The organism is Pseudomonas sp. 21615526 (assembly GCF_013386245.1).
Taxonomy (GTDB): domain Bacteria; phylum Pseudomonadota; class Gammaproteobacteria; order Pseudomonadales; family Pseudomonadaceae; genus Aquipseudomonas.
Genome location: NZ_JACAOM010000098.1, coordinates 1 through 47,423, shown reverse-complemented (window position 1 = coordinate 47,423; position 47,423 = coordinate 1). Strand labels below are relative to the sequence as shown.

The window sequence follows — 47,423 nt, the reverse complement described above, 5'->3', positions numbered from 1 at the left end:
GCCCAACACATTGGCGTATCCTTACCCCTCCACCCCAAGGCCCGATCAAAAAATGCTGGTGATATCCAACAACGTGCACCTCCCCGACGCCGAGATCGAACTGACAGCCATCCGCGCCCAGGGCGCTGGCGGTCAAAACGTCAACAAGGTCTCCAGCGCCGTGCACCTGCGTTTCGACATCCCGGCCTCGTCCCTGCCTGACTTCTACAAGGAACGCCTGCTGGCCCTGCGCGACACCCGCATCACCAGCGAAGGCGTACTGATCCTCAAGGCCCAGCAATACCGCACCCAGGAACAAAACCGCGCCGACGCCCTCGAGCGCCTGGTGGAACTGATCCTCAGCGCCACCAAGGTCGAAAAGAAACGCCGCCCCACCAAACCCACCCTGGGCTCAAAGAAGCGCCGCCTCGAATCCAAGACCAAACGCGGCAGCATCAAGGCCGGCCGCGGCAAGGTGGACTTCTAACTCGCCTGACGTTCTTCGCGGTACTTAGGCGCCTGCCGGTACAAATACAGGCTCAACAGCAACCCGCCAAACGCCGCGATCGCCGCAAACAGGAAGATCGAGGCAAACCCGAACCCCGCCGCAATCGCCCCGGCCAACGGCCCGGTGATCCCCAACGACAAATCGATAAACAGCGAATACGCCCCCACCGCCGCACCCCGGCTCGAGGCGGGCACCAGGTTGACCGCCTCCACACCCAAGGCCGGAAACACCAGGGAAAAGCCAAACCCGCTCAACGCCGCACCCGCCAACGCCAAATGAGGATCCGGCGCCAGCCACAGCAGCAGCAGCCCCAGCGTCTCCACCGACAAACAGGCAATCGCTACGCGAAACCCGCCAATGCGGTTGATCAAATTGCCGAACAACAACCGCGCCCCGATAAAGCTGGCACCGAACAGGCTCAGGCACAGCACCGCGTTATCCCAATGCTGGGTCGCGTAATACAAGGTGATGAAGGTGGCGATGGTGCCAAACCCGATCGAGCCCAGCGCCAGCCCGCAGCCGTGAGGCAACACGCGCCCCAGCACATGCATGAACGGCAGGCGCTCGCCCACCACGATCGGCGCGGCGACTTTCGGCCAGGCCAGCAGCAGGCCCAGCACCGCCAGCAGGATGATGCTGACGCCCATGCTCCACAACCCGAAATGACTGACCAGCAACACCCCCAGCGGTGCGCCGATGGCCAGGGCGCCGTAGCTGGCGATGCCGTTCCAGGAGATGACCTTGGCGGTATTCGCCGCGCCCACCCGGCCAATGCCCCAGCCGATGGAACCCGAGCCCACCAGGCTTTCAGCGCTGCCCAGCACCAGGCGGCCAATCAGCAGGCTGGTGAGGCTCAGCGCCGGCAGGTGTGACAGCCACGCCGAGAGCAACATGAACACGCCGCTCAACCCGCAACCGGCCAGGCCGTACATGACGGCGCGCTTGCTGCCGCGATTATCGATGATGCGTCCGGCATAGGGCCGGCTCAGCAGAGTGGCCAGGTATTGCACGCTGATCACAAGGCCCGCGATCACGGCGCCAAAGCCCAGGTCGCTGTGCACATAGCCAGGCAACACGGCCAGGGGAATGCCGATATTCAGGTAGCCGATGAAGGTGAACAAAACGATGGAAACGACTTGCAGCGTGACCGCCATGGGGCGCTGGGTATCTGGCATGGGGAGAGGTCCACTGTCGCAGCAGGAAAAGATAGGCTGCTTATGATACCGATGCTGGGCGCGTGCGGGGGCAGCAAAGCAAACTTTTAGCGATCGGCGGGGTTGAGCAGTTGCGTGGTTACCAACGCGGCGAGGGCGTTTTCCTGGGTGCCGAAGCGCTTGAGCAGGAGGGCCTGTTTTTCCGGAGTGAGGCGGTTCCATACGTCGACCATGTGCAAGGCAGTGTCGAGCAGGGCGGTATCGGGGGTGGTGTCGGTCATGGCGGGGCTCACGGTGTTCAGGCGGTGTGGAAAGCGCGCAATGTCACGCTTTCCACACGGTCTGGGTACGGCTCTCAGTCTTCGCTCTTGCGGTCGACCGGTTTTGCCTCTTTGGGCTCGGGCTTGGTGGCACCGGCCTGTTGCGGGGTTGGCTGCTCAGTTTCGTGCAGGCTTGGGAAGGGGAGATTAGGGATTTCGTGCATCGTCGTCGCTCCTCGCAAGATCTGTTTTATCAATCGCAGGTGATTCCGCGCGTTCAAAAAGCCTGTGCAGGATACAGCACTGTAAATGACAGAAAGATTTTATCTCAGAAAATGAACGCGTCTTCATCCCGCCGCGCAAGTGACGTGGCGCCACAGGGGTGTCGATTGTCATCGTACAACATCACCCTTAACGGATTGACATCGTGCTGCGGACTGAATATAACGCTAACAGTTGTATGACGACATATGACGTTACAGTTTTATAGCGCCCGTAATACGGATGCGCTCGGTCGCAGAACGTACGCCTCAAATCTAAAAATAATTAAGGTGAAGCGATGAAAATCAAAGGCATCCGTTGGTGGATGGTCGGGCTGATGACGGTCGGCCTGATTATTAACTACCTGGCCCGCAACACGCTCTCAGTCGCAGCCCCCACGCTGATGACCGACCTGAGCATCTCCACTGAGCAGTATTCCCACATCGTTGTTGCCTGGCAGGTGTGCTACGCCTTGATGCAGCCGATCGCCGGTTATGTGATCGATGCGATCGGTACCAAGATGGGCTTTGCCATCTTCGCCATCTCCTGGTCGGTAGTCTGTGCCCTGGCGGCATTCGCCACCGGTTGGCAGAGCCTGGCAGTGGCCCGTGGCGCACTGGGGCTGACGGAGTCGGCGGGCTTCCCCGGCGGCGTCAAGGCGATTACCGAGTGGTTCCCGGCCAAGGAGCGCTCCGTCGCCATCGGCTGGTTCAACTTTGGTTCGTCGTTTGGTGCGTTGTTGGCGCCGCCACTGGTGGTCTGGGCGATTTTGCACAGCGGCTGGCAGTTGGCATTCCTGATCGTTGGCGGCATCGGCCTGGTGTGGAGCGGGCTGTGGCTGCTGCTGTACAAGCACCCGCGTGACCAGCGCCTGCTGGCCCAGGCCGAGCGTGAGTACATCGAGGCCGGCCAGGAAACCCACCTCAAGGAAGGCGTGCAGAAGAAAGCCAGCTGGAAGCGCATCCTCAAGAGCCGCAACTTTTTCGCCATCGCCTCGGCGCGGATGCTCTCGGAGCCGGCCTGGCAGACGTTCAATGCCTGGATTCCGTTGTACCTGATGACCGAGCGGCACATGAACATCAAGGAAATGGCGCTGTTCGCCTGGCTGCCGTTCCTGGCCGCCGACATTGGCTGTGTGCTGGGTGGCTACCTGAGCCCGTTGTTCCACCGCTACTTCAAGGTCTCGCTGTTCACCTCGCGCAAGCTGGTGATGCTGTTCGGTTGCCTGTGCATGATCGGCCCGGCGTGCATCGGCCTGGTGGACAGTGCCTACACCGCGATTGCCCTGCTGTGTGTCGGCGGTTTCGCCCACCAGACCTTGTCGGGTGCACTGTTTTCCATCGCCTCGGACTCATTCGGCAAGAATGACGTGGCCACCGCCACCGGTGGCGGGCAGATGTGCGGGTTTATCGGGGCTGCGGCATTTACTGCGGTGTTCGGCGTGCTGGTGACCAAGGTCGGCTACAGCCCGCTGTTTGTGGTGCTGGCGATTTTCGACATCATTGCGGCCATCGTGATCCTGATGGTGGCCCGGGAGATCGTCAAAGATCCGGAGCCAGCCACCCAAACCGGTCACGGCGGCACATTGCTGCCGGTTTAACCCTGGCGTTCCATCGCCGCCTTGTAGAGCGAGTTCTTCGGCTGGGCAAACACCCGCGCCAGCATCGGCTCGAAGAAGCTCAGCGGCAGGGTGTCGTAGGCCGGGTCGAACGCCGCCGCGTCGTACTGCGCGCAGAACTCGATGGTTTGCCGGTACTGCGGGTGGTCGCCAAATTGCTCTCGCAGGTGGCGGTCCATCCCCAGGTGGTGGAAGAAGTAGTAGCCCTGGAAGATCCCGTGCTTCTCCACCATCCACAGATTCTCGGCGCTTACGAACGGCTTGAGAATCGCGGCGGCGATGTCCGGGTGGTTGTAGGAACCGAGGGTGTCGCCGATGTCGTGGAGCAGGGCGCACACCACGTACTCTTCATCCCGGCCATCGTGCCAGGCGCGGCTGGCGGTTTGCAGCGAGTGGGTCAGGCGGTCCACCGGGAAGCCGCCGAAGTCGCCCTCCAGCAGCCGTAGATGCGCCAGGATCCGGCTTGGCAATTGCCGGGCGTAAGCACTGAAATCCTTGGCGATGATCGCCCAGTCTTCCTGGGTACCATCCTGCATATGGGTGAAACGGGCCTGCTGGTTCATCAAAGCCTCTCTTATTGTTCTTCAAGCGTGGGGCTAGAACGGCACCTTGCCCAGAATCATGTCGCGGTACATCACGAAATCCCCCAACAGGCTGTACAGCGGATGCTGGAAGGTCGCCGGGCGATTCTTTTCAAAGAAGAAATGGCCGATCCAGGCAAAGCTGTAGCCGGCTACCGGCAGCGCCAGCAGCAGCCACCACGCACCTTTGCCGATCGCCAACGCGAGTATGAAGATAACGAGGCTGGTGCCGATAAAGTGCAGGCGACGGCACGTACTGTTGCCGTGTTCGCTCAGGTAATACGGGTAGAAATCGGCAAAGCTGTTGAATTTCCTGGCATTTTCCACAGTGGTCGGCCCTCTGGTTATTGTTCTGCCCGACAGATGTTCGGCGGGGAGCTTATTTGAGTCTAGAGTCATCAGTGGTAACAGCCAGTGACAATAGATGCCACTTTAGTATCCTTCGGATTCCTGGCTGTCGTTTCAGCCTTCCTTGTTAAGAAAACGCCATGAGCGAACGAACGACTTCTGCAAGCTGGGCGATGGGGATAGTCAAGGCGCTGGAAATGGACGGCCTGGATTGCCGTGCCTTGTTCAAGCAGCTTGGCCTGGATTACGCCGCGCTGAATGACCCGGATGCACGCTTCCCCCAGGACTCCATGACCCGGCTCTGGCAGCGCGCGGTCGAGCTGTCGGGCAACCCGGCGATTGGCTTGAACATGGGCAAGGTGGTGCGCCCGGCATCGTTTCATGTGGCCGGCTACGCCTTGATGTCCAGCAATACCCTGGCCGAAGGTTTTATGCGGCTGGTGCGTTACCAGCGAATCATTGCTGAAAGTGCCGACCTGAGTTTCCGCCTGTTGCCCGAAGGTTATGCGCTGATTCTGACGGTGCACGGCGACCACCTGCCGCCTACCCGGCAAAGTGCCGAAGCGTCCCTGGCCAGTGCCCTGGCGTTATGCGGCTGGCTGACCGGGCGCACGTTGCAACCGCGCAAGGTGCTGGTGCAGGGCGATCAGCCAGCGGACCTGGCGCCCTACAAACAAGCCTTCCATGCACCGCTGGTGTTCAACGCGCCCTATGACGCGCTGATCTTCGAGCGGGCCGATATGGAAGCGCCGTTGCCCACGGCGAACGAGGCGATGGCGTTGTTGCACGATCGTTTTGCCGGGGAGTACCTGGCGCGGTTTTCCGAGAGCCGGGTGACCCACAAGGCGCGGCAGGTGCTATGCCGATTGCTGCCCCAGGGCGAGCCCAAGCGTGAAGTGGTTGCGCAGACGTTGCACCTGTCCCAGCGCACCTTGCAGCGCCGCTTGCAGGAGGAGGGCACGAGTTTCCAGACCTTGCTCGACGACACCCGCCGCGAACTGGCCGAGCAATACCTGGCGCAGCCGAGCATGACCCTGCTGGAAATTGCCTACCTGTTGGGGTTTGCCGACCCGAGCAACTTCTTTCGTGCGTTCCGCCGCTGGTTCGATGCCACGCCCGGCGAGTACCGGGCGCGGTTGCATGAGCTGCCTGTCAGTGACGCCAAAACGCCGGAATGCACAGCACAAACACCGTAATGATCTCCAGCCGGCCCAGCAGCATGCCGAATGACAGGATCCACTTGGCCGCGTCCGGCAGGGTGGAGAAGTTACCGGCCGGGCCGATGGTTTCACCCAGGCCCGGGCCCACGCCGGACACGGTACTGGCGGCGCCGGTCAGCGCGGTCATCCAGTCCAGGCCCAGCAACGACAGGGCCAGGGCAATGGCGCAGATGGTGATGGCGAAGAAAAACGAGAAGGTCAGGATCGAACGCACGATTTCTTCATCGAGGCGATGGCCGTTGTACTTCTGCTTGATCACCGCCCGTGGGTGAATCAACTGGTTCAAGTTGGCCTTGAGCAGGATGTAGGCGACCTGGAAACGGAAGATCTTGATCCCGCCAGCCGTGGAGCCGGAGCAACCGCCCACAAAGCCCAGATAGAAGAACAGCATCAGCGAGAAATTGCCCCAGATGCTGTAGTCCCCCAGCGCAAAACCTGTGGTAGTGACTACCGAAGTGACGTTTACCGCCACGTGGCGCAGCGCCTCCAGCCAATGCAGATTGGTGGTCCACCAATACCAGGTGCCGAGCACCAGCCAGGTCACCACCAGCAAACCAAGCATGCCCTGCACCTGCTGATCCTTGATCAGTGCCCGGCGGTTGCCGCGCATCGTGGCCACATACAGGGTGAACGGCAGACTGCCGAGAATCATCACCACCACCGCCACCCAGTGCACGGCCGGCTGTTTCCAGTGGGCCAGGGATTCATCGGAGGTGGAGAACCCGCCGGTGGAAATCGCCGACATCGCATGGTTGATTGCGTCAAACAGGCCCATGCCGGCCCACCAGAACGCCAGGCTGCCGAGGATGGTGATGCCCACGTACGCCGCCACGATCAGGCGCGCCACCATGTGTGAGCGGGGCATGACCTTTTCCGAGCGGTCGGAGGATTCGGTCTGGAACAGACGCATGCCACCGATGCGCAGCAGCGGCAGGATCGCCACCGCCATGCCGATAAAGCCGATACCGCCGAGCCAGTGCAGCAGCGAGCGCCAGATGAGGATGCCCGGGGACATGGTGTCCAGGCCGCTGAGCACCGTGGAACCGGTGGCGGTGATGCCCGACATGCTTTCGAAGAACGAGTCGGTGTAGCTGATGTGTTGGGTCAGCAGGAACGGCAGTGCGGCGAAGATGCACACCACCAGCCAGCTGGAGACGGTCAGCAGGTACATGTCCCGCGGGCGCAGGTGCACGTGTTCCGGGCGGCCGGGGATGACCAGCGCCAGGCCCGCGATAAAGGTAATCAGGCTGGCCCAGAGGAACGACGGCAGGTCGCTGGTGCGTTCAAAAAACACCAGGGTCGCCATGGGGATGACCATGGCGATCGCCAGGGTGATCAGGAAGATGCCGATAATGAAACCGATTATCCGTAAGGTCGGCAACGCCATGAGGTCCGCTCGGGGTGACAGGAAAGGCGCCATTCTACCTGCGGTGCAGGGCAAGTAAACCGGGGGGGCGTTGGAGACGTGGCAGATCAAGTGTGGGAGCGGGCTTGCTCGCGAAAGCGGTGTATCAGTCAACGGATGCATTGGCTGACCCACCGCTTTCGCGAGCAAGCCCGCTCCCACAGGAGATTTGTGCTGGTTGATGGAGCTTGGAGGGCAGGCACAAAAAAGGCGACCCGAAGGTCGCCTCATTCAACGCGGCACTGATCAGAACTCGTGATCAGCGTTATCCGGGTTCAAGTCACTGATGCCCAGCTTGCCAGCAGCCTGTTCGATCGAACCGGTCTGCTTCACCAATGCGGCGATGGCGTCACGTACGATCTGGTTGCCTTTGTCGTTACCGGCAGCAATCAACTGGTCGTAGTGTTCGCCGTTGTTGGCGTGGTCCACCATCACCTGGATCTTCGCTTCGGTGGAGGCCAGGTCAGCCTTCAACGCTTCATCGGCCGCCGGGTCGGCCTTGGCCACCAGGGACGACAGGCTGGCGCCGGTCATCTTGGTACCGTCGGTGCGGGTGTACTCACCCAGGTAAACGTTACGAATACCCTTGGCGTCGTAGAAGTGCGAGTTGTGGGTGTTGTCGCTGAAGCAGTCCTGTTCGTCTTCCGGCGAGTTGGCTTCCAGGGAAACCTTCATGCGCTCACCGGCCAGCTCGCCCAGGGACAGGCTACCCATGCCGAACAGCATCTTGCGCAGGCCATCGGTCGCAGGTTCTGCTTCCAGCGTGGCGCGGTAGTTGTCTTCGACGTTGGGCTTCCAGTTGCCGACCATTTCTTCCAGGTCGCTGACCAACAGTTGAGTCACGGCGCGCAGGTAGGTGCGGCGGCGCTCGTTGTGGCCGCCAGTGGCGCCATCACCGGTCATGTAGTCCGACGCTGGACGGTTGCCGGCGCCCGGGCCGGTGCCGTTCAGGTCCTGGCCCCAGAGCAGGAATTCAATTGCGTGGTAGCCGGTGGCTACGTTGGCTTCGGAACCGCCCAGCTCATTCAGGCTGGCGAGTTTTTCCGGGGTGATGTCTTTTACATCGACCTTGTCTTCGCCGACCTGGATCTCGTTGTTGGCGATGATGTTGGCGGTGGCGCCAGGGTTGCCCAGGGCGTGTTCGTAGGTCTTGTCGACGTAGTCGATCAGGCCTTCGTCCAGGGGCCAGGCGTTCACCTGGCCTTCCCAGTCGTCAATGATGGTGTTGCCGAAGCGGAACACTTCACTCTGCAGGTACGGCACGCGCGAGGCGATCCAGGCGGTACGGGCCGCTTTCAGGGTGTCGTCGTTCGGGTTGGCAAGGAAAGTGTCGATCGCGGTTTGCAGGGTTTTCGCGGTGGACTCGGCATCGCTGTACACCGCGAACACCATGTCAGCGTAATGCGCGACCACAGCCTTGGCGGCGGCCTCGTCTACCTGGCCTGCCGGGGCAGCCGCCGGGGCGGTGGTGCTGGCGGCGGCCGGGGCTTGAGGCGCGGCGGCCTTGTCTTTGCCTTCACCGCAACCGGCGAGCGAAATGGCAATGGCGAGAAGGCTGGCGGTGGCCAGGGGCATACGAATCATGGCGAACATCCTGCTTCGGTTGTTGATGGGGCACGCGGGGGGCGCGCAAAACTGCGACATAATGCGAAAGATTTGCATTTTGTGTAAAGCGTTATAAGCAGGAAATATTTAGTATCGATTTGCCGGCCATCGGTGCGCGTGGCCCCGATGGCCGGCATCGCTTCAGAGGATGGCGGCGTTATTGCGCTGGGCCTGTTTCAAGTAGGCCACCAACTCCCGTGCCGGCAAGGGTTTGCTGTAGTGGTAGCCCTGACCCTCGTGGCAACCCTCGGAGATGATGTAGGCCTCCTGTTCGGCGGTCTCCACACCCTCGGCGATCACCTGCATGCCAAGGCTTTTGCCGAGCTGGATGATCGCCCGCACGATGGTCGCATCGTCGTCGTCATCCAGCAGGTCCTGGACGAAGCTCTTGTCGATCTTGATCTTGTCCAGCGGCAGGCTTTTCAGATAGCTCAGGGACGAATAGCCGGTGCCGAAGTCATCAATCGCAATCAGTGCCCCGGAGCGGCGCAGGCTCAGCAGGTGCTGGGCGGCGGTGCTGATGTCTTCCATCAGGCCGGTCTCGGTGACTTCCAGCTCCAGGCTACGCGGCGGCAAGCGGTAGATTTGCAGCAGGTTGTTGACCACCCGTGGCAGCTCGGCGTGGTGCAACTGTACGGTCGACAGGTTGACCGCCATGCGCAGCTCGGTGAAGCCCAGGTCATGCCATTCCCGCAGTTGCCGGCAGGCCTGGTCCAGTACCCATTCGCCGATGGCAATGATGGTGCCGTTCTGTTCGGCCAGGGGGATAAACAGGTCGGGCGGCACCAGGCCGTGCTCCGGGTGCTGCCAGCGGATCAACGCTTCGACACCCACCACACGGTGGTCGAGATAGCTGATCTGCGGCTGGTACACCAGGTGAAACTGCTCGCGGCTCAAGGCGTCGCGCAGATCCTTTTCCAGCTCGCGGCGGCGGCGCATTTCGCTGTCGACGCTGGCGATATAGAACTGGTAGCGGTTGCGCGAGCGGCTCTTGGCCAGGGTCATGGTCTGTTCGGCTTTTTGCAGCAGCTTCTCGGTGCTGTCGCCGTCTTCCGGGAACAGGGTGATGCCGATGGTGGCACGCAGGCGGATCTGTTCGTGATCGAGGGCGAATTCGGCTTCCAAGTCGTCGAGGATGCTTTGTGCCAATTCGGCGGCTTCGTAGGGCTGCTCGATATCGGCCTGCACCAGGGCGAACTGGTCGCCGCCGAGGCGGGCGAGGGCGCCGAGGCGGCCGCTGTGGGCGCGCAGGCGGTCGGCCAGGGCCAGCAGCAACTGGTCGCCGGCCTGGTAGGTGAACTGCTCGTTGACGCTTTTGAAGTCATCCAGCCCCACGCACAACACCGCGACCCGGCGTTGCCGGCGGCCGGCGTCGATCAGGATCTTGTCCAGTTGCTCCTGCAGTTTCTGGCGGTTCGGCAGGCCGGTCAGGAAGTCGTACTGGGCCATGCGCAGCAGGCTGTTTTCCGCCTCATGGCGCAAGTGCGTATTGCGCTCGATGGATTCGAGCAACTGGTTGGCGGTGTTGATCCAGAGCCCCAGCTCGTTTTTCTCGTGGCCCTTGAGCTGCGGGATCTTGTGCTCGCTGGGGCGGTCGGGGTTGATCGAACTCAGGTGCTCGATGATGCGCGACAGCGGCTTGGTCAGCAGCCAGTGATAGACCAGGTACAACACCAGCCCCATAGCCAGCGCCCGCAGCACCCCGGAGATGAAAATGATCACCGAACTGACGAGAAACCCTTTGCCATAGGTGGCGGTGTCGAGGGTGATGCTCAGGTCACCGTAGTACTCGCTGTAAGGCCCGCGCCCCACCAGCGGTGTGGTGAACGTGCGTTCCTGGCCCAGAATCAGGTCGGTCAGCCAGCGGCTCGGGGATTGTTGCAGGTCGCGGGTTTTTTCCGCGAGCATGGTTTCGTTGGGGTGGCCGATGGAGGCCATGCGCACGGCATCATCCTGGAACAGACCTTCGATGACCTGCATGCCCATCTCCCGGTCCAGGCTGTAGACGGCCTGGGTGGACGGGTCGCGAAACATGTCGAGGATGCGCTGGGCATCACCGGCCACGGCCTGGCGCGTCTTGTACGCATCAAAGACGATCTGCGCCGCGCTCAGTACCACGCCCACGGCCAATGCCGAAAGCAGTACCACCCGTAGCAACTTCACCGACAAGCTGTTTTTGAGTTCCAGCTTCAAAGGGTTATTCCTTGTTCCATGCGGGTAGCCTCAATATGCCATGAGTATTGGCAATCCCGTGAGGGCAGTCAAAGGGACATTGCGGCCAGGGCAGGTTTTGCAGTTTAGATGAGCGCGTCCGGGGGTAAGACGTTGGGAGGGGGAATGGAAAGGCAGGCCTGGCATGGAGTGAAGTCGGCGGATCGTACGTGCCGACTTCTTGTACTGTCTTTTCAGGACGAGCGCGGGTTTTTCAGGCCAGCAAAACAAACCGTCGAGCGTCAGCGCCCATCAGGTAAACGAAATTTTCGGCGGTTGTGGCTGGTCTTGCGCCTGAGGGTCGATTTGCCCCAAGGCCTGTCGAGCTATGTCCACGGTCTTATCAAGGATGCCCAAGCTTTTGTCCAGGACGTCCAGGCCCTTATCTGTCACGTTATCGAACACGTTAAGTGCTTGAGGGGCCATGCCGATCAAAGATGCTAGATCCATATCAAGTTCTCCTGCAGTCAATCAGAGGGACATTCCTCTTACATGCTGCGTGGCGAAATCCTTTTGATGAGTTCCAGCGTTTTCCTGGCATTTTTCCATTTGTAATCGCCCACAAAAAAGCCCGGCAATCGCCGGGCTCTTTCTACTGCAAGCGGTACTTAAGCGGTGAAGGTCTTGCCTTCGAACTGCTCAGCCACGAACTTCCAGTTGACCAGGTTCCAGAACGCTTCCACATACTTTGGACGCACGTTGCGGTAGTCGATGTAGTAAGCGTGTTCCCAGACGTCGCAGGTCAGCAGCGGGGTGTCGCCGCTGGTCAGCGGGTTGCCGGCGCCGATGGTGCTGGCCAGGGCCAGGGAACCGTCAGCCTTTTTCACCAGCCAGCCCCAACCGGAACCGAAGGTGCCGACCGAAGTCTTGGTGAACTCTTCCTTGAACTTGTCGAACGAACCGAAGGCAGCGTTGATCGCCTCAGCCAGTGCGCCGGTAGGTTGGCCGCCAGCGTTTGGCGCCAGGCAGTTCCAGTAGAAAGTGTGGTTCCAGACCTGAGCGGCGTTGTTGAAGATGCCGCCCGAAGAAGACTTGACGATTTCTTCCAGGGTCTTGCCTTCGAACTCGGTGCCAGGCACCAGGTTGTTCAGGTTCACGACATAGGTGTTGTGGTGCTTGTCGTGGTGGTATTCCAAGGTTTCCTTGGAAATGTGCGGCTGCAGGGCATCGTGTGCGTAGGGCAGCGGCGGCAATTCGAAAGCCATGATGATTCTCCTAATCAGGTCAGTTGCGGTGAGCGCAAGGCCGATCACGGGCGGCCAAACAAGCGCCGGGGAGTTTGTACTCTTTGCGGCGCAGGGGCTGGATCATAGCACCGGGGGTGCGGCAAAACCACGCAACAACTGTGTGGGATAGAGGTTCCAGAGCGTTTTGGAATATCTACGCTGCGCTGATTAATTGATAGGCCACGCTGAACATCATGGCGGCTACCAGCAGGTCTAGAATCCGCCAGGTGGCGGGGCGCGCCAGCCACGGTGCCAGCCATGCGGCGCCCAGGGCCAGGGTCATGAACCACAGGAATGAAGCGCTGGCGGCGCCGGCCACGTAGGCGCCCGGTTCGGTTTGCTGGGCGCCGAGGGAGCCGATCAACAAGACGGTGTCCAGGTACACGTGGGGGTTGAGCAACGTCACCGCCAGGGCGCTGAGCATCACCGCCTTCAACGAGCGTACCTTGAGGTTCTCGCCCTCGCCCAGGCTCTGCTTCGAGCAGGCCCGGCGCAGGGCGAGGGTACCGTACCAGAGCAGGAACGCCGCGCCACCCCAGCGGGCAATCGCCAGCAATACCGGGTTATGCGCCAGCACGGTGGCCAGGCCGAATACGCCGGCGGCCACCAGGATCGCGTCGCACACCACGCACAGTGCCGCCACCGGCAGGTGATGTTCGCGCCGCAGGCTCTGCGCCAGCACAAACGCGTTCTGGGTGCCGATCGCCATGATCAAACCAAAGGCCACCAACAGGCCGTTCATATAGCTTTGCCACATAGGATTTACTCCGCGCCCGCCGCCAATTGCCGCAACACCGTCATGGCGCGCTTGGCATCGGCGCGGCCGACAAACAGGTGATCGTGGTAGTAGCCGGCAATCACGTTGCAACTGATCCCGGCCTTGCCCAGGGCCGTGGCGAACGCGGCGGTCAGGCCGACCGCTTCCAGGGCCGAATGCACGTTGAGGGTGATCCACGCAGCCACATAGTCGAAGGCCAGTCCGGCGCGCTCGGCCTGCTGGCGCTCGACGATCAACGTCAGGCCTTCCTGCTCGCGGAAGCTGCCGATCACCTCGCAACCTTCGGGGATTCGGCTGTCGGCCAGGGTGCAGAACACGTAGTCGCCGTCATTGAGCTGTGGGCTCATGCTGCGCAGCAGGGTTGCCAGGGCGGTTTCGCCAGCCATGTGGAGGTCCTTGAATAAGAAGAAGCGATGCTGGCTATTCTCCCGTCCAAGGCTGTATAAGAAAAACCAATATTGCTGATCGCTCATTAGGAAAACTGATGTTCGACTATAAATTGCTTTCCGCCCTGGCGGCGGTGGTAGAACAGGCCGGCTTCGAGCGGGGCGCGCAGGTATTGGGAATTTCCCAATCGGCGATTTCCCAGCGCATCAAGCTGTTGGAGGCGCGAATCGGCCAGCCGGTGCTGGTACGTGCCACGCCGCCGACGCCCACCGAGATCGGCCGCCGCCTGCTCAACCACGTGCAACAGGTACGATTGCTGGAGCGCGACCTGCAAAGCCAGGTGCCCGCGCTGGATGAAGAGGGCATGCCCGAGCGCCTGCGCATCGCCTTGAATGCCGACAGCCTGGCCACGTGGTGGGCCGAGGCGGTGAGCGACTTCTGCGCCGAGCAGCATTTGCTGTTGGACCTGGTGGTAGAAGACCAGACCGTCGGCCTCAAGCGCATGCGCGCCGGCGAAGTAGCAGCCTGTATTTGCGCCAGCGAACGCCCGGTGGCCGGCGCCCGCAGCCTGTTGCTCGGCGCGATGCGGTATCGGGCGCTGGCCAGCCCGGCGTTTGTCGCTCGGCACTTTCCCGAGGGCGTGCGGGCCGATCAACTGGCCCGCACGCCGGCGCTGGTGTTCGGCCCGGATGATTTCCTGCAGCATCGCTACCTGGCGTCCCTGGGCGTCGACGGTGGTTTCGAACACCATCTATGCCCCTCGTCCGAAGGTTTTATTCGCCTGACGGAAGCCGGATTGGGCTGGGGCCTGGTTCCCGAACTGCAGGTGCGCGACCAGCTGGAAAAGGGCGTGTTGGTGGAGTTATTGCCAGATAAGCCGATCGATGTGCCGCTGTACTGGCATCATTGGCGCAGTGGTGGACAATTGCTGGGCCTGCTGACGGATCATCTGGCACACACAACGGGGCAATGGTTGGTGCCGTTGGCGTGATGGCCAGCGTCAAGGCAACAGCGATGAAAAACGAAAGAATGCGGAGTAAGTCATGAAAATTCTGGTCACCGGCGCAAGCGGCTTCATTGGCGGGCGCTTTGCGCGTTTCGCCCTGGAGCAGGGCCTGGACGTGCGGGTCAACGGGCGGCGGGCCGAAGGTGTGGAACACCTGGTACGGCGCGGCGCCGAGTTTATCCAGGGTGATTTGAATGATCCGGACCTGGTGCGCGAGCTGTGCCGCGACGTCGAGGCCGTGGTGCATTGCGCCGGGGCCGTGGGGCTGTGGGGGCGTTATCAGGACTTCCACCAGGGCAATGTGCTGGTTACCGAAAACGTGGTGGAGGCCTGCCTCAAGCAGCGGGTCGGGCGCCTGGTGCACCTGTCTTCGCCGTCGATCTACTTCGACGGCCGTGACCACCTGGGCTTGACCGAAGAACAAGTGCCCAAGCGTTTCAAGCATCCGTATGCAGCCACCAAATACCTGGCGGAGCAAAAGGTGTTTGGCGCCCAGGAGTTTGGCCTCGAAGTGCTGGCCCTGCGCCCGCGCTTTGTCACGGGGGCCGGCGACATGAGCATCTTCCCGCGCCTGTTGAAGATGCAGCGCAAGAACCGCCTGGCGATTGTCGGAGATGGCCTGAACAAGGTCGATTTCACCAGCGTGCACAACCTCAATGAAGCCCTGCTCAGCAGTTTGCTGGCGACGGGCTCGGCGTTGGGCAAGGTCTACAACATCAGCAACGGTGCCCCGGTGCCGGTGTGGGATGTGGTGAACTACGTGATGCGACAGATGGACATGCCTCAGGTCACCCGTTATCGGTCCTACGGCTTGTCTTACAGCGTTGCGGCGCTCAATGAAGCTTTCTGTGCCATGTGGCCAGGGCGCCCGGAACCGTCTTTGTCACGGCTGGGCATGCAGGTGATGAACAAAGATTTCACCCTCGACATCACCCGCGCACGGCATTATCTCGACTACCAGCCCAAGGTCAGCCTGTGGGCGGCCCTCGACGAGTTCTGCAGTTGGTGGAAGGCCCAGGACGTGGGACTTAAATAACCGGCAACACACCGGGAACCGAATTTGCGAACCCGGGTCGATCAGTGCGGCAGGTCGGGGGTTTATACTCCGACGCCTGGCTATCCATATGCCACCTCAAAGGATTTAAGGTTGATTCATGCGTAACGATGCTAACGACGATTTCGACAACGTTCCCAGCCTGCGGGCCGACACCTCGGACGACGATGATTTCGAGCCCACGCCGGCTACCTCCGTGCGCTCCCGGCCTGCGCCGGTTGTCAAGGTCAAGAGCGCCAGTACCGGGCCGCTGTGGGCATTGGTCGGTGCGCTGCTGTTCGCCTTCGCCGGCCTTGCCTGGTGGAGCTTCCAGCAGATTTCCCTGATGGGCCAGCAACTGGTGGCGACCCAGGAAAGCTTCGCGCGCATCAGCGAGGAAGCGGCGGGGCGCCTGCAGGATATTTCCGGCAAGGTGGTGGCCAGCGAAGCCAATGTGAATAATGGCAGCGAGGCCCTGAAACTGCAGATCAAGCAGCTGGAGACCCAGTTGCTGGAGCAGGGCAAGCAGCAGATGGGCGTGGCCGGCCAGGCAACGGACCTGGACAAGCGCCTGGAGCAGATGACCGCCAGCACGACCCAGCTGTCCAGTGCCAACGCGCAATTGCAGGGCCAGGTCCAGGCGCTGACGGAGGCGGTGGCTACCCTCAAGTCCCGGGACGCCGAGTTCAAGGACCTCTCCGCCGACGTCGCAGCCCTGAAAAAACAGGGCAACCCCACGGCCGCCATCGCCCGCCTGGAGCAGGACCTTGTGGTCCTCAAGAGCGAACTGGACAACCGCGCTGCGGCTTCCGACGGTCCGTCCACCAAGGAGTTCGACGTGTTTCGCATCCAGACCACGCGTAACGTCACTGCCTTGCAAAGCCAGGTGCAGAACCTGCAGCAGCAGATCAATCAGCCTGCCCGGATCACCCCTCTCGGGCAGCAGTGATGTGAGGGCCTGTAGGCGTCATTACACATGACGCCTACAGGCCCTGACACAATCATTGTCACCAATCGGTGACATTTCCCGTCTCCTTCGTTACTTGCCCTCGCCCCGCCCTTGTTTAGACTCCTGTCATCCCGCACATAATAAAAAGGGCTAATCATGACCACGCAACCACTGCCTGCCAGTAGTTGGCTGAACGCACCTGCCCATCACGCCTGGCTTGCCACTGAAGGCCAGCGCCAGCTGTCATTCGCCAAGGCTTCCAGGCTGCCTGACGGCTTCGGCAACCTCGACGATCACGGTGTTTTGCCGCCCGATGCCGTCGCCGAAACCATGAACACCGCCCGTATGACCCACAGCTTTGCCATGGCCCATGGCCTGGGCCTGCCAGGTTATGCCGACCTGGTGGAACACGGCGTCGTGGCCCTCAGCGGCCCGCTGCGCGATGCCCGGCACGGCGGTTGGTTCGCCACGCCCGACGCCCGCGACGGCAACACCGGCAAGGCCGCCTACCTGCACGCTTTTGTCGCCCTGGCCGCCAGCTCCGCAGTAGTGGCCGGCGCGCCCGGCGCGCAAACCTTGCTCAACGACGCGATCCACATCATCGACCAGTACTTCTGGAACGAAGAGGAGGGCGCGATGCTCGAGTCCTTCGCCCAGGACTGGAGCGGGGTAGAAGCCTATCGCGGCGCCAACAGCAACATGCACGCCACTGAAGCCTTCCTGGCCCTGGCCGATGTCACCGGTGAAACCCGCTGGCTGGACCGGGCACTGCGCATCGTCGAGCGGATTATTCATACCCATGCGGCGCAAAACCGGGACATGGTGATCGAGCATTTCGACAGCCATTGGCAACCCCTGCGTGGTTACAACGAAGACAACCCGGCCGATGGTTTTCGTCCCTACGGCATCACCCCCGGCCACGGCTTCGAATGGGCGCGACTGGTGTTGCACCTTGAGGCTGCGCGCCTGGATGCCGGGCTCGTCACCCCTGAGTGGCTAGTGACCGACGCCAAGGGCCTGTTCGCCAGCGCCTGTGAATACGCCTGGGCCGTCGACGGCGCCCCCGGCATTGTCTACACCCTCGACTGGAGCCAGCGCCCCGTGGTGCGCGAGCGCCTGCACTGGACCCATTGCGAAGCCAGTGCCGCTGCCCAGGCGCTGCTCAAGCGCACGGGGGAGCTGCATTACGAAACCTGGTACCGGCGCTTCTGGGAGTTCTGTGAAACCCGTTTCATTGACCGCACCCACGGCAGCTGGCACCACGAACTGAGCCCGAAAAACCAGCCCAGCGCGAAAATCTGGGGTGGCAAACCGGACCTCTACCACGCCTGGCAGTCTGTCTTGCTGCCGGGGCTACCCTTGTCACCGAGCATGGCCAGTGCCGTGGCCACCGGGCGCTATGTCACCAAGTGGTGACATTTTGGCGTCCCTTTGTTACCTGCACCTGAAAAATCCCTGTTTAAACTCGTTTGCAGCGCAAGCACCGACTTGCATGCATAACAACAAGAAAAAAGGTACTCAGATGAAAGCGATCAGTCGCCTCGCCGTAGCTATTTCCGTTGCCTCGTTGTTTCCCCTCAGTGCTTTTGCCGCCGACTCGAAAGGGACGGTTGAAGTTGTGCATTGGTGGACCTCGGGTGGCGAGAAAGCGGCAGTAGATGTCCTGAAGGCCCAAGTTGAAAAAGACGGTTTCACCTGGAAAGACGGTGCCGTCGCCGGCGGTGGCGGTTCCACTGCCATGACCGTACTGAAAAGCCGCGCCGTTGCTGGCAACCCGCCAGGCATGGCCCAGATCAAAGGCCCCGACATCCAGGAATGGGCGTCCACCGGGCTGCTCGACACCGACGTCCTGAAGGTTCCCGCCAAAGAAGAGAAGTGGGATTCGCTGCTGGACAAGAAAGTCTCCGATACCGTGAAGTACGAAGGTGATTACGTGGCCGTGCCGGTGAACATTCACCGCGTGAACTGGCTGTGGATCAACCCGGAAGTGTTCAAGAAAGCCGGTATCACCAAGAACCCGACCACTCTCGAAGAATTCTACGCAGCGGGCGACAAGCTCAAGGCCGCGGGCTTCATTCCGCTCGCCCACGGTGGCCAGCCTTGGCAGGACAGCACCGTCTTCGAAGCGGTCGTGCTCTCGGTCATGGGGGCTGACGGTTACAAGAAAGCCCTGGTCGACCTCGACGAAAAAGCCCTGACCGGCCCTGAAATGATCAAGTCCCTGACCGAGCTGAAGAAAGTCGCGACCTACATGGACGCCGACGGCAAAGGCCAGGACTGGAACCTGGAAGCCGCCAAGGTCATCAACGGCAAGGCCGGCATGCAGATCATGGGTGACTGGGCCAAGAGTGAATGGACCGCCGCCAAGAAAGTCGCCGGCAAAGACTACGAGTGCGTAGCCTTCCCGGGCACCGACAAGGCGTTCACCTACAACATCGACTCCCTCGCTGCGTTCAAGCAGAAAGACAAGGGCACTGCTGCCGGCCAGCAGGACATCGCCAAGGTGGTGCTGAGCGAAAACTTCCAGAAGGTCTTCAGCATCAACAAGGGCTCGATCCCGGTTCGTATCGACATGTTGAAAGACATGGGCAAATACGGCTTCGACTCCTGCGCCCAGACCGCCGCCAAGGACTTCCTTGCAGACGCCCAGACCGGTGGCCTGCAGCCGAGCATGGCGCACAACATGGCGACCACGCTGGCGGTACAAGGCGCGTTCTTTGATGTCGTGACCAACTACATCAACGACCCGAAAGCTGACCCTGCGGATACCGCGAAGAAACTCGCTGCCGCGATCAAGTCGGCCAAGTAACGGTTAGCACTGAATGGCCTTGTGGGGGGACCCCTAACCCCCACAAGGCATGTTCCTGTAGTCCTTTTTCCCTGTACTGGATTTTCCCATGAGTTCTGTTGCTGTGTTCAGCAAAGCCTCGCCGTTCGATGCACTGCAGCGCTGGCTACCCAAACTGGTGCTGGCGCCGAGCATGTTCATCGTTCTGGTGGGCTTCTATGGCTACATCCTGTGGACGTTCGTGCTGTCGTTCACTAACTCGACTTTCCTGCCGACCTACAAGTTCGTAGGCCTGGCGCAATACGTGCGCTTGTTCGACAACGACCGCTGGTGGGTCGCGAGCAAGAACCTCGCGGTGTTCGGGGGCATGTTCATCGGCATCACCCTGGTGATCGGCGTGACCCTGGCGATTTTCCTCGACCAGAAAATCCGTCGCGAAGGTTTTATCCGCACCATTTACCTGTACCCGATGGCGCTCTCGATGATCGTCACCGGTACCGCCTGGAAATGGCTGCTCAACCCGGGCATGGGCCTGGACAAACTGCTGCGTGACTGGGGCTGGGAAGGCTTTCGCCTGGACTGGCTGATCGACCCGGACCGTGTGGTGTATTGCCTGGTGATCGCTGCTGTGTGGCAAGCCTCAGGCTTCATCATGGCGATGTTCCTCGCCGGCCTGCGCGGTGTTGATCAATCGATCATCCGTGCGGCGCAGATCGACGGCGCGAGCATGCCGCGCATCTACTGGAAAGTGGTGCTGCCAAGCCTGCGCCCGGTGTTCTTCAGTGCGGTAATGATCCTGGCGCATATCGCGATCAAGAGCTTCGACCTGGTGGCTGCAATGACGGCGGGTGGTCCGGGTTACTCCTCCGACCTGCCGGCGATGTTCATGTACTCCTTCACCTTCAGCCGCGGCCAGATGGGCATGGGTTCGGCCAGTGCGATTCTGATGCTCGGTGCGATTCTCGCGATCATCGTGCCTTACCTGTACTCCGAGCTGAGGACCAAGCGCAATGACTAGTCTTGCTGGCAAACCTGCCATCAGCCTGAGCCGCGTCGCGATCTACGCGGTGCTGATTCTCGCTGTCCTGCTGTACCTGGTGCCGTTGGTGGTCATGTTGCTCACCAGCTTCAAGACCCCGGAAGACATCAGCACCGGCAACCTGCTGAGCTGGCCCACCGTGATCACCGGCATCGGCTGGGTGAAAGCCTGGGCCACGGTTGACGGCTACTTCTGGAACTCGATCAAGATCACCGTTCCGGCGGTACTGATCTCCACCGCCATCGGTGCGTTGAACGGCTACGTGCTGTCGATGTGGCGCTTCCGTGGTTCGCAGTTGTTCTTCGGCCTGTTGCTGTTCGGCTGCTTCCTGCCGTTCCAGACCGTGCTGCTGCCAGCCTCGTTCACCCTCGGCAAGATGGGCCTGGCCAGTACCACCACGGGCCTGGTGTTCGTGCACATCGTCTACGGACTGGCGTTTACTACACTGTTCTTCCGTAACTACTACGTCAGCATTCCCGATGCACTGGTGAAGGCGGCTCGCCTGGATGGCGCGGGGTTCTTCACGATCTTCCGCCTGATCATCCTGCCGATGTCGACACCCATCATCATGGTGTGCCTGATCTGGCAGTTCACGCAGATCTGGAACGACTTCCTGTTCGGCGTGGTGTTCTCCAGCGGTGATTCGCAGCCCATCACGGTGGCGCTGAACAACCTGGTCAACACCAGTACCGGGGTCAAGGAATATAACGTTGATATGGCGGCGGCGATGATCGCCGGGCTGCCGACCCTGCTGGTCTATGTGATCGCAGGCAAGTATTTCGTGCGCGGCCTGACGGCCGGCGCGGTCAAGGGGTAATCATGGCAACGCTCGAACTTCGTAACGTAAACAAGACCTACGGTACCGGTCTGCCGGACACCCTGAAGAACATCGAACTGTCGATCAAGGAAGGTGAGTTCCTGATCCTGGTCGGCCCTTCGGGTTGCGGTAAGTCGACCCTGATGAACTGCATTGCCGGCCTGGAAAACATCACCGGCGGCGCGATCATGATCGGCGACCAGGACGTCAGCGGCATGAGCCCCAAGGATCGTGACATCGCCATGGTGTTCCAGTCCTACGCGCTGTACCCGACCATGAGCGTGCGCGAGAACATCGAATTCGGCCTGAAGATTCGCAAGATGCCCCAGGCGGCGATCGATGAAGAAGTGGCGCGAGTGGCCAAGCTGCTGCAGATCGAGCACCTGCTCAATCGCAAGCCGGGCCAGCTCTCCGGTGGCCAGCAACAACGCGTGGCCATGGGCCGTGCACTGGCGCGTCGCCCGAAGATCTACCTATTCGACGAACCGCTGTCCAACCTCGACGCCAAGCTGCGGGTCGAGATGCGTACCGAAATGAAACTGATGCACCAGCGTCTGAAAACCACCACCGTCTACGTCACCCACGATCAGATCGAAGCGATGACCCTGGGCGACAAAGTGGCGGTCATGAAGGACGGCATCATCCAGCAGTTCGGCACGCCGAAAGAGATCTACAACGACCCGGCCAATCTGTTCGTGGCGAGCTTCATCGGTTCGCCGCCGATGAACTTCATTCCACTGCGCCTGCAACGCAAGGACGGCCGCCTGGTGGCGCTGCTGGACAGCGGCCAGGCCCGCTGTGAATTGCCGTTGAACATGAACGATGCCGGTCTTGAAGACCGCGAAGTGATCCTGGGCCTGCGCCCGGAGCAGATCGTGCTGGCCGCCGCCGAAGCCACCGGCGCGCCGACCATTCGGGCCGAGGTGCAAGTCACCGAGCCGACCGGTCCGGACACCCTGGTGTTCGTGCAAATCAATGACACCAAGGTCTGCTGCCGCCTGGCGCCCGATGTGGCGCCGCAAGTGGGCGAGACCCTGACCTTGCAGTTCGACCCGGCCAAAGTGTTGCTGTTCGACGCCAAGACCGGCGAGCGCCTGGGCACTGCCGCTTCGTTGCCTGCCCAGGACCGTGCCGACAACGTCGCTCAATTCAAGGGACGCTGAAGTTTCAAATGATGTGTAGGGGCTTTTGTGAGAGTCCTGCTCTCACAAAGAAGTAAACCGCGTTAGATAAAAACAGTTAATAACAATAAAGACGAGGATGTAGGGATGAAAAAGCACCACAACAACACCCGGCTGATCTGCCAACTGTCAGCAGCAGCCGCCTTGGTACTGTCCGCCAATGCGATGGCGGACGACGCGTTCAGCGCCGATTCCAAGTGGATGACCGGCGATTGGGGCGGCGAGCGTACCAAGCTGATCGAGCAAGGTATCGACATCAAGGCGGATTACGTCGGTGAAGTCGGTGGCAACCTCAGCGGTGGCTACAACAACGACAAGACTGCCCGTTACGCTGACCAGTTCGGTCTGGGCGTGGCACTGGACCTGCAAAAGCTGTGGGGCTGGGATAACACCCAGGCCAAGATCCAGTTGACCAATCGTAATGGCGCAAACATTTCCAACGACCGTATTGGTGACCCGCGTGCCGGCACCTTGAGCTCGTCTCAGGAAGTCGACGGCCGAGGCCACATGGTGCGTCTGACCCAGTTCTGGATTCAGCACCAGATGTTCGACAACAAGCTGGACGTGAAACTCGGTTACTTCGGTGAAGGCGAAGACTTCAACACCTTCCCGTGCGACTTCCAGAACCTGTCGTTCTGTGGCTCGCAGGTCGGTAACTATGTAAACACCTGGTACAACTGGCCCGTCAGCCAGGCGGCTATCCGCGTGAAGTACAACATCACGCCTGAGCTGTATGCGCAAATCGGTGCGTACAACCAGAACCCGTCGCAACTGGAGCACGGCAACGGCTTCAAGCTCAGCGGCAGCGGCACCAAGGGCACCGTATTGCCGGTTGAATTGGTCTGGTCGCCGAAGGTCAATGGCCTGCCGGGCGAATACCGTGTGGGTTACTACAAGAGCACCGCCGACGCTACCGACGTACGTGAAGACGTCAACGGTAACGATGCTGGCACCACGGGCGCAGCCTTCCGCGTTCGCAGCAGCAAAAGCGGTTACTGGGGCGTTCTGCAACAGCAACTCACCACCCACAATGGCGATGCTTCCCGCGGCTTGAACATTGCGGCCAACGTCACCTTCCACGACAAAGACACCAACCTGGTCGACAACTACCAGTCGCTGATGCTTGTGTATAAAGGTCCATTCGACGCACGTACAAAAGATGACGTGGGTATCGGTGTATCCCGTATCCATGCCAACAGTGACGTGAAGAAAAATGCTGAGTTGCTCAACGCGGCCGGCGGTTTCACGGATTACGACCAATCGGGTTACGCACCGCTGCGTAACACGGAGTACAACGTCGAACTCAACTACGGCATCCACGTCACCAACTGGCTGACCGTGCGTCCCAACCTGCAATACATCGCCAACCCAGGTGGTGTTAAGCAAGTCGACAACGCGGTGGTAGCGGGCCTGAAAATTCAGTCTACGTTCTAACGTTGTTGCGATAAGCTCCTTCTCTCTGTGCGCATTTTGCGGGTAGCCATGGCTATCCGCTTTTTTTTGTGTGGGAGCTGGCTTGCCTGCGATGCGCGCCCCGCGGTGTATCTGCCACACCGAGGCGATGCCATCGCAGGCAAGCCAGCGCCTGCAAAGATATTCAGGACCGTGGCACATGCATGAGCATCCGCTGCAACGCTTTTTCAAATCCCTGCGCGAGCGGCCGGTATTCGCCTGGGAACGCTTCCAGATGCGCGATGTGCTGGTGATTGATCACCCGCTCTGCCAGGCGGTGTTCAGTCGCCAGGGCGCGCAATTGCTGCACTTTCAGCCCACGGGCCAGAAACCCTGGCTGTGGTGCGCGGCCAAGTGGCCGCAGGTCGGCGCCATTCGTGGCGGCGTGCCGGTGTGTTGGCCGTGGTATGGCCGCCATCCCAGCGAAAACGCCTGGCCGTCCCATGGTTGGGCACGGCTGATCGACTGGAAATTGCTGGACAGCAGCACCGACGACGAGGGCGTGCGTTTGCACTGGCAATTGCAGCTATGCGACTGGCAGGTGGACCTGCATGCACACCTGGGGGAAACCCTGGAGCTGCGCCTGGCCACCGAGCACCAGGACGAGCTGCCGTGCCAATTGAGCCATGCTTTGCACGCTTATTGGCGGATTGGCAACGTTGGTGAGATAGCGCTGTCTGGGCTGGATGGCGCGCAGGGCTACGACCAGTTGAATCGTCAGGCGTGCCAGCAGGAAGGTGAGTTGCGTGTCGATGGTGGGTGTCAGCGGGTGTTCCAGCACGACGGCGAACTGCACCTCAAGGACCATGCCTGGCAGCGCGAATTGTGCATCGACACCGGCGAGAGTGCCGACACGGTGGTGTGGCACCCGGGGAGTCGACCGTTGCTGGGGGTGAGCTTCAACGAGGCTGCGGGGTTTGTGTGTGTGGAGTCGGCGATGGCTGCTGCGAGCCTGGCGCCGGGGGAGAGGGCGCATTTGAGTTTGCAGGCGAGGGCGGGGGCTTGATCCGGATGTTCCGGTGTTGCTGATGCCGCTTTCGCGAGCAAGCCCGCTCCCACATTAGACCGAGTTCCACTTTTGGAATGCAGTCGAATGTGGGAGCGGGCTTGCTCGCGAAGAGGCCGGCACATTCACAGTAGATTCGGGCCTAGTTGAATTCATCCCCAACCGGATACCGGCTGTCGTTCAAGCTCTCTTTGATCTTGCGCAAGTGCGGCTGGAAATCCACCCCGCGACGCAAGGTCATGCCCGTCGCCAGTACATCCAGCACCGTCAACTGAATGATCCGCGAGGTCATCGGCATGTAGATGTCGGTGTCTTCCGGCAACGGAATGTTCAGGCTCACCGTACTGGCCTTGGCCAGCGGCGAGTTTTCGGCGGTCACGCCCAGCACCGAGGCGCCGTTTTCCCGCGCAATACGTGCTACTTCCACCAGTTCACGGGTACGCCCGGTGTAGGAAATGATCACGAACAACTCCCCGGTGTGGGCCACCGAGGCGATCATCCGCTGCATCAGCACATCGGCGTGGGCCGTGACCGACAGGTTGAAACGGAAAAACTTGTGCAGCGCGTCCATGGCCACCGGCGCCGAAGCGCCCAGGCCGAAGAAGTGGATCTGCCGAGCCTGGATCAGCAGGTCGACGGCCTTGCTGATCAGGTTCGGGTCCAGGGCCTGGCAGGCGCTGTCGAGGGACGCGATGGCACTGCCGAAGATCTTCTGGGTGTAGGCCTCCGGGTTATCATCGGCCTCCACCGCGCGGCTGACATACGCCGCGCCGCTGGCCAGGCTTTGCGCCAGCTGCAATTTAAGTTCAGGGTAACCACTCACGCCGAACGACCGGCAGAAGCGGTTCACTGTAGGTTCGCTGACCGAAGCGGCCTGGGCGAGGGCGGCGATAGAGAAGCGGGTCGCCTGCTGCGGGTTGAGCAGGATGACCTCGGCGACTTTACGTTCAGCCTTGTTCAGTTCTTCGAGGCGTTTCTGGATCTGTTCCAGTAGATTTCGCACGCGGTCCATTCATGTTTCCTTAGGGCGACGATGCAAATAAGGGTCGTCAACCAATCGACGAGCGGCCCTTTGCGGTGGCCTATCCTACTGAGGGTAGTTGAACACCACCACTCGGAATACGTTTTTCGGGAAAATGTTGTGGTTATTACTACATTTTTCCTTGAGTGATGCCTTAAAAAAAGGTATTTGTAGCTTAACTTGATAAAAGAACAAACATCATGCCTTCGATAACCGTAGAACCCTGCACCTTTGCCCTGTTTGGCGCCTTGGGTGATCTGGCGCTGCGCAAGTTATTTCCTGCCCTCTATCAACTCGATGGTGCGGGCCTGCTGCACGAAGACACGCGCATCCTGGCCCTGGCCCGTGAGGCCGGTTCCGAGCAACAGCACCTGGCCCACATCGAAAAAGAATTGCGTGGTTACGTTGGCAAGGAACTGGACGAAACCGTCGCCCAGCGTTTCCTGGCCCGCCTGACGTACCTGCACGTCGACTTCCTGAAGGCCGATGACTACGTCGCCCTGGCAGAGAACGCCGGCACTGAACAACGCCTGATTGCCTACTTCGCCACCCCGGCGGCGGTGTATGGCGCGATCTGCGAGAACCTGTCCAAGGTCGGCCTGGCGGAAAACACCCGCGTGGTCCTGGAAAAACCCATCGGCTCGGACCTGGATTCCTCGCGCAAGGTCAACGACGCCGTGGCGCAGTTCTTCCCGGAAAACCGCACCTACCGCATCGACCACTACCTGGGCAAAGAGACCGTCCAGAACCTGATCGCCCTGCGTTTTGCCAACAGCCTGTTTGAAACCCAGTGGAACCAGAACTACATCTCCCACGTGGAAATCACCGTGGCCGAGCAAGTAGGCATCGAAGGTCGCTGGGGCTATTTCGACAAGGCCGGGCAACTGCGGGACATGATCCAGAACCACCTGCTGCAGCTGCTGTGCCTGATCGCCATGGACCCGCCCGCCGACCTGTCTGCCGACAGTATTCGGGACGAGAAGGTCAAGGTGCTCAAGGCCCTGGCGCCCATCAGCCCGGACGGCCTGACCACCCAGGTGGTGCGTGGCCAATACATCGCCGGCTACAGCGCCGGCAAGCCGGTACCGGGTTACCTGGAAGAAGAGAACTCCAACACCCAGAGCGACACCGAGACCTTCGTCGCCCTGCGTGCCGATATCCGTAACTGGCGTTGGGCCGGGGTGCCGTTCTACCTGCGTACCGGCAAGCGCATGCCGCAAAAACTGTCGCAGATCGTCATCCACTTCAAGGAACCGTCCCACTACATCTTCGCCCCCGAGCAGCGTTTGCAGATCAGCAACAAACTGATCATCCGCCTGCAACCGGACGAAGGGATTTCCTTGCGCGTGATGACCAAGGAGCAGGGCCTGGACAAGGGCATGCAACTGCGCAGCGGCCCGCTGCAACTGAATTTTTCCGACACCTATCGCAGCGCACGGATTCCCGATGCCTACGAGCGGCTGTTGCTGGAAGTCATGCGTGGCAACCAGAACCTGTTTGTGCGCAAAGATGAAATCGAAGCTGCGTGGAAGTGGTGTGACCAGTTGATCGCCGGATGGAAAAAATCCGGTGATGCGCCCAAGCCGTACGCGGCGGGGTCCTGGGGGCCAATGAGCTCGATTGCACTGATCACGCGGGACGGGAGGTCTTGGTATGGCGATATCTGATTTGAAACTGCCTCAGGGCGTGACTGCCCATGAGTACCGCAACCCGGTGCTGCTGGCGGATGGCTTGGCCAATGACGTGGCCGAACAACTGCGCGCGGCCATCAGTGCCCGTGGCGAAGCGACCCTGGTGGTGTCCGGCGGCCGCAGCCCGGTGGCGTTCTTCCAGAACCTCGCCAAGCAAGGCCTGGACTGGTCCAAGGTGACCATCACCCTGGCCGACGAGCGCTGGGTGCCGGTGGAACATGCCGACAGCAATGCCGGCCTGTTGAAGAAGTATTTGCTGCAAGGCCCGGCGGCCAAGGCCAAGTTCCTGAGCCTGTACAGCGTCGCCGCCACCCTTGACGACGCTGCCGAGCAGGCCGATCGCCTGCTGGCCGAGTTGCCGACGATTGATGTGCTGGTACTGGGCATGGGCGACGACGGCCACACCGCGTCGCTGTTCCCCAACAGCCCGAACCTGGCTGAAGCGTTGAAGCCGGACGGCAGCCGTCGTTGCTGGCCGATGCTGGCGCCGACTGTGCCGCACCAGCGCCTGACCATGAGTCGCGCGCTGCTGGCCACCGCCCACTACACCGTGCTGTCGATTTCCGGCAGCTCGAAATTGACCACCTTGAGCGCCGCGCTGGCCAGTGACGACGTTGCTGCCATGCCGATACGCGCGTTTTTGCAACCTACTCTAGAGATTTACTGGTGCCCATGAGCCAAGGATCAGCCGCGATGAACAGCCCTCAACCTACCGTTTCCATGGCGGACAAAGTTGCCTTGATCGACAGCCTCTGCGCCAAGGCGCGGATCCTGCCGGTGATCACCATTGCCCGTGAACAGGACATCCTGCCGCTGGCCGATGCCCTGGCAGCCGGTGGTTTGACCGCACTGGAAGTGACCCTGCGTTCGCAGTTCGGCCTCAAGGCCATCCAGGTACTGCGTGAGCAGCGTCCGGAGCTGTGCACCGGTGCCGGTACCGTGCTGGATCGTCATATGCTGGAAGCGGCCGAAGTGGCCGGTTCGCAATTTATCGTCACCCCCGGGATTACCCGTGACCTGCTGGAAGCCTCGGTACACAGCTCGATTCCGCTGTTGCCGGGCATCAGCAATGCCTCCGGGATCATGGAAGGTTATGGCCTGGGTTATCGCCGCTTCAAGCTGTTCCCGGCTGAAGTCAGCGGTGGCGTGGCGGCGATCAAGGCCCTGGGCGGCCCGTTTGGCGAAGTGAAATTCTGCCCGACTGGCGGGGTTGGCCCGGCCAACATCAAGAGCTACATGGCGTTGAAAAATGTGATGTGCGTGGGCGGTAGCTGGATGCTTGATCCGGAATGGGTCAAGAACGGCGACTGGGCACGCATCCAGGAAACCACCGCCGAGGCGCTGGCCCTGCTGGACTGATTGGATTTACCGAATCGTTGTTGCTGTGTTCTACGGCATTTTTGCGGTGCACTTGGTCGGTGTGCCGCTTTTTTTTGCCTGCGGAAAATGGCGCACTCCCACTGTAGGAGCGAGCTTGCTCGCGAATAAACCGAGAGCACCGCTGGGTGTCAGGTTTCCCGTGTCATCGTTAACGACCTTCGCGAGCAAGCTCGCTCCTACAGTGATATCGCGCTCAGTTCGGTGATGGCTTTGATCAGCGCATGAATGTCCGCCGCTGACGTCAAAAAGCCTGGTGTCACCCGAATACAACTGCCGAACGACGCCCCGCTGCGGGTTGTGGTGAAGAGGTCGTATTCCTTGAGCAGTCGGTCCGCCATCACCTGCTGATCCGGCTTGTCAGTGAACTTGAACGACGTGATCGCGCAATACAGCCGTGGGTCGTCCGGCGTCAGCACTTCAATTCCCGGCAACTGCCGCACCTCACTCACCCACAAATCCCGCAGGTAGTTGAGTCGGGCACCCTTGGCCTTCGAACCGCCCAACAAGCGATGCTCCTCGAACACCAGCGGCAAGGTCATCAGCGCCGGGAAATTCGGCGTGCTGTATGGCGTGCGGGCACGTACATCGGTGGCCGGGTAATGAAACTCCCCCATGTCCGGATCAATGTCCGCCAACCGTTGCGGGTCGATATAAATAAAGCCCAGGGTCAACGGCGCGCCGATCCACTTGTGCAGGTTGAAGCCGGCAAACGCGATACCCAACTGCGCCAGGTTGAACTCGATCTGCCCCAGCGCATGGGCGCCATCGAGGATCACATCAATTCCATGTTCCCTGGCAGCGCCGGCAATCGCCTCCACCGGCATCACCAGCCCGGTGCGGTGGGTCACGTAGGTCAGTGCCAGCAGTTTCAGGCGGGGATAGCGCAGGAACGCATCGCGATACGTCTGCACCAGGCTGTCGAAACTGGCCGGGTGTTCGTGGGCAATTTCGATCACTTCTACGCCGCGATTCTGCGCCAGCCAGCGCATGGCGCCCTTGACGGTGTCGTACTCCAGGTCGCTGATCAGCACCTGGTCGCCGGGCTGCAAGCGGTTGTAGTTGCGGATCAGCGACTGCAACGCATCCGAGGCGCAGCGGGTGAGGGCGATGGCTTCAGGATCGGCGTCCATCAACTGCGCCAACTGGTTACGGATCTCGACGTTTTCGCCCTGCTCGAAACGCTGGCGCACATGGATCGAGTTGCTGCGGTTGATGAAGGCGACGTTGTCCTGATACTGCTCAAGTACCGCGCGGCTCATGCGCCCGAAATAACCGTTTTCGAGGTTGATCGGGCCGGGCTCCAGGTCGTAGCGCTGGGCGATGGCGTGCCAGTGTTGTTCGTCGCGGGTACTGTCCATGTGCGTGCTCTATTAATGACGAGGGGCGGGCTTGCCGTGCTTGGCGCGTAGGGGTTCCAGCAGTTCGGATAAACCGTTGTGGTCGATTTCCTGCATCAGGGCCAGCAACCCGCCCAGTTCGCCGTGGGGGAAACCTTCACGGGCGAACCAGTTCAGGTAGGGGCCGGGCAGGTCGGCAATGATCCGGCCCTTGTACTTGCCGAAGGGCATTTCGCGGGTGATCAGCAGTTCAAGTTTTTCAGGGTTCATTGCGGCTTCAGGTGTTTGAGTCGATGCCTTGGAAAATACAGGCATTCTGCATGGAGGCCAAATGACAGATCATGCAAATAAAGCGGATACAGATTTTTGTGTATTGGCTAACTTATTGAAATTTAAGTAATAAATTGTTTTTCAAAAGCTGGCACGGGCGCTGCAATTACTAATACACGTTTCTTAACCCGCGAAGGAATTGAAAAATGACTGATATCAACAAAGAATCGATCTCCGTACTCAACGACCTGATCGAGACCAGCAAAGACGGCCAGGAAGGCTTCAAGACCTGCGCAGAAGACATCAAGCACCCAGAACTCAAAGCCCTGTTTGCCAAGCGTTCTGTTGATTGCGGTACCGCCGCTGCCGAACTGCAGACCGCAGTAAGAGCGCTGGGTGGCGATCCGGAAGACTCCGGCAGCGTCGCCGGTGCCTTGCACCGTGGTTGGGTCGACGTGAAGTCGATGGTGACCGGTAAAGACGAAGAAGCCGTGCTGAACGAAGCCGAGCGCGGTGAAGACCACGCACTGAAGGCTTACAAAGAAGCGATCGAGAAGATCAACAAGCACAACCTGCTGGGCATTCGTGACTTGGTAGAGCGTCAGTTCCACGGCGCGCAACGCAACCACGACCAGGTGAAAGCCCTGCGTAACCAGGCTCGCGCTCAGTCTTGAGCCCCGCCTGAATAAAAAAGCCCCGCAGATGCGGGGCTTTTTCATGGGCGTTCGTTCAACCGATGCTGATGGCCGGCAGTTCGGTCAGAGTCACGGTTTGCTGCTTGCGTGGCGCGAGGATCTCGGCTTCGCCGTCTACCACCAGCTCATCGCGCTGGTTGAATACGCGGGTGGCGATGCGCACGCGGAATTTCGGCAGCTTCTCGAGGATTTCCAGACGCACGGTCAGGGTGTCGCCGATTTTGACCGGCTTCTGGAAGGTCATTTGCTGGCCGATATAGATCGTGCCGGGCCCAGGCAACTCGCACGCAACCGCCGCGCTGATCAGGGCGCCGCTGAACATGCCGTGGGCAATGCGCTCCTTGAACATGGTCGCCTTGGCGAATTCGGCGTCCAGATGCACCGGGTTGTGGTCGCCGGACATTGCCGCGAACAACTGGATATCGCGCTCTTCGACGGTCTTGCTGTAGCTGGCGGTCTGGCCGACTTCGAGGGCTTCGTAAGGCGTGTTGGTAACCTGGGTCATCAGTTGGTGCATCCTGTGGCTAATCAGAAATCTTAATATATTGATTTTAAACGAAAAATCATTCGCAGCGAGTAGGGCGGCGCAGCACTGCTGCCTGGGCCAGCCACGTCAGCACGTCGGCTGTGACCGCATCACGGTTGGTTTCGTTGAATAATTCGTGGCGCGCCTGTGGGTAAATGCTCAGCTCCAGGTGCTGGCAGCCGGCTTCGCGCAACGCGTTGGCCAGACTTTTGAGACGCTTGCCTTCACTGACCGGATCACATTCACCGCCCATTATCAGGATGGGCAGCCCCGGGTCTATCTGAGCGAGATTGGACGCTTTGCTGATTTGCTGCAAGCCGCCCAGCAGGTCGATCCACAGCTGGTTGGTGCAACGGAAGCCGCAAAGCGGGTCGCTGACGTACTTGTCGACCTCGGCCGGGTCACGGCTGAGCCAGTCGAAAGCGGTGCGATTGGGTTTGAACGCCTTGTTGAACGATCCAAATGACAGGAAATCAATCAGCGCACTGCGCCCGCGCAACCCCTGGCGCAGGCGTTCGACATGGGCAATCACCTTGGCCGCGCCGTACAGCGCCACCGGCTGGAAATTCGAGCCGCTGAGAATCGCCCCGTTAAGGCTCGCGCTGTGGTGCAGCAGGTACGCCTGGGCAATGTAGCTGCCCATGCTGTGGCCCAGCAGGATGATCGGCACCCCCGGCGCTTGCTGGCCGATATGCTGGTTGAGGCTCGCCAGGTCGCCCACCACCTTGTTCCAGCCGTCTTTCTCGGCGAACAGCCCCAGGGTGCCCTCGTCGGCGGTACGCCCGTGGCCGCGCTGGTCGGGGGCGTACAGGCCGTAGCCGGCATCGCACAACGCCTGGGCCAGGCGGGCATAGCGGCCACTGTGCTCGGCCATGCCGTGGGCCAGCATGATCAGCGCCTTGGGCGGCCCGTCCGGCAGCCACTGGTTGACGTACACCCGACTGCGGTCATTCGCGGTCAGCCAGAAAGTGGTGTGGTTCATGGCGCTTCCTTTGCTCAGGGTCGTTGCAGTGTATAGCTCATTCACCGCAGGCCGCTGGATCAGCGCTGGCCTTGGCGGGGAGATTCACACAATCAATGACGCATCTTGTTGTATTTGCCTGATTGACCATAGCTGCTAACGTCCCCAAAGCTCCGCTTTCATCGCAACATCAAAAGCGGCCGGACCACTCAGGTAAGAGGACAAGAATAATGCAACCTGATTTCTGGAATGACAAACGCGCAGCCGGGGTTCCCAACGAGATCGACCTCACAGCCTATAAATCGGTGATCGAAGTCTTCGAGCGTTCCTGCAAGACCTTTGCCGATCGTCCGGCGTTCAGCAACATGGGGATCACCCTGACCTACGCCGAGCTGGATCGGCGCAGCGCCGCGTTCGCCGGTTACCTGCAGTGGCACACCGACCTCAAGCCGGGTGACCGCATTGCCGTGCAGATGCCCAACGTCCTGCATTATCCGATTGCCGTTTTCGGCGCCCTGCGCGCCGGGCTGATCGTGGTCAACACCAACCCGTTGTACACCCCGCGGGAAATGCGTCACCAATTCAAGGATGCCGGCATTCGTGCGCTGGTGTACCTGAACCTGTTTGGCTCGCGTGTTGAAGAAGTCAGCAAGGACACCGAGATCGAATACCTGATCGAAGCGAAGATGGGCGACTTCATGCCCGCTGCCAAGGGCTGGCTGATCAACACCGTGGTCGACAAGGTGAAGAAGATGGTCCCGGCCTATAACCTGCCGCAAGCCATCTCCTTCAAGCGCGCCCTGCGCATGGGCGCCGGCCAGGCACTCAACCGCCATCCGGTGACCCTCGACGACATCGCGGTGCTGCAATACACCGGCGGCACCACCGGCCTGGCCAAGGGCGCAATGCTTACCCACGGCAACCTGGTGGCCAACATGCAGCAAGTGCGGGCGTGCATGTCGCAACTGGGGGACGACGGCCATCCGCTGATCAAGGAAGGCCAGGAGGTGATGGTGGCGCCGCTGCCGCTGTACCACATCTATGCCTTCACCGCGAATTGCATGTGCATGATGGTGTCGGGCAACCACAACGTACTGATCACCAATCCCCGGGACATTGGCGGCTTTATCAAGGAGCTGAAAAAGTGGCGCTTCACCGGGCTGCTGGGGCTCAACACCCTGTTCGTGGCCTTGATGGACCACCCGGACTTCAAGAGCCTGGATTTCTCCCACCTCAAGCTCACCAACTCCGGCGGCACCGCACTGGTCAAGGCCACGGCCGAGCGCTGGCAGCAACTGACCGGCTGCGCGATTGGTGAAGGCTACGGCTTGACCGAAACCTCACCGGTGGCCAGCACCAACCCCTATGGCGGCAAATCGAAGCTGGGCACCGTGGGCATTCCGGTGCCGGGCACGGCGATGAAGATCATCGACGACAACGGCGCGGAGCTGCCGCTGGGCGAGCGGGGCGAGCTGTGCATCAAGGGCCCGCAAGTGATGAAGGGCTACTGGCAGCAACCGGTGGCCACTGCCGAGACCCTGGACGCCGAAGGCTGGCTCAAGACCGGCGATATCGCGGTGATCGACCCGGACGGCTTTGTGCGCATCGTTGATCGCAAGAAGGATCTGATCATCGTCTCGGGGTTCAACGTGTACCCCAACGAGATCGAAGACGTGGTGATGGCGCATCCGGCGGTGGCCAGCTGCGCGGTGATCGGCGTACCGGACGAGCGTACCGGCGAGGCGGTGAAGCTGTTTGTGGTGGCCCGTGCCCAAGGCGTGAGCCTTGAAGAGCTGAAGACCTACTGCAAGGCCAACTTCACCGGCTACAAGGTGCCCAAGCATATTGTGTTGCGTGAGTCGTTGCCGATGACGCCGGTGGGCAAGATCCTGCGGCGCGAATTGCGCGACATAGCCTGATTTGAAATAAGGTCAAAAAATGTGGGAGCGGGCTTGCTCGCGAAAGCGGTGTACCAGTCGACATATCCTGTGACTGACACTGCGCTTTCGCGAGCAAGCCCGCTCCCACATTTGGTTTTTATTCATTCAGTTTAAATGCGTAGAAGCCCATTCCAGAGCCCTTTCTTGGCTTATAGAATCTTTGCTCTAAAAATGACCATTAGATATTCTTGAGTCATGTTTATGACCGTAGGGGCCTCTTTTGGCTCTAGGCGGCCCTTGGCAAAGCTGCTACTCTCGGCGCGCTTTGTGACCTCTTGGCCTGCTTTTAACCGCCAGACTCACCCAAAAACAAACAAATAATAATCGCATCAAATGCGATGAATGAATTCGCGTCGCTGAGGAGTGGGCTTCCATGATCGAAGACTTTTGGAAGGATAAGTACCCCGCCGGGATTGCTGCAGAAATCAATCCAGACGAGTATCCGAATATTCAGGCGGTACTGAAGCAGTCCTGCCAACGCTTCGCCAACAAACCGGCTTTCAGCAACCTGGGCAAGACAATCACCTACGGTGAACTGTACGAACTGTCCGGCGCCTTCGCCGCTTACCTGCAACAGCATACCGACTTGCAGCCCGGTGATCGAATCGCCGTGCAACTGCCCAACGTCCTGCAATACCCGGTCGCCGTATTCGGTGCCATCCGTGCTGGCCTGATCGTGGTCAACACCAACCCGCTGTACACCGCGCGGGAAATGGAACACCAATTCAACGACTCCGGTGCCAAGGCCCTGGTCTGCCTGGCCAACATGGCGCACCTGGCTGAAAAAGTCGTGCCCAAGACTTCCGTCCGGCACGTGATCGTCACCGAAGTCGCCGACCTGTTGCCGCCGCTCAAGCGCCTGCTGATCAACAGCGTCATCAAGTACGTGAAGAAGATGGTCCCGGCCTATCACTTGCCCAAGGCGATCAAGTTCAACGACGTATTGGCCAAGGGCCACGGCCAGCCGGTGAACGAAGTCAGCCCCGCCAGCGACGAAGTCGCCGTGCTGCAATACACCGGCGGCACCACGGGCGTGGCCAAGGGCGCGATGCTGACCCACCGCAACCTCGTCGCCAACATGCTGCAGTGCAAGGCGCTGATGGGCTCCAACCTGAATGAAGGTTGCGAGATCCTGATTACCCCGCTGCCGCTGTACCACATCTATGCCTTCACCTTTCATTGCATGGCGATGATGCTGATCGGCAACCACAACATCCTGATCAGCAACCCGCGCGACCTGTCGGCGATGGTCAAGGAGCTGTCGAAGTGGAAGTTCAGCGGCTTTGTCGGCCTGAACACCCTGTTTGTTGCCCTGTGCAACAACGACGCCTTCCGCAAACTGGATTTCTCGGCACTGAAGGTCACCCTGTCCGGCGGCATGGCCCTGCAACTGGCGGCGGCCGAGCGCTGGAAAGCGGTCACCGGCTGCTCCATCTGCGAAGGTTACGGCATGACCGAAACCAGCCCGGTGGCCACCGTGAACCCGATCCAGAACATCCAGATCGGCACCATCGGCATCCCGGTGCCGTCGACCCTGTGCAAGGTCATCACCGATGACGGCGTCGAGCTGGCGCTGGGTGAAGTGGGCGAGTTGTGCGTCAAGGGCCCGCAAGTGATGAAGGGCTACTGGCAGCGCGAAGACGCCACCGCCGAGATCCTCGACAGCGAAGGCTGGCTGAAGACCGGTGACATCGCGATCATCCAGCCGGATGGCTACATGCGCATTGTCGACCGCAAGAAGGACATGATTCTGGTCTCCGGTTTCAACGTCTACCCCAACGAGCTTGAAGACGTGCTGGCGACCCTGCCGGGCGTGCTGCAATGCGCGGCCATTGGTGTGCCGGACGAGAAGTCCGGGGAACACATCAAGATCTTCATCGTGGTCAAGCCGGGTGCCAGCCTGACCAAAGACCAGGTGATGGAGCACATGCGCGCCAACGTCACCGGCTACAAGGTGCCCAAGGCCGTGGAATTCCGCGATGCGCTGCCGACTACCAACGTGGGCAAGATCCTGCGCCGCGAACTGCGGGATGAAGAACTGAAAAAGCTGGGTTTGAAGAAGTAACTCGGCCCCCAACAAAAAGCCCCGCAGATGCGGGGCTTTTTATTGAACGATGATTTTCCCGCATTGAAATGCAATCCAAATGTGGGAGCGGGCTTGCTCGCGAAAGCGGTGTGCCAGTGATATACCGGTTACTGACACACCGCATTCGCGAGCAAGCCCGCTCCCACAGTTTTTACCGTATTCCTACAGTACGAATTGCGCGAAGCTCACACCGGCACCGGCCGGGCGTACGTCCTTGAGGAACGAGTCCTTGTCGGCACTCAGCTCCAGGGTAATCTCCGGCTTGCGCTTGCCGGCATTGCGCACCACCAGGCCTTCCAGCTTCTCGCGCAGAAACACCGTTGGCACCTTCAGGTGCAGCAACTGGTCGCTCTCGGCGTTGTGCATCAACAAGTGGATCCACTCGTACTGGCCCACGGCAATCCGGCCCACCGGCAGGTCGAACCACCAGATGTTGCGTTTGCGGTCCAGGTCGGTGAAGTGGCAGTTGTTGACACCGAGTACGGCACCGCCCAGTTCCTGGTTTCTGCGGGCAATGGCCTGTGCTTTATTGAGTTTCATAACCTTCCTACGGGATCTGTTACCCAGCGCTTGCGCCTGGATGTGCCCGGCATTCTCGTGGGTTGGCCGCAAAACATAAAGCCAAACCTGTACGGCGCGATGAAATGCCGCTGAAAAAATAATTGAAACTCTCTGGAAAGGCCAAGGGTCAACGATTACGTAGTGACCAAAATCCTTGATTGTTCCCAGGAGAAATACCATGAGTAGCACATCGGATAAGGCAAAAGGTTTGGCGAACGAAGCCGTAGGCAACATCAAGCAAGGTGTTGGCAAAGTCACCGGCAACGACAAGTTGCGGGCTGAAGGCGTGGTTCAGGAAAAGAAAGGTGAAGTGCAAAAAGCAGTCGGCGACACCAAGGACGCAGTAAAGAAAGCGGTCAAATAGTCCCGACCTGGCTGCCTGCACTCCAGCAGCCCGACGGCCATCCACGGATGGCCGTTTTTGTGTCACCTGCAGTGATTAAAGTTTGGAAATTGTTTCAAGGTCGCCAAATAAGCTACCTTGATGTAGAAAACGGCCCCTGAGTCGCCCACGAACTCAACTTTTTGCGGCGAAAGGAGACGCTATGATTTTTCCGGTATTACAAGGCTTGCCCCTGCACAAAGTGCTGGTGCGCACTGTCACAGAGTTCCTCGATGACGAGATGCCTACGTACGCCTCGGCGCTGGCCTACCAGATGCTGTTCTCGCTGTTTCCCTTCCTGCTGTTCCTGATTGCCCTGATCGGTTTCCTGCACCTGCCGGACTTCTTCACCTGGCTGCGCATGCAATCGGAACTGGTATTGCCGCCCCAGGCCCTGGAGCAGGTCAACCCGGTGATCGACCAGTTGCAGCAATCCAAGGGTGGCCTGTTGTCGGTGGGTATCGTGATCGCGCTGTACACCGCCTCGGCGGGTGTGCGCCTGATGATGAGTGCGATGAATGCCGCCTATGACGTGGTGGAAGGCCGACCGATCTGGAAGCGCTTCCCGCTGTCGATTTTCTACACCGTAGGCTTCGCCGGCATGCTGTTGGCCGCCGCCGCCTTGATGGTGCTCGGGCCGCAGGTAATGGAATGGCTGGCGGGGCAGATCGGCATGCAGGAATTCGTGGTCACGCTGTGGACCATCCTGCGTTGGCCGCTGATCGTCATCCTGTTGATGTTCTCCGTGGCGTTGATGTACTACGTGATGCCTGACGTGAAGCAGAAGTTTCGCTTTATCACCCCGGGATCGGTCCTGGCGGTGGTGGTCTGGATCGTCGCTTCCCTGGGTTTTGGCTACTACGTCAAAACCTTTGCCGACTACAACGCCATGTATGGCAGTATCGGCGCGATCATTGTGCTGCTGTTGTACTTCTACATCTCGGCTGCCGTGCTGTTGCTGGGGGCGGAGATGAATGCGGTGATCGAACACATGTCGGCCGAAGGCAAGGATCCTGGTGAAAAGGACTTTGGCGAGCACGACGAAAAAAAGCATGTCTCAGGCCTTGGCCGCGACCCTTCCCTAAAGCCCACTACCGATGAAGTCTGATCGATGATCCGTGAAATCCTGAAAATGGGCGATGAGCGCCTGCTGCGCATTGCCCCGCCGGTTCCGCCGGAAATGTTCGACAGCCCCGAGCTGTGGCAGTTGATTGATGACATGTTCCAGACCATGGAACACGTCGGCGGCGTCGGCCTGGCCGCACCGCAGATTGGAGTGGACCTGCAACTGGTGATCTTCGGTTTCGAGAGCAGCGAACGCTACCCGGACGCGCCCGCCGTGCCCCAGACCATCCTCATCAACCCGCTGATCACGCCGCTCAGCCCGGTGCTGGAAGAAGGTTATGAAGGGTGCCTGTCGGTGCCTGGTTTGCGTGGGGCAGTGGACCGTTACCAGCAGATTCGCTACGAAGGGTTTGACCCCAAGGGCGAGCCGATTGTGCGGATTGCCGAAGGCTTTCACGCGCGGGTGGTACAGCACGAGTGCGATCACCTGATCGGCCGGCTGTACCCGTCGCGGATTACCGATTTCAGCAAGTTCGGGTTTATCGAAGTGATGTTCCCGGATATGGATCCTACGGCAGACGAATAACCCTCAGGCAAAACACACCTCAAACTGTGGGAGCGGGCTTGCTCGCGAAAGCGGAGTGCCAGTCACCGAAGATATAGACTGATCCACCGCATTCGCGAGCAAGCCCGCTCCCACATTTGTTCTGCGTGCATTCAGCTTATTTTGCGGGCTTCACAAACCGCAACGTCATCCGGTCCGACTCACCAATCGCCACATACTTCGCCTTGTCCTTTTCCCCCAACGTCAACGCCGGCGGCAAGGTCCAGACCCCATCCGGGTAGTCCTTGGTATCTTTCGGGTTGGCATTCACCTCGCTCTGCCCCTCAAGCTTGAACCCCGCATCCGTCGCCAGTTTCACCACATACGCGGTGGTCAGGTAACCGCTGTGCTTGATGTCTTCCAGCGATGCCCCGTCCTTGGCCCGGTGATCCACCACCCCCAGCACGCCGCCCGGTTTCAACACCTTGAAGAACGCCTCGAACATCGCCGGCGCCGTATCCGCCATCACCCAGTTATGCACGTTGCGAAAGGTCAGCACGGTGTCGGCCGAGCCAGGCTTGCCCAGCACCGGAGCCTTGGGGTCGAACTCGGCGAAGCCGGCCTTGGAATAATGCACCGGGTCTGCGGCGAATTTCTTTTTCAGGTTTTCTTCTGATGTACGCGCGTAGGCACTGCTGTTCGGCGCCTGCACGGCAGCGATGTAGTGGCCGTTATCCTTAAGCAGCGGCGCCAGCAGCTCGCTGTACCAGCCACCACCGGGGGTGATTTCGATCAGGGTCTGGTTGGCCCGCAGGCCAAAGAACTCCAGGGTCTGCTGCGGGTGACGATACACATCACGCGCGCTGTTGGCCGGCACGCGCCAACTGCCGGCGAGCACGGTTGCATACTGCTCGGCGGAAACCGGCGCTTCGGCTGCCTGGCTCAAGGCCGGGGCGAGGAGAGCTGCAAGGGATAAGGCTGCAAGGGTCGCTTTCATGATCATCCTGTAATGGGCCGCTGGTGCCGCCGAGGCTAGCATGGGGCCCACAACGGCTGATCACACTTTATTGAAGGACGACCTCACCAACGGTTCTAAGCCCATGGCGATCATCGGCTTGTTGCGTTTGTAGCGCACCAGGCGCTCCGACAAGGACTGCGGCAGCAACGTGTCCTGGGTAAAACCCAGGCGTTGATAAAAGCCTTCCAGGTCCGGATGGCACAGCAGCCACACCGTGCCTTCAACGCTTGCGACCGAGGCGCGAATCAATTGCGCCGCCAGCCCCTGGCCACGCAGCGCCGGGTCGACAAACAGCCCGGTCAACCACTGCCCACCCACCACCGGCGTCAGGCACAGGCCCGCGACAATCTCGCTGCCCTTGGCCACCCACAACTGGCCACCCTTGAGGGCCTTCATCGGTGAGTTATGGCTGCGATAGAACTTGTTCAGCAGCGGCCACAACGGCTCTGCCAGTCGGTCAATGTGCAACTCGGGCATGGTTTTCAAACACGCGAATCCAGGGGGTGCAGATTATAAGTCGGGCAAAGCGCCTTCTGTTGGGCAATCGGTGTTATACCCAGTGTTACATCCCCTGTAAGTGGAGCACGCATCATGGCCAAAGGTCTGAATTCCAAGAAAGCTGACAAGAAAAAACCGGCAAAGACCGCCGATGAAAAACGCGCTGAGAAAAAGGCCAAGAAAACCGACAGCAACCTGTTCGGTCATTAAGTTCTAAGCTAAGCACCAAACGATCTGCAAGATTTTCCCGCCCCATTGCACAGAGCAGGATGAAGCCGACTTTTTCGTCGGCCACGCCTGCCCTGAGCTGCCGATGTCCAACTACCTTGATGAAACCCAGCGCCGGGAAATCGAAGCCCTGGCCCAGACCTTTACCGCCCGCACCGAGTGGCCGACCTGGCTGCTGTTGATCGGCGTCTATGCCGGCTGGTTTGCGGTGATCCTCGCCAGCCGCTGGCTTGGCCTGTGGCTGAGTACCGCACTGTTGATCCCGCTCGTGACGCTGTGGATGTCCCTGCAACACGAACTGCTGCACGGCCATCCCACACGCTTCACTGCTTTGAACAAACTCCTCGGCTACGCACCGTTTGCCGTCTGGTACCCCTACACCCTGTACCGCAACTGCCACCTGGTGCACCACAACGACGAAGACCTGACGGTGCCCGGTGTCGACCCGGAAAGCCGCTACCTGAATCAGCGGCAGTGGGACGACAGTTCACTGTTCGAGCGCACCTTGCATTGGCTGACCAAGACCGTCCTGGGGCGCTTCCTGTTGGGTTCGCCGCTGGCGCTGTGGAAGCTGGCGCGCAACGAGGTCAGACGCCTGCGCGAAGGCCAGCGCCAGGCGTGGCTGATGTGGCTGAGCCATGGCACCGTGACCGTGCTGATGTTGACCTTCATCGCCCACTACAGCGTGCTGCCGGTGTGGCACTACGTGGCGCTGGTCAGCGTGCCGGCCTTGTCGGTGGCGGCGATCCGTTCCTACTATGAGCATCGCCCGCACCCACAACCGGAACAGCGCACGGTGCTTAACGAAGCCGCCTGGCCGTGGACCTGGCTGTTCCTCAACAATAACCTGCACCTGGTGCATCACGACTTGCCGAAGCTGCCGTGGTATTTGCTGCCCACCGTGTACCGCGCGCGCCGCGAACAATGGGTGGCGCGCAGCGGCGGGTTCCTAGTGCAGGGTTACGGCCAGTTGATCGGCCGTCACGGGCTCAAGGCCATCGACAGCCCACGGCACCCCTTTGCTTGAGAGACGACCATGAGTGACCGCTACGCCGAACTGCTGATGTACGTGGCGCCGCAGCAGGTGCAACAGGCCAATGAGCGCTGGCTTTCGCGCATCCTTGAGCGCCTGGGCGCGACCCGCCGCAAGGCTGATCATCTCGACCTGCGCAGCCTGTGGCGCGCCCCGCAATTGCTGCTGACGCAAACCTGCGGCTACCCGCTGATGACCGAGCTGCGCGGGCAAGTCCAGGTGATTGGCCGCCCGCGCTACGAACTGCCCCACAGCAGCGGCGGCCAGCATTGCAGCCTGCTGCTGACCCGCGACGACAATCCCCGCGTTGCCTTGGCGGACTTCCAAGACAGCCGCGGCGTGATCAACGGCCATGACTCCAACAGCGGCATGAACCTGCTGCGCGAACGCCTGGCGCCGCTGCAGCAGGGCGGTCGGTTCTTTGCCGAAGTCGGCATCAGCGGCGCCCATCGCGAAAGCCTGCGCTGGCTGCGGGAAAACCGCGCCGACCTTGCCGCCATCGACAGCGTGACCTACGACTACCTCGCCCGTTTTGCCCCAGAGGAAGTGGCCGGGCTGAGGATCGTCACCCGCAGCGCGCCCAGCCCGACGCTGCCTTACATCAGCGCGCCGGGCTCAAGTGAACACCTGCGGGAGGTCATGAACCTGGCCTTGCAGGATCTGCCCGAAGTGGTGCAAACCCTCGGCGTACACGAAGTGCTGCCCGCCACCGAAGCGGATTACCAGGTGCTGCTGGATTACCGGCAGCAGGCTGAAGCCTTGGGTTATCCACGCCTCCAATGATCGTTCCCACGCTCCGCGTGGGAATGCATCCTGTGACGCTCTGCATCACCATTTCAAAGCAGACGCAGAGCGTCCAAGGCGGCATTCCCACGCAGAGCGTGTGAACGATCGGTTATATAAAAATACCTTTTAAATATTATTAAAGAATAAGCAGCCTTGCTAGGATCGCTCCACCGGAACACCGGACATAACGCGCAACCTACTCAGATGGAGCCACTATGTCCGGCGCCGACACTTCTCACAGCGATTACGTGGGCGGATTATTCCGCAGTCATTACGACTGGCTGTGCGGCCGTTTGCACCGCCATCTCGATTCCCGTGCCCACGCCGAAGACATCGCCGCCGACACCTTCGTCCAGCTCCTGAGTTCCCCGGGCGTGGCGCCGATCCGCCAGCCACGCGCCTTGCTCACCACCATTGCCCAACGCCTGATGTACCAGCTGTGGCGTCGCCGTGACTTGGAGCGCGCTTACCTCGACGCCCTCGACCAGGACGAAACCTCTCCCGCGCCATCCCCTGAGGATTTGGCGCAGATGCTCGAAGCCCTGCAGGCCATCGACCAGTTGCTCGACGGCTTGCCGGCCAAGGTCAAGGCGACCTTTCTGCTGTCGCAACTCAATGGCCTGACCTACCCGGAAATCGCGGCCGAGCTGGGCATTTCCCAACGCTCGGTCAGCGACTACATGACCCGTGCCGTCAACCGCTGCCTGCGGCTGTGCCTGGAATGAGCGACGACCTGATCGACAGCGCCACTCGCTGGGTGGTGTTGCTGCGCTCCGGCGAGGCGAGTGCCGCCGACTGGCAGCGTTACCATCAGTGGCGCGCCGCAGACCCGCGTCACGAAGCCTTGTGCCAACAACTGGAAACCCGCCTCGGTGTGTTTCAAATTCCGCAGGCCCAAGGCGTCAGCGGCAAGGTATTGCAGCAGGCACTGGACGCGCCATCCAGCCGCCGCACCGTATTGCGCGGTGCCCTGGTGGGCGCTGGTCTGATGCTGGGCGCCGGTTGGCTGGCCCGGCCGGTGGTGGAGGATTTGACCGCCGATATCCGCACCGGCACCGGCGAACGGCGCACTGTAGCGCTGGCTGATGGCAGCGAGTTACTGCTCAACGCCCGCAGTGCCGCCGACATCCAGTTCGACCCGCAACACCGCGTGGTGCGCCTGCGCGATGGCGAGTTGCTGGTGAAGATTGCCAGGGACAGCAACCGACCGTTTTTCATCCAGACCGATCAAGCTCGACTGCATGCCTTGGGCAATCGCCTGTTGCTGCGCGAGCGCGAAGGGCAGGGCCATGTGGTGGCGCTCAACGGTGCCCTGGAGATCGACGGCCAGAACGGTGAACGCCTGCAACTGGAGGCCGGGCACGAGGTGACTTATGACCGCTTCGGCTTCGGCCCGGTGCTGGCCAGTTCCTCGGGGGCGACGGCGTGGATCGACGGTTTCCTGCAAGTGCGCGACCGCCCGCTGGTGGAAGTGATCGACGCACTGCGCCCGTATCACAACGGTGTGCTGCGCCTCGATCCGGCGGTGGCAGGGTTGCGGGTCAGCGGCCTGTACCGCCTCGACAATCCCGACCAGATCCTCGACACCCTGGCACGCACCCTGCCGATCCACATCACCCGCCGGACCGGGTTGTGGGTGACCGTCAGTGCCACCTGAAAACGGTTCACCTCGGTCAATGTGGGAGCTGGCTTGCCTGCGATGCGAGCACCTCGGCCTCTCAGATGTACCGCAGCGATACCATCGCAGCCTCGCTAAAGCTCGACAGCTCCCACAGTTGACCGCGTCGTTTCCGAATGTCGGTTCTAACGCCATAACCAAACGATCTGCAAGTTTTCCCCCGGCCATCCCACATCACTCCCGTAAGCGCTGCGGGGAGCAGCGCTCAGGAGTTTCCTTGGGGGGAGCCAACGTGAGCCCATTCAACCGTACACCGCTTCGAACCTTTGCCCTGGTGCCGTTGGCCAGTCTGTTCCTGTCTTTCGCTGCCAGCGCCGAAGAGGCGCGGCAGGTCTACCACATCGCGCCCGGCCCGCTGGATGAAGTGCTGCTGAACATCAGCCGCCAGAGCGGCCAGGTGATTTCCTTCACGCCACAATTGGGCAACTATTCCTCGGCGCGGGTCGACGGTTCGCTGTCGGCGCAACAGGCGGTAGACGCCGCGCTCAAGGGCACCGGCCTGCAAGTCCAGGTCAGCCCGGACGGTGCATTCATCATCAAGGAAGGCGCCAAAGTCGCGCCTGCCAGCAACAGCATCAAGGCGCAAACCGCCGAAGCCCAGGCGCCGACCCTCGACCGTGTGGTCGCCATCGGTACCCGTCGCAGCGACGCCACGGCCCTGACCAGCAGCGCCCCGGTGGATGTGATAAACGCCGAGGAACTCAAGCAAACCGGCGCCACCAGCCTTAACCAGGCGCTGTTCCAACTGCTGCCCTCGTTCAACTTTCCACAGAACAACAGCGCCACCCGCGGCCAGGATCCGAAAGGCGCCTCCCTGCGCGGCTTGTCCCCGGACCAGACCCTGGTGCTGATCAACGGCAAGCGCCGGCACACCTCGGCGGTGGTGAACATTTCCGGTGGCGTGCCGTTCATTGGCGCGCAGCCGGTGGACCTCGACATGATCCCCATCAGCGCCATCGACCACGTCGAAGTGCTGCGCGACGGTGCCTCGGCGCAATACGGTTCGGACGCGGTGGCGGGGGTGGTCAACATCGTGCTCAAGGAGCGCGACAGCGGTGGCGGCATCAACACCCAACTGGGCAAATACGCCCAGGGCGACGGCTTCAGCAAAACCACCGATGGCTGGTACGGCATCGGCTTGCCGGGGGATGGTTTCCTGACCCTGAGCTTCAACACCCTGAACAACAAACCCGATGACATCGGCGACAAATACGTCGCCGACGGCCAGGTACAAGACCCGCGCTGGGGCGGTGCCGGGCGCGACAAATACAACCTGGCGGCCAACGCCGAAATCGGCCTGAACGACCAATGGCGCCTCTACAGTTTCGCCACCTTCGGCCAGGACACTTCGGTAAACAACACGCCGCCGCTGCTGGCCAGCAGCCCGAACAACGTGGCCGGGATCTACCCCAACGGCACCATCCCGAAATACCGCTATCGCTATGAAGACGGCGCCGTCACCGTCGGCACCCGCTATGAAGACGAGAGCATCGGCCGCTTCGATTTGAGCGCCACCTATGGCCGCGACGAGCACGACGAACTGGCTTTCAACACCGTCAACCCGAGCTACGGGATCAACAGCCCGACCAAGTTCAACGTCGCCACCTTGGTCAACGACCAGACCAACATCACCCTGGATTACGCCAAGGATCTGAACGTCGACTGGTCGAGCCATCCACTCACCGTTTCAGCGGGCGTCGCCTACCGGCATGAGCAATACCGGCTGGAGGCCGGCGACTACGATTCCTATTCCTACGGTGGCATCGACGGCGTGCAGGTTGGCGCGGTGCAGGCTTCGGGCCTGACCCCGGATGACGCCGGCACCTTCAAGCGTGATGTGGGCGGCGTGTATTTCGGCCTGGAAAACCAGGTCACCGACAAGCTCCAGGTGGGCATTGCCGGGCGTACCGAGCACTACTCGGACTTCGGTTCAGCCACCACCGGCAAACTCTCGGCGCGCTATGACTTCACCCCGAAAGTCGGCCTGCGGGCCACGGTCAACAATGCCTACCACGCGCCCAGCCTGGGCCAGATCGGCACCTCCTGGACCACCACCACCAACCTCGACGCCAACGGCAACCCGGTGCTGACCCGCATGCTGCCGGCCGACAACCCGGCCGCCCGTGCCCTCGGTGCGCAGCCGCTGAAGCCCGAGAAGTCCACCAACTTCTCCCTGGGCCTGGTGCTGCGCCCAACCGACCAGGCCTCGCTGACCATCGACGCCTACCAGATCTCGATTCGTGACCGCCTGCTGTTCAGCGGTGGCATTTCCGGGCCGCTGGCCGAGCAGATCCTCAAGGACGCCGGCTACGGCCAGTACTCCTGGGCGCAGTTCATGACCAACGCCGCCGACACCCGCACCCGTGGCGTCGACATCGTGGGCAAGTACAACCTGGACCTTGAGCAGTTCGGCAACCTGAACCTGTCGGCGGGCTACACCAAGGCCCGCACCACTATCGAAAAGGTCCACGAAAACCCCAACGGCTTCGAAGTGCTGACCCGTGAATCCCGTGGCTTCCTGGAGCACGGTTACCCGGAAGACAAGCTGGTGTTTGGCGCGGTCCACAAGCTCAACCAATGGACCATTGCCCTCAACGAAACCCGTTACGGCAAGTACCGCAAATATGCGTCCAGCGAAGCCAACGCCCAGTACGACCAGACCTTCAGTGCGCAATGGACCACCGACCTGGACGTGAACTACGCCTTCACCAAACAACTGCGGGTGTCGGTGGGCGTCAACAACCTGTTCGACAGCAAGCCTGACGACTACAACACCCGTTTGCGCCAGACCCCGGGCCAGCAATACAGCTACCTGTCGCCGACGGCGCCGGAAGGGGCGTTTTACTACACGCGGCTCAGTTATGACTTTTAAACCCTGATCTTGAAGGGTGTGGAGATCAACTGTGGGAGC

Annotated in this window: 47 protein-coding genes and 1 pseudogene; 27 read left to right on the top strand and 21 right to left on the bottom strand. The window is 60.7% G+C overall.

The window, feature by feature from the left end; all coding sequences use genetic code 11:
- Window positions 1–52 precede the first annotated feature (52 nt).
- Entirely contained in the window at window positions 53–466 is a 414-nt protein-coding gene (arfB, locus tag HX786_RS25065; protein WP_003212972.1) for an alternative ribosome rescue aminoacyl-tRNA hydrolase ArfB, read from the top strand.
- Here arfB and HX786_RS25060 read toward each other — a convergent pair.
- From HX786_RS25060 to HX786_RS31995, 3 genes are all read right to left on the bottom strand, one after another.
- Window positions 463–1,662 (bottom strand): MFS transporter, encoded by a 1,200-nt coding sequence (locus tag HX786_RS25060; protein ID WP_003212974.1) that lies wholly within the window; start codon window positions 1,660–1,662, stop codon window positions 463–465. The two genes, arfB and HX786_RS25060, sit on opposite strands and share 4 nt — an antisense overlap.
- An 86-nt stretch (window positions 1,663–1,748) precedes the next feature.
- On the bottom strand, window positions 1,749–1,922 hold the full coding sequence (locus HX786_RS25055; protein ID WP_008430977.1) for a hypothetical protein: 174 nt from the start codon (window positions 1,920–1,922) through the stop codon (window positions 1,749–1,751).
- A gap of 74 nt (window positions 1,923–1,996) precedes the next feature.
- Window positions 1,997–2,125, bottom strand: a complete 129-nt coding sequence (locus tag HX786_RS31995) for a hypothetical protein (protein WP_003212978.1) — start codon at window positions 2,123–2,125, stop codon at window positions 1,997–1,999.
- A 362-nt stretch (window positions 2,126–2,487) separates the two neighbouring features.
- Between HX786_RS31995 and HX786_RS25050 the strand changes: the two genes are divergently transcribed.
- On the top strand, window positions 2,488–3,762 hold the full coding sequence (locus HX786_RS25050; protein WP_052024259.1) for an MFS transporter: 1,275 nt from the start codon (window positions 2,488–2,490) through the stop codon (window positions 3,760–3,762).
- Here HX786_RS25050 and HX786_RS25045 read toward each other — a convergent pair.
- Window positions 3,759–4,343 carry an HD domain-containing protein gene (locus HX786_RS25045; protein WP_003212982.1) on the bottom strand — a complete coding sequence of 195 codons (585 nt, stop codon included), beginning with the start codon at window positions 4,341–4,343 and terminating at the stop codon, window positions 3,759–3,761. The genes HX786_RS25050 and HX786_RS25045 overlap by 4 nt on opposite strands.
- 33 nt (window positions 4,344–4,376) lie before the next feature.
- Window positions 4,377–4,688 (bottom strand): DUF962 domain-containing protein, encoded by a 312-nt coding sequence (locus HX786_RS25040; protein WP_178912730.1) that lies wholly within the window; start codon window positions 4,686–4,688, stop codon window positions 4,377–4,379.
- A gap of 161 nt (window positions 4,689–4,849) precedes the next feature.
- Between HX786_RS25040 and HX786_RS25035 the strand changes: the two genes are divergently transcribed.
- Entirely contained in the window at window positions 4,850–5,905 is a 1,056-nt protein-coding gene (locus HX786_RS25035) for an AraC family transcriptional regulator (RefSeq protein ID WP_003212986.1), read from the top strand.
- On the opposite strand, the gene HX786_RS25030 is transcribed toward HX786_RS25035, so the two are convergent.
- From HX786_RS25030 to HX786_RS25000, 7 genes are all read right to left on the bottom strand, one after another.
- A complete protein-coding gene (locus tag HX786_RS25030) occupies window positions 5,862–7,316 on the bottom strand; it encodes a TrkH family potassium uptake protein (protein ID WP_008430983.1) in 1,455 nt (484 codons plus the stop codon). The genes HX786_RS25035 and HX786_RS25030 overlap by 44 nt on opposite strands.
- A gap of 264 nt (window positions 7,317–7,580) precedes the next feature.
- A complete protein-coding gene (locus tag HX786_RS25025) occupies window positions 7,581–8,918 on the bottom strand; it encodes an imelysin family protein (protein WP_003212990.1) in 1,338 nt (445 codons plus the stop codon).
- 162 nt (window positions 8,919–9,080) lie between these two features.
- A complete protein-coding gene (locus HX786_RS25020) occupies window positions 9,081–11,132 on the bottom strand; it encodes a bifunctional diguanylate cyclase/phosphodiesterase (RefSeq protein WP_003212994.1) in 2,052 nt (683 codons plus the stop codon).
- A gap of 270 nt (window positions 11,133–11,402) precedes the next feature.
- Window positions 11,403–11,600 carry a hypothetical protein gene (locus tag HX786_RS25015; RefSeq protein ID WP_003212995.1) on the bottom strand — a complete coding sequence of 66 codons (198 nt, stop codon included), beginning with the start codon at window positions 11,598–11,600 and terminating at the stop codon, window positions 11,403–11,405.
- Between the two features lie 158 nt (window positions 11,601–11,758).
- A complete protein-coding gene (locus HX786_RS25010) occupies window positions 11,759–12,355 on the bottom strand; it encodes a superoxide dismutase (RefSeq protein WP_003212997.1) in 597 nt (198 codons plus the stop codon).
- Window positions 12,356–12,530: 175 nt separating this feature from the next.
- Window positions 12,531–13,133 (bottom strand): LysE/ArgO family amino acid transporter, encoded by a 603-nt coding sequence (locus HX786_RS25005; RefSeq protein ID WP_003212999.1) that lies wholly within the window; start codon window positions 13,131–13,133, stop codon window positions 12,531–12,533.
- Window positions 13,134–13,138: 5 nt separating this feature from the next.
- The gene (locus HX786_RS25000; RefSeq protein WP_178912729.1) at window positions 13,139–13,540 is read right to left on the bottom strand and encodes an ACT domain-containing protein; all 402 of its coding nucleotides are present in this window, start codon (window positions 13,538–13,540) and stop codon (window positions 13,139–13,141) included.
- A 98-nt stretch (window positions 13,541–13,638) separates the two neighbouring features.
- Between HX786_RS25000 and HX786_RS24995 the strand changes: the two genes are divergently transcribed.
- The 10 genes from HX786_RS24995 to HX786_RS24950 all read left to right on the top strand — a co-directional run bounded on the left by HX786_RS24995 (window position 13,639) and on the right by HX786_RS24950 (window position 24,812).
- On the top strand, window positions 13,639–14,532 hold the full coding sequence (locus HX786_RS24995; RefSeq protein ID WP_003213001.1) for a LysR family transcriptional regulator ArgP: 894 nt from the start codon (window positions 13,639–13,641) through the stop codon (window positions 14,530–14,532).
- A 52-nt stretch (window positions 14,533–14,584) separates the two neighbouring features.
- Window positions 14,585–15,583 (top strand): NAD(P)-dependent oxidoreductase, encoded by a 999-nt coding sequence (locus tag HX786_RS24990; protein ID WP_003213003.1) that lies wholly within the window; start codon window positions 14,585–14,587, stop codon window positions 15,581–15,583.
- Window positions 15,584–15,701: 118 nt separating this feature from the next.
- Entirely contained in the window at window positions 15,702–16,529 is an 828-nt protein-coding gene (locus tag HX786_RS24985; RefSeq protein ID WP_003213005.1) for a hypothetical protein, read from the top strand.
- Between the two features lie 156 nt (window positions 16,530–16,685).
- Window positions 16,686–17,945, top strand: a complete 1,260-nt coding sequence (locus HX786_RS24980) for an AGE family epimerase/isomerase (RefSeq protein ID WP_178912728.1) — start codon at window positions 16,686–16,688, stop codon at window positions 17,943–17,945.
- 106 nt (window positions 17,946–18,051) lie between these two features.
- Complete coding sequence (locus HX786_RS24975) at window positions 18,052–19,338, top strand: ABC transporter substrate-binding protein (protein WP_178912727.1); 1,287 nt, start codon at window positions 18,052–18,054, stop codon at window positions 19,336–19,338.
- Window positions 19,339–19,426: 88 nt separating this feature from the next.
- Window positions 19,427–20,335: a carbohydrate ABC transporter permease gene (locus HX786_RS24970; RefSeq protein WP_003213011.1), complete on the top strand. Its 909-nt coding sequence runs from the start codon at window positions 19,427–19,429 to the stop codon at window positions 20,333–20,335.
- Entirely contained in the window at window positions 20,328–21,173 is an 846-nt protein-coding gene (locus HX786_RS24965; RefSeq protein ID WP_178912726.1) for a carbohydrate ABC transporter permease, read from the top strand. The genes HX786_RS24970 and HX786_RS24965 overlap by 8 nt, the downstream gene beginning before the upstream one ends.
- Before the next feature lie 2 nt (window positions 21,174–21,175).
- A complete protein-coding gene (locus HX786_RS24960) occupies window positions 21,176–22,336 on the top strand; it encodes an ABC transporter ATP-binding protein (RefSeq protein ID WP_017475738.1) in 1,161 nt (386 codons plus the stop codon).
- A 105-nt stretch (window positions 22,337–22,441) separates the two neighbouring features.
- Window positions 22,442–23,788, top strand: coding sequence for a carbohydrate porin (locus tag HX786_RS24955; protein WP_003213016.1), 1,347 nt, complete (start codon window positions 22,442–22,444; stop codon window positions 23,786–23,788).
- Window positions 23,789–23,966: 178 nt separating this feature from the next.
- Window positions 23,967–24,812, top strand: a complete 846-nt coding sequence (locus tag HX786_RS24950) for a D-hexose-6-phosphate mutarotase (protein ID WP_178912725.1) — start codon at window positions 23,967–23,969, stop codon at window positions 24,810–24,812.
- A 142-nt stretch (window positions 24,813–24,954) separates the two neighbouring features.
- On the opposite strand, the gene HX786_RS24945 is transcribed toward HX786_RS24950, so the two are convergent.
- Window positions 24,955–25,815, bottom strand: a complete 861-nt coding sequence (locus tag HX786_RS24945; protein WP_173406104.1) for a MurR/RpiR family transcriptional regulator — start codon at window positions 25,813–25,815, stop codon at window positions 24,955–24,957.
- A gap of 218 nt (window positions 25,816–26,033) precedes the next feature.
- On the opposite strand from HX786_RS24945, the gene zwf reads away from it, so the two are divergent.
- The 3 genes from zwf to HX786_RS24930 are packed head-to-tail and all read left to right on the top strand — an operon-like array spanning window position 26,034 to window position 28,883.
- Window positions 26,034–27,500, top strand: coding sequence for a glucose-6-phosphate dehydrogenase (zwf, locus tag HX786_RS24940; protein ID WP_003213023.1), 1,467 nt, complete (start codon window positions 26,034–26,036; stop codon window positions 27,498–27,500).
- Complete coding sequence (gene pgl / locus HX786_RS24935) at window positions 27,487–28,200, top strand: 6-phosphogluconolactonase (protein ID WP_087693179.1); 714 nt, start codon at window positions 27,487–27,489, stop codon at window positions 28,198–28,200. Before zwf ends, pgl begins: the two co-directional genes overlap by 14 nt.
- A 17-nt stretch (window positions 28,201–28,217) precedes the next feature.
- Complete coding sequence (locus HX786_RS24930; RefSeq protein ID WP_003213027.1) at window positions 28,218–28,883, top strand: bifunctional 4-hydroxy-2-oxoglutarate aldolase/2-dehydro-3-deoxy-phosphogluconate aldolase; 666 nt, start codon at window positions 28,218–28,220, stop codon at window positions 28,881–28,883.
- A 99-nt stretch (window positions 28,884–28,982) separates the two neighbouring features.
- Here HX786_RS24930 and HX786_RS31990 read toward each other — a convergent pair.
- The 3 genes and pseudogenes from HX786_RS31990 to HX786_RS24920 form a co-directional block, all read right to left on the bottom strand.
- Window positions 28,983–29,090, bottom strand: a pseudogene (locus HX786_RS31990) (outer membrane lipoprotein carrier protein LolA); the annotation flags it as partial.
- The gene (locus HX786_RS24925; protein ID WP_177022241.1) at window positions 29,081–30,262 is read right to left on the bottom strand and encodes an aminotransferase class V-fold PLP-dependent enzyme; all 1,182 of its coding nucleotides are present in this window, start codon (window positions 30,260–30,262) and stop codon (window positions 29,081–29,083) included. The gene HX786_RS24925 and the pseudogene HX786_RS31990, both read right to left, overlap by 10 nt.
- A gap of 12 nt (window positions 30,263–30,274) precedes the next feature.
- Window positions 30,275–30,511, bottom strand: coding sequence for a DUF3820 family protein (locus HX786_RS24920; protein ID WP_003213031.1), 237 nt, complete (start codon window positions 30,509–30,511; stop codon window positions 30,275–30,277).
- A 206-nt stretch (window positions 30,512–30,717) separates the two neighbouring features.
- Between HX786_RS24920 and HX786_RS24915 the strand changes: the two genes are divergently transcribed.
- A complete protein-coding gene (locus HX786_RS24915; protein ID WP_003213033.1) occupies window positions 30,718–31,185 on the top strand; it encodes a PA2169 family four-helix-bundle protein in 468 nt (155 codons plus the stop codon).
- 55 nt (window positions 31,186–31,240) lie between these two features.
- Here the strand turns inward: HX786_RS24915 and HX786_RS24910 are convergent, their stop codons facing one another.
- Window positions 31,241–31,711, bottom strand: coding sequence for a MaoC family dehydratase (locus tag HX786_RS24910; protein WP_003213034.1), 471 nt, complete (start codon window positions 31,709–31,711; stop codon window positions 31,241–31,243).
- Window positions 31,712–31,769: 58 nt separating this feature from the next.
- Window positions 31,770–32,714 (bottom strand): alpha/beta hydrolase, encoded by a 945-nt coding sequence (locus HX786_RS24905; RefSeq protein ID WP_003213037.1) that lies wholly within the window; start codon window positions 32,712–32,714, stop codon window positions 31,770–31,772.
- A gap of 209 nt (window positions 32,715–32,923) precedes the next feature.
- On the opposite strand from HX786_RS24905, the gene fadD2 reads away from it, so the two are divergent.
- Both fadD2 and fadD1 read left to right on the top strand, forming a co-directional pair.
- Window positions 32,924–34,612, top strand: a complete 1,689-nt coding sequence (gene fadD2, locus HX786_RS24900; protein WP_003213039.1) for a long-chain-fatty-acid--CoA ligase FadD2 — start codon at window positions 32,924–32,926, stop codon at window positions 34,610–34,612.
- Between the two features lie 394 nt (window positions 34,613–35,006).
- Window positions 35,007–36,698, top strand: coding sequence for a long-chain-fatty-acid--CoA ligase FadD1 (fadD1, locus tag HX786_RS24895; protein ID WP_003213041.1), 1,692 nt, complete (start codon window positions 35,007–35,009; stop codon window positions 36,696–36,698).
- Window positions 36,699–36,881: 183 nt separating this feature from the next.
- On the opposite strand, the gene HX786_RS24890 is transcribed toward fadD1, so the two are convergent.
- Window positions 36,882–37,259: a hypothetical protein gene (locus HX786_RS24890; protein WP_178912724.1), complete on the bottom strand. Its 378-nt coding sequence runs from the start codon at window positions 37,257–37,259 to the stop codon at window positions 36,882–36,884.
- Between the two features lie 199 nt (window positions 37,260–37,458).
- Between HX786_RS24890 and HX786_RS24885 the strand changes: the two genes are divergently transcribed.
- The 3 genes from HX786_RS24885 (at window position 37,459) to def (ending at window position 39,313) form a co-directional block, all read left to right on the top strand.
- On the top strand, window positions 37,459–37,644 hold the full coding sequence (locus HX786_RS24885) for a CsbD family protein (RefSeq protein WP_003213044.1): 186 nt from the start codon (window positions 37,459–37,461) through the stop codon (window positions 37,642–37,644).
- A gap of 181 nt (window positions 37,645–37,825) precedes the next feature.
- Window positions 37,826–38,770 carry a YihY/virulence factor BrkB family protein gene (locus HX786_RS24880; RefSeq protein WP_003213047.1) on the top strand — a complete coding sequence of 315 codons (945 nt, stop codon included), beginning with the start codon at window positions 37,826–37,828 and terminating at the stop codon, window positions 38,768–38,770.
- A gap of 3 nt (window positions 38,771–38,773) precedes the next feature.
- Complete coding sequence (gene def, locus HX786_RS24875; RefSeq protein WP_003213049.1) at window positions 38,774–39,313, top strand: peptide deformylase; 540 nt, start codon at window positions 38,774–38,776, stop codon at window positions 39,311–39,313.
- Window positions 39,314–39,449: 136 nt separating this feature from the next.
- On the opposite strand, the gene HX786_RS24870 is transcribed toward def, so the two are convergent.
- Entirely contained in the window at window positions 39,450–40,268 is an 819-nt protein-coding gene (locus HX786_RS24870; RefSeq protein ID WP_008431591.1) for a class I SAM-dependent methyltransferase, read from the bottom strand.
- A 60-nt stretch (window positions 40,269–40,328) separates the two neighbouring features.
- Window positions 40,329–40,766: a GNAT family N-acetyltransferase gene (locus HX786_RS24865; RefSeq protein WP_178912731.1), complete on the bottom strand. Its 438-nt coding sequence runs from the start codon at window positions 40,764–40,766 to the stop codon at window positions 40,329–40,331.
- Between the two features lie 334 nt (window positions 40,767–41,100).
- Here HX786_RS24865 and HX786_RS24860 point away from each other — a divergent pair, with 334 nt between their 5' ends.
- The 5 genes from HX786_RS24860 (at window position 41,101) to HX786_RS24840 (ending at window position 47,384) form a co-directional block, all read left to right on the top strand.
- Window positions 41,101–42,042 (top strand): fatty acid desaturase, encoded by a 942-nt coding sequence (locus HX786_RS24860; RefSeq protein ID WP_178912723.1) that lies wholly within the window; start codon window positions 41,101–41,103, stop codon window positions 42,040–42,042.
- Window positions 42,043–42,051: 9 nt separating this feature from the next.
- On the top strand, window positions 42,052–42,831 hold the full coding sequence (locus tag HX786_RS24855) for a phosphate/phosphite/phosphonate ABC transporter substrate-binding protein (RefSeq protein ID WP_008431597.1): 780 nt from the start codon (window positions 42,052–42,054) through the stop codon (window positions 42,829–42,831).
- Window positions 42,832–43,049: 218 nt separating this feature from the next.
- Entirely contained in the window at window positions 43,050–43,559 is a 510-nt protein-coding gene (locus HX786_RS24850) for a sigma-70 family RNA polymerase sigma factor (protein WP_003213062.1), read from the top strand.
- Window positions 43,556–44,491 (top strand): FecR domain-containing protein, encoded by a 936-nt coding sequence (locus HX786_RS24845; RefSeq protein WP_177035215.1) that lies wholly within the window; start codon window positions 43,556–43,558, stop codon window positions 44,489–44,491. Before HX786_RS24850 ends, HX786_RS24845 begins: the two co-directional genes overlap by 4 nt.
- 253 nt (window positions 44,492–44,744) lie before the next feature.
- The gene (locus HX786_RS24840; RefSeq protein ID WP_102369756.1) at window positions 44,745–47,384 is read left to right on the top strand and encodes a TonB-dependent receptor; all 2,640 of its coding nucleotides are present in this window, start codon (window positions 44,745–44,747) and stop codon (window positions 47,382–47,384) included.
- Window positions 47,385–47,423 lie beyond the last annotated feature (39 nt).

Coding starts and splice junctions, on each gene's coding strand:
- HX786_RS24845 (WP_177035215.1), top strand. CDS start 43,556: ATGAGCGACGACCTGATCGACAGCGCCACTCGCTGGGTGGTGTTGCTG.
- HX786_RS24905 (WP_003213037.1), bottom strand. CDS start 32,714: ATGAACCACACCACTTTCTGGCTGACCGCGAATGACCGCAGTCGGGTG.
- fadD2 (WP_003213039.1), top strand. CDS start 32,924: ATGCAACCTGATTTCTGGAATGACAAACGCGCAGCCGGGGTTCCCAAC.
- HX786_RS25005 (WP_003212999.1), bottom strand. CDS start 13,133: ATGTGGCAAAGCTATATGAACGGCCTGTTGGTGGCCTTTGGTTTGATC.
- HX786_RS24995 (WP_003213001.1), top strand. CDS start 13,639: ATGTTCGACTATAAATTGCTTTCCGCCCTGGCGGCGGTGGTAGAACAG.
- HX786_RS24925 (WP_177022241.1), bottom strand. CDS start 30,262: ATGGACAGTACCCGCGACGAACAACACTGGCACGCCATCGCCCAGCGC.
- pgl (WP_087693179.1), top strand. CDS start 27,487: ATGGCGATATCTGATTTGAAACTGCCTCAGGGCGTGACTGCCCATGAG.
- HX786_RS25035 (WP_003212986.1), top strand. CDS start 4,850: ATGAGCGAACGAACGACTTCTGCAAGCTGGGCGATGGGGATAGTCAAG.
- HX786_RS25050 (WP_052024259.1), top strand. CDS start 2,488: ATGGTCGGGCTGATGACGGTCGGCCTGATTATTAACTACCTGGCCCGC.
- HX786_RS25055 (WP_008430977.1), bottom strand. CDS start 1,922: ATGACCGACACCACCCCCGATACCGCCCTGCTCGACACTGCCTTGCAC.
- HX786_RS24910 (WP_003213034.1), bottom strand. CDS start 31,711: ATGACCCAGGTTACCAACACGCCTTACGAAGCCCTCGAAGTCGGCCAG.
- HX786_RS24930 (WP_003213027.1), top strand. CDS start 28,218: ATGAACAGCCCTCAACCTACCGTTTCCATGGCGGACAAAGTTGCCTTG.
- HX786_RS25015 (WP_003212995.1), bottom strand. CDS start 11,600: ATGGATCTAGCATCTTTGATCGGCATGGCCCCTCAAGCACTTAACGTG.
- HX786_RS25010 (WP_003212997.1), bottom strand. CDS start 12,355: ATGGCTTTCGAATTGCCGCCGCTGCCCTACGCACACGATGCCCTGCAG.
- HX786_RS24870 (WP_008431591.1), bottom strand. CDS start 40,268: ATGAAAGCGACCCTTGCAGCCTTATCCCTTGCAGCTCTCCTCGCCCCG.
- def (WP_003213049.1), top strand. CDS start 38,774: ATGATCCGTGAAATCCTGAAAATGGGCGATGAGCGCCTGCTGCGCATT.
- HX786_RS24865 (WP_178912731.1), bottom strand. CDS start 40,766: ATGCCCGAGTTGCACATTGACCGACTGGCAGAGCCGTTGTGGCCGCTG.
- HX786_RS24960 (WP_017475738.1), top strand. CDS start 21,176: ATGGCAACGCTCGAACTTCGTAACGTAAACAAGACCTACGGTACCGGT.
- HX786_RS24990 (WP_003213003.1), top strand. CDS start 14,585: ATGAAAATTCTGGTCACCGGCGCAAGCGGCTTCATTGGCGGGCGCTTT.
- HX786_RS24950 (WP_178912725.1), top strand. CDS start 23,967: ATGCATGAGCATCCGCTGCAACGCTTTTTCAAATCCCTGCGCGAGCGG.
- HX786_RS24980 (WP_178912728.1), top strand. CDS start 16,686: ATGACCACGCAACCACTGCCTGCCAGTAGTTGGCTGAACGCACCTGCC.
- HX786_RS24955 (WP_003213016.1), top strand. CDS start 22,442: ATGAAAAAGCACCACAACAACACCCGGCTGATCTGCCAACTGTCAGCA.
- HX786_RS24985 (WP_003213005.1), top strand. CDS start 15,702: ATGCGTAACGATGCTAACGACGATTTCGACAACGTTCCCAGCCTGCGG.
- HX786_RS24975 (WP_178912727.1), top strand. CDS start 18,052: ATGAAAGCGATCAGTCGCCTCGCCGTAGCTATTTCCGTTGCCTCGTTG.
- HX786_RS24970 (WP_003213011.1), top strand. CDS start 19,427: ATGAGTTCTGTTGCTGTGTTCAGCAAAGCCTCGCCGTTCGATGCACTG.
- HX786_RS31995 (WP_003212978.1), bottom strand. CDS start 2,125: ATGCACGAAATCCCTAATCTCCCCTTCCCAAGCCTGCACGAAACTGAG.
- HX786_RS24965 (WP_178912726.1), top strand. CDS start 20,328: ATGACTAGTCTTGCTGGCAAACCTGCCATCAGCCTGAGCCGCGTCGCG.
- HX786_RS24920 (WP_003213031.1), bottom strand. CDS start 30,511: ATGAACCCTGAAAAACTTGAACTGCTGATCACCCGCGAAATGCCCTTC.
- HX786_RS25060 (WP_003212974.1), bottom strand. CDS start 1,662: ATGCCAGATACCCAGCGCCCCATGGCGGTCACGCTGCAAGTCGTTTCC.
- fadD1 (WP_003213041.1), top strand. CDS start 35,007: ATGATCGAAGACTTTTGGAAGGATAAGTACCCCGCCGGGATTGCTGCA.
- HX786_RS24880 (WP_003213047.1), top strand. CDS start 37,826: ATGATTTTTCCGGTATTACAAGGCTTGCCCCTGCACAAAGTGCTGGTG.
- HX786_RS25000 (WP_178912729.1), bottom strand. CDS start 13,540: ATGGCTGGCGAAACCGCCCTGGCAACCCTGCTGCGCAGCATGAGCCCA.
- HX786_RS25045 (WP_003212982.1), bottom strand. CDS start 4,343: ATGAACCAGCAGGCCCGTTTCACCCATATGCAGGATGGTACCCAGGAA.
- HX786_RS24890 (WP_178912724.1), bottom strand. CDS start 37,259: ATGAAACTCAATAAAGCACAGGCCATTGCCCGCAGAAACCAGGAACTG.
- zwf (WP_003213023.1), top strand. CDS start 26,034: ATGCCTTCGATAACCGTAGAACCCTGCACCTTTGCCCTGTTTGGCGCC.
- HX786_RS24860 (WP_178912723.1), top strand. CDS start 41,101: ATGTCCAACTACCTTGATGAAACCCAGCGCCGGGAAATCGAAGCCCTG.
- HX786_RS24855 (WP_008431597.1), top strand. CDS start 42,052: ATGAGTGACCGCTACGCCGAACTGCTGATGTACGTGGCGCCGCAGCAG.
- HX786_RS24850 (WP_003213062.1), top strand. CDS start 43,050: ATGTCCGGCGCCGACACTTCTCACAGCGATTACGTGGGCGGATTATTC.
- HX786_RS24915 (WP_003213033.1), top strand. CDS start 30,718: ATGACTGATATCAACAAAGAATCGATCTCCGTACTCAACGACCTGATC.
- arfB (WP_003212972.1), top strand. CDS start 53: ATGCTGGTGATATCCAACAACGTGCACCTCCCCGACGCCGAGATCGAA.
- HX786_RS25030 (WP_008430983.1), bottom strand. CDS start 7,316: ATGGCGTTGCCGACCTTACGGATAATCGGTTTCATTATCGGCATCTTC.
- HX786_RS25025 (WP_003212990.1), bottom strand. CDS start 8,918: ATGATTCGTATGCCCCTGGCCACCGCCAGCCTTCTCGCCATTGCCATT.
- HX786_RS24885 (WP_003213044.1), top strand. CDS start 37,459: ATGAGTAGCACATCGGATAAGGCAAAAGGTTTGGCGAACGAAGCCGTA.